The organism is Burkholderia sp. F1 (genome assembly GCF_050813845.1).
Classification (GTDB): domain Bacteria; phylum Pseudomonadota; class Gammaproteobacteria; order Burkholderiales; family Burkholderiaceae; genus Burkholderia; species Burkholderia ubonensis.
The window spans coordinates 3,401,070-3,458,740 of record NZ_CP172422.1; the positions used below are offsets into that span (position 1 = coordinate 3,401,070).

Annotated in this window: 43 protein-coding genes, 2 tRNA genes and 3 rRNA genes (2 of these 48 cut by a window edge); 18 read left to right on the plus strand and 30 right to left on the minus strand. The window is 62.7% G+C overall.

Annotated elements, in window-relative coordinates; translation table 11 throughout:
* From ACFIMZ_RS33870 to ACFIMZ_RS33915, 10 genes are all read right to left on the minus strand, one after another.
* Positions 1 to 474: the 5' portion of a PqiC family protein gene (locus ACFIMZ_RS33870; protein ID WP_431825439.1), read on the minus strand. 228 nt of this gene lie to the left of the window's left edge; only the first 474 of its 702 coding nucleotides appear in the window; it begins with the start codon at positions 472 to 474; its stop codon lies beyond the left edge, outside the window.
* An 8-nt stretch (positions 475 to 482) separates the two neighbouring features.
* Positions 483 to 2,105 (minus strand): intermembrane transport protein PqiB, encoded by a 1,623-nt coding sequence (locus ACFIMZ_RS33875; RefSeq protein WP_431823770.1) that lies wholly within the window; start codon positions 2,103 to 2,105, stop codon positions 483 to 485.
* Entirely contained in the window at positions 2,098 to 2,727 is a 630-nt protein-coding gene (locus ACFIMZ_RS33880) for a paraquat-inducible protein A (protein ID WP_431823771.1), read from the minus strand. The genes ACFIMZ_RS33875 and ACFIMZ_RS33880 overlap by 8 nt, the downstream gene beginning before the upstream one ends.
* Positions 2,724 to 3,389, minus strand: coding sequence for a paraquat-inducible protein A (locus ACFIMZ_RS33885; RefSeq protein WP_431823772.1), 666 nt, complete (start codon positions 3,387 to 3,389; stop codon positions 2,724 to 2,726). The genes ACFIMZ_RS33880 and ACFIMZ_RS33885 overlap by 4 nt, the downstream gene beginning before the upstream one ends.
* A gap of 48 nt (positions 3,390 to 3,437) precedes the next feature.
* A complete protein-coding gene (locus ACFIMZ_RS33890) occupies positions 3,438 to 3,908 on the minus strand; it encodes a MarR family winged helix-turn-helix transcriptional regulator (RefSeq protein ID WP_431823773.1) in 471 nt (156 codons plus the stop codon).
* Positions 3,909 to 3,916: 8 nt separating this feature from the next.
* Positions 3,917 to 5,401, minus strand: coding sequence for an MdtP family multidrug efflux transporter outer membrane subunit (locus tag ACFIMZ_RS33895; RefSeq protein ID WP_431825440.1), 1,485 nt, complete (start codon positions 5,399 to 5,401; stop codon positions 3,917 to 3,919).
* A complete protein-coding gene (locus tag ACFIMZ_RS33900) occupies positions 5,398 to 7,494 on the minus strand; it encodes an FUSC family protein (RefSeq protein WP_431823774.1) in 2,097 nt (698 codons plus the stop codon). The genes ACFIMZ_RS33895 and ACFIMZ_RS33900 overlap by 4 nt, the downstream gene beginning before the upstream one ends.
* Before the next feature lie 7 nt (positions 7,495 to 7,501).
* On the minus strand, positions 7,502 to 8,557 hold the full coding sequence (gene mdtN, locus ACFIMZ_RS33905; RefSeq protein WP_431823775.1) for a multidrug transporter subunit MdtN: 1,056 nt from the start codon (positions 8,555 to 8,557) through the stop codon (positions 7,502 to 7,504).
* A gap of 15 nt (positions 8,558 to 8,572) precedes the next feature.
* Positions 8,573 to 8,842: a YtcA family lipoprotein gene (locus ACFIMZ_RS33910; protein ID WP_431823776.1), complete on the minus strand. Its 270-nt coding sequence runs from the start codon at positions 8,840 to 8,842 to the stop codon at positions 8,573 to 8,575.
* A 313-nt stretch (positions 8,843 to 9,155) separates the two neighbouring features.
* Positions 9,156 to 10,238, minus strand: coding sequence for a porin (locus tag ACFIMZ_RS33915; RefSeq protein ID WP_431823777.1), 1,083 nt, complete (start codon positions 10,236 to 10,238; stop codon positions 9,156 to 9,158).
* A gap of 404 nt (positions 10,239 to 10,642) precedes the next feature.
* Here ACFIMZ_RS33915 and ACFIMZ_RS33920 point away from each other — a divergent pair, with 404 nt between their 5' ends.
* From ACFIMZ_RS33920 to ACFIMZ_RS33960, 9 genes are all read left to right on the plus strand, one after another.
* Entirely contained in the window at positions 10,643 to 13,447 is a 2,805-nt protein-coding gene (locus ACFIMZ_RS33920) for a LuxR C-terminal-related transcriptional regulator (protein ID WP_431823778.1), read from the plus strand.
* Positions 13,448 to 13,474: 27 nt separating this feature from the next.
* On the plus strand, positions 13,475 to 14,716 hold the full coding sequence (locus ACFIMZ_RS33925; RefSeq protein ID WP_431823779.1) for a PucR family transcriptional regulator: 1,242 nt from the start codon (positions 13,475 to 13,477) through the stop codon (positions 14,714 to 14,716).
* A 282-nt stretch (positions 14,717 to 14,998) separates the two neighbouring features.
* Complete coding sequence (locus ACFIMZ_RS33930; protein WP_431823780.1) at positions 14,999 to 15,361, plus strand: DUF3331 domain-containing protein; 363 nt, start codon at positions 14,999 to 15,001, stop codon at positions 15,359 to 15,361.
* Positions 15,362 to 15,472: 111 nt separating this feature from the next.
* The gene (locus ACFIMZ_RS33935; protein ID WP_431823781.1) at positions 15,473 to 16,276 is read left to right on the plus strand and encodes an enoyl-CoA hydratase/isomerase family protein; all 804 of its coding nucleotides are present in this window, start codon (positions 15,473 to 15,475) and stop codon (positions 16,274 to 16,276) included.
* Between the two features lie 93 nt (positions 16,277 to 16,369).
* Complete coding sequence (locus ACFIMZ_RS33940; protein WP_431823782.1) at positions 16,370 to 17,602, plus strand: CaiB/BaiF CoA transferase family protein; 1,233 nt, start codon at positions 16,370 to 16,372, stop codon at positions 17,600 to 17,602.
* Between the two features lie 86 nt (positions 17,603 to 17,688).
* Positions 17,689 to 18,444, plus strand: a complete 756-nt coding sequence (locus ACFIMZ_RS33945; protein ID WP_431823783.1) for an acetoacetate decarboxylase — start codon at positions 17,689 to 17,691, stop codon at positions 18,442 to 18,444.
* A 24-nt stretch (positions 18,445 to 18,468) separates the two neighbouring features.
* Entirely contained in the window at positions 18,469 to 19,674 is a 1,206-nt protein-coding gene (locus ACFIMZ_RS33950; RefSeq protein ID WP_431823784.1) for an acyl-CoA dehydrogenase family protein, read from the plus strand.
* 28 nt (positions 19,675 to 19,702) lie between these two features.
* On the plus strand, positions 19,703 to 20,638 hold the full coding sequence (locus tag ACFIMZ_RS33955; protein WP_431823785.1) for a 3-hydroxyacyl-CoA dehydrogenase NAD-binding domain-containing protein: 936 nt from the start codon (positions 19,703 to 19,705) through the stop codon (positions 20,636 to 20,638).
* Positions 20,639 to 21,034: 396 nt separating this feature from the next.
* The gene (locus ACFIMZ_RS33960; protein WP_431823786.1) at positions 21,035 to 22,504 is read left to right on the plus strand and encodes a mechanosensitive ion channel family protein; all 1,470 of its coding nucleotides are present in this window, start codon (positions 21,035 to 21,037) and stop codon (positions 22,502 to 22,504) included.
* 68 nt (positions 22,505 to 22,572) lie between these two features.
* On the opposite strand, the gene rrf is transcribed toward ACFIMZ_RS33960, so the two are convergent.
* The 7 genes from rrf to ACFIMZ_RS33995 form a co-directional block, all read right to left on the minus strand.
* A 5S ribosomal RNA gene (rrf, locus tag ACFIMZ_RS33965) occupies positions 22,573 to 22,685 on the minus strand.
* A gap of 116 nt (positions 22,686 to 22,801) precedes the next feature.
* A 23S ribosomal RNA gene (locus ACFIMZ_RS33970) occupies positions 22,802 to 25,683 on the minus strand.
* 273 nt (positions 25,684 to 25,956) lie between these two features.
* Positions 25,957 to 26,032, minus strand: a tRNA-Ala gene (locus ACFIMZ_RS33975).
* Between the two features lie 39 nt (positions 26,033 to 26,071).
* Positions 26,072 to 26,148 (minus strand) — tRNA-Ile (locus ACFIMZ_RS33980).
* Between the two features lie 63 nt (positions 26,149 to 26,211).
* A 16S ribosomal RNA gene (locus tag ACFIMZ_RS33985) occupies positions 26,212 to 27,744 on the minus strand.
* Together the 16S, 23S and 5S rRNA genes with 2 tRNA genes alongside form the textbook arrangement of a ribosomal RNA operon.
* A gap of 578 nt (positions 27,745 to 28,322) precedes the next feature.
* Positions 28,323 to 31,160 (minus strand): beta-propeller fold lactonase family protein, encoded by a 2,838-nt coding sequence (locus ACFIMZ_RS33990; protein ID WP_431823787.1) that lies wholly within the window; start codon positions 31,158 to 31,160, stop codon positions 28,323 to 28,325.
* Positions 31,161 to 31,447: 287 nt separating this feature from the next.
* Complete coding sequence (locus ACFIMZ_RS33995) at positions 31,448 to 32,698, minus strand: alpha-hydroxy acid oxidase (protein WP_431823788.1); 1,251 nt, start codon at positions 32,696 to 32,698, stop codon at positions 31,448 to 31,450.
* A 70-nt stretch (positions 32,699 to 32,768) separates the two neighbouring features.
* On the opposite strand from ACFIMZ_RS33995, the gene ACFIMZ_RS34000 reads away from it, so the two are divergent.
* The gene (locus ACFIMZ_RS34000) at positions 32,769 to 33,656 is read left to right on the plus strand and encodes a LysR family transcriptional regulator (protein ID WP_431823789.1); all 888 of its coding nucleotides are present in this window, start codon (positions 32,769 to 32,771) and stop codon (positions 33,654 to 33,656) included.
* Between the two features lie 42 nt (positions 33,657 to 33,698).
* Here the strand turns inward: ACFIMZ_RS34000 and ACFIMZ_RS34005 are convergent, their stop codons facing one another.
* The 3 genes from ACFIMZ_RS34005 to ACFIMZ_RS34015 all read right to left on the minus strand — a co-directional run bounded on the left by ACFIMZ_RS34005 (position 33,699) and on the right by ACFIMZ_RS34015 (position 41,639).
* Entirely contained in the window at positions 33,699 to 35,018 is a 1,320-nt protein-coding gene (locus ACFIMZ_RS34005; protein WP_431823790.1) for an MFS transporter, read from the minus strand.
* Positions 35,019 to 35,324: 306 nt separating this feature from the next.
* The gene (locus ACFIMZ_RS34010) at positions 35,325 to 39,944 is read right to left on the minus strand and encodes a hemagglutinin repeat-containing protein (protein ID WP_431823791.1); all 4,620 of its coding nucleotides are present in this window, start codon (positions 39,942 to 39,944) and stop codon (positions 35,325 to 35,327) included.
* Between the two features lie 156 nt (positions 39,945 to 40,100).
* Positions 40,101 to 41,639 (minus strand): ShlB/FhaC/HecB family hemolysin secretion/activation protein, encoded by a 1,539-nt coding sequence (locus tag ACFIMZ_RS34015; RefSeq protein ID WP_431823792.1) that lies wholly within the window; start codon positions 41,637 to 41,639, stop codon positions 40,101 to 40,103.
* A 176-nt stretch (positions 41,640 to 41,815) separates the two neighbouring features.
* Between ACFIMZ_RS34015 and ACFIMZ_RS34020 the strand changes: the two genes are divergently transcribed.
* Positions 41,816 to 42,016: a hypothetical protein gene (locus tag ACFIMZ_RS34020; protein WP_431823793.1), complete on the plus strand. Its 201-nt coding sequence runs from the start codon at positions 41,816 to 41,818 to the stop codon at positions 42,014 to 42,016.
* Positions 42,017 to 42,367: 351 nt separating this feature from the next.
* Here ACFIMZ_RS34020 and ACFIMZ_RS34025 read toward each other — a convergent pair whose 3' ends face one another.
* On the minus strand, positions 42,368 to 42,802 hold the full coding sequence (locus ACFIMZ_RS34025) for a ParB N-terminal domain-containing protein (RefSeq protein WP_431823794.1): 435 nt from the start codon (positions 42,800 to 42,802) through the stop codon (positions 42,368 to 42,370).
* A gap of 286 nt (positions 42,803 to 43,088) precedes the next feature.
* On the opposite strand from ACFIMZ_RS34025, the gene gcvA reads away from it, so the two are divergent.
* Entirely contained in the window at positions 43,089 to 44,009 is a 921-nt protein-coding gene (gene gcvA / locus ACFIMZ_RS34030) for a transcriptional regulator GcvA (RefSeq protein WP_431823795.1), read from the plus strand.
* Between the two features lie 67 nt (positions 44,010 to 44,076).
* On the opposite strand, the gene ACFIMZ_RS34035 is transcribed toward gcvA, so the two are convergent.
* Entirely contained in the window at positions 44,077 to 44,964 is an 888-nt protein-coding gene (locus ACFIMZ_RS34035; protein WP_431823796.1) for a DMT family transporter, read from the minus strand.
* A 395-nt stretch (positions 44,965 to 45,359) separates the two neighbouring features.
* On the opposite strand from ACFIMZ_RS34035, the gene ACFIMZ_RS34040 reads away from it, so the two are divergent.
* Positions 45,360 to 46,115: a hypothetical protein gene (locus tag ACFIMZ_RS34040; protein WP_431823797.1), complete on the plus strand. Its 756-nt coding sequence runs from the start codon at positions 45,360 to 45,362 to the stop codon at positions 46,113 to 46,115.
* 164 nt (positions 46,116 to 46,279) lie between these two features.
* Here ACFIMZ_RS34040 and cynR read toward each other — a convergent pair whose 3' ends face one another.
* Positions 46,280 to 47,200, minus strand: a complete 921-nt coding sequence (gene cynR / locus ACFIMZ_RS34045; RefSeq protein ID WP_431823798.1) for a transcriptional regulator CynR — start codon at positions 47,198 to 47,200, stop codon at positions 46,280 to 46,282.
* A gap of 123 nt (positions 47,201 to 47,323) precedes the next feature.
* On the opposite strand from cynR, the gene ACFIMZ_RS34050 reads away from it, so the two are divergent.
* The 3 genes from ACFIMZ_RS34050 (at position 47,324) to ACFIMZ_RS34060 (ending at position 48,936) form a co-directional block, all read left to right on the plus strand.
* Complete coding sequence (locus ACFIMZ_RS34050; protein ID WP_431823799.1) at positions 47,324 to 47,983, plus strand: carbonic anhydrase; 660 nt, start codon at positions 47,324 to 47,326, stop codon at positions 47,981 to 47,983.
* Between the two features lie 30 nt (positions 47,984 to 48,013).
* Positions 48,014 to 48,484: a cyanase gene (cynS, locus tag ACFIMZ_RS34055; protein WP_431823800.1), complete on the plus strand. Its 471-nt coding sequence runs from the start codon at positions 48,014 to 48,016 to the stop codon at positions 48,482 to 48,484.
* Positions 48,485 to 48,600: 116 nt separating this feature from the next.
* Positions 48,601 to 48,936: a DUF4148 domain-containing protein gene (locus ACFIMZ_RS34060; RefSeq protein ID WP_431823801.1), complete on the plus strand. Its 336-nt coding sequence runs from the start codon at positions 48,601 to 48,603 to the stop codon at positions 48,934 to 48,936.
* 38 nt (positions 48,937 to 48,974) lie between these two features.
* Here ACFIMZ_RS34060 and ACFIMZ_RS34065 read toward each other — a convergent pair whose 3' ends face one another.
* The 3 genes from ACFIMZ_RS34065 to ACFIMZ_RS34075 form a co-directional block, all read right to left on the minus strand.
* A complete protein-coding gene (locus ACFIMZ_RS34065; RefSeq protein WP_431823802.1) occupies positions 48,975 to 49,760 on the minus strand; it encodes a hypothetical protein in 786 nt (261 codons plus the stop codon).
* Between the two features lie 120 nt (positions 49,761 to 49,880).
* The gene (locus tag ACFIMZ_RS34070) at positions 49,881 to 50,708 is read right to left on the minus strand and encodes a hypothetical protein (protein WP_431823803.1); all 828 of its coding nucleotides are present in this window, start codon (positions 50,706 to 50,708) and stop codon (positions 49,881 to 49,883) included.
* Between the two features lie 121 nt (positions 50,709 to 50,829).
* Positions 50,830 to 51,420: a tetratricopeptide repeat protein gene (locus ACFIMZ_RS34075; protein ID WP_431823804.1), complete on the minus strand. Its 591-nt coding sequence runs from the start codon at positions 51,418 to 51,420 to the stop codon at positions 50,830 to 50,832.
* A 488-nt stretch (positions 51,421 to 51,908) separates the two neighbouring features.
* Between ACFIMZ_RS34075 and ACFIMZ_RS34080 the strand changes: the two genes are divergently transcribed.
* Positions 51,909 to 52,520 carry a TetR/AcrR family transcriptional regulator gene (locus ACFIMZ_RS34080; RefSeq protein WP_431823805.1) on the plus strand — a complete coding sequence of 204 codons (612 nt, stop codon included), beginning with the start codon at positions 51,909 to 51,911 and terminating at the stop codon, positions 52,518 to 52,520.
* A gap of 295 nt (positions 52,521 to 52,815) precedes the next feature.
* Here ACFIMZ_RS34080 and ACFIMZ_RS34085 read toward each other — a convergent pair whose 3' ends face one another.
* Positions 52,816 to 53,310, minus strand: a complete 495-nt coding sequence (locus ACFIMZ_RS34085) for a hypothetical protein (protein WP_431823806.1) — start codon at positions 53,308 to 53,310, stop codon at positions 52,816 to 52,818.
* Positions 53,311 to 53,709: 399 nt separating this feature from the next.
* On the minus strand, positions 53,710 to 54,744 hold the full coding sequence (locus tag ACFIMZ_RS34090; RefSeq protein ID WP_431823807.1) for an MBL fold metallo-hydrolase: 1,035 nt from the start codon (positions 54,742 to 54,744) through the stop codon (positions 53,710 to 53,712).
* Between the two features lie 200 nt (positions 54,745 to 54,944).
* Between ACFIMZ_RS34090 and ACFIMZ_RS34095 the strand changes: the two genes are divergently transcribed.
* Positions 54,945 to 56,099 carry an AraC family transcriptional regulator gene (locus tag ACFIMZ_RS34095; protein WP_431823808.1) on the plus strand — a complete coding sequence of 385 codons (1,155 nt, stop codon included), beginning with the start codon at positions 54,945 to 54,947 and terminating at the stop codon, positions 56,097 to 56,099.
* Between the two features lie 221 nt (positions 56,100 to 56,320).
* Here ACFIMZ_RS34095 and ACFIMZ_RS34100 read toward each other — a convergent pair whose 3' ends face one another.
* Both ACFIMZ_RS34100 and ACFIMZ_RS34105 read right to left on the minus strand, forming a co-directional pair.
* Positions 56,321 to 57,445 (minus strand): porin, encoded by a 1,125-nt coding sequence (locus ACFIMZ_RS34100; RefSeq protein ID WP_431823809.1) that lies wholly within the window; start codon positions 57,443 to 57,445, stop codon positions 56,321 to 56,323.
* A gap of 198 nt (positions 57,446 to 57,643) precedes the next feature.
* Positions 57,644 to 57,671: the 3' end of a BON domain-containing protein gene (locus tag ACFIMZ_RS34105; protein WP_431823810.1), read on the minus strand. Its footprint extends 356 nt past the window's final position; only the last 28 of its 384 coding nucleotides appear in the window; the start codon falls outside the window, past its right edge; it ends in the stop codon at positions 57,644 to 57,646.

Consider the following 57,671-nt stretch of genomic DNA (forward strand, 5'->3'; position numbering starts at 1 on the left):
CATCACAACCTGCGTGCCGATCGCGCGCACGCTCCACACCGCGTCGAGCGCCGCGCGCTGGCCGGGCCAGGATTCGAAGCGCTGCACGTTCACGCTGACGCGGTACACGCGCACACCGGCCGGATACGCGGAATTCGCGACGTCGATCGTGCCGAGCTGCGCGGCGAGGTCGTCGGACAGTGCGCGGCGGATCTCGTCGGCGGGCGGCGACGCCCAGCGCTCCAGCTCGAGCACATCGACCTGCGCGGCGTTCTTCTGCACGACGAGCTGGCTCTTCGCGACCTGCTCGGGCACGCCGACGGACGGCACCTCGATCAGGAACGGCGGGTTGGCGGGCGCGGCGCGCACGGCCGCCGCGGCGTCTGCGGGGGTGAGCGTGTAGAACCGCGCGGGCGGCGAGCTGCATGCGGCGAGTGTCAGCGCGGCGGCCACCGCGCAAGCAGCAAACGCGGCGCCGCGGACGCGTCGTGGCAGGCGTACGATCATTTCTTGTCTCCGGGTTTGCCTTGCAGCAACGCTTCGGGATGCCGTTCGATATAGTCGGCGAGCGCGTTCAGCGACTGCAGCGTATGCGTCAGCTCCTTCAGCGCGCCGCGCACGTCCGACTGCAGCGGCGAATCCTGCTGCAGCGTCGCTTCCGCGGTCACAAAGGTCTGCTTCGCGGCGGACAGCGTGTCGCGCGCCTCGGGCGCGACCTGCGTGTCGAGCTGCCTGAACAGCTTGTCGGCGTTCGCGAGCGTGCTGTTCAGGTTCGCGCCGATCTGGTCGAACGGCACCTTGTCGAGCTTCTTCGCGATGTCGGCCACCACCACCTGCAGTTCGTCGAGCGTGTTCGGCACGGTCGGCAGTTCCATGACCGGCTTCGTGATATCGATCGACTCCGCCCGCGCCTGCGGGAAGAAATCGAGCGCGACATACGACTGACCGGTCAACAGGTTCCCCGTGCGCAGTTGGCCGCGCAAGCCATAACCGGACACCAGTCGCTTCAGGACCAGCCGGCGTGCGGCATCGCCCTGGTAGCCGACCGCATCCCGGAAGCGCGCGCCGAGGCGATCCGGATAGAGGTTCATCGTCACCGGCATCGTGAAGTTCTTCGCCTTCGGATCGTAGTCGATGCCGATGCTCGTGACCTCGCCGAGCACGATGCCGCGGAAGTCGACCGGCGCGCCGACCGCGAGCCCGCGCAGCGACTGGTTGAAGTTCATCACGACCTGCACCAGTTCGCCATCCGGCTCGCGCATCGCATCGGCCTCGTCGGACGCGAGGTGGAACGTCGTGTCGTTCGGCGCGGTCGTGCCGTTCGTCTGGTTCGGCGGCGCCTGGAACGCGATGCCGCCGAGGATCACGGTCGCGAGCGACTGCGTGTTCAGCTTGAAGCCGCTCGAGTCGAGCCGCAGGTCGACGCCGCTCGCCTGCCACCAGCGCGAATTCATGCCGACGTACTGGTCGTACGGCGCGTTGACGAACACGTTGAAGGTCACGCCCGTACCCTCCTTGTCGAGCGCGAAGCCGACCACCTGACCGACCTGCACGCGCCGGTAGTAGACCGGCGAGCCGATATCGACCGAGCCGAGCGAAGTGCCATGCAGCACGTACTGCGTGCCCTTCTGGTCGCCGGTGACGGCCGGCGGCGTCTCGAGACCGGTGAAGTCGGTCCGGGCGTCGTGCGAGCGGCCGATGTCGACGCCGATGTACGCGCCCGACAGCAGCGTGCCGAGCCCCGACACGCCGGTCGCGCCGATCCGCGGACGCACGACCCAGAAGCGCGAGCCCTTGACCGCGAAGTCCTCGGCTTCCTTCTTGAGCTGGACGTCGACCAGCACGCGCGCGAGGTCCTTCGACAGCGAGATCGCCGTGACGGTGCCGATCTCGACGTCCTTGTACTTGACCTGGGTCTTGCCGGGCTCGAGGCCCTCGGCGCTGCGGAAGCTGATCGTGATTTCCGGGCCGCGCTCGCGCACGGACTTGATCACGAGGCCGATGCCGATCAGCGCGGCGATCAGCGGCACGAGCCAGACGAGCGACGGCAGCCAGCCGCTCTTCGACGAGATCGCCGGATCGGGCGGCCGAGGCCGGTCGTGCTGCGGGCCTTGCGGACTATTCATGGTGTTTCCCTGAGGTTGCGACGGGATCCCAGATCAGGCGGGGATCGAACTGCATCGACGCCAGCATCGTGAGGATCACGACCGCGCCGAACGCGAGCGCGCCGGGGCCGGCCGTGATGGTGGCGAGCGATCGGAAGTGGACGAGCGCGACGGTGAGCGTCACGACGAAGATGTCGAGCATCGACCAGCGGCCGATGCGCTCGACGATCCGGAACAGGCGCGTGCGCTGCAGCGGCCGCCACGGCGAGCGGCGCTGCGCGCTGATCGCGAGGATCACGAGCACGCCGAGCTTGAGCATCGGCACGAGGACGCTCGCGACGAACACGACGACGGCGAGCGGCCACTCGCCCGATACCCAGAAATAGACGACGCCGCTCATGATCGTGCTTTCCTGCGCGCCGGCGATCGACGCAGTGCGCATGATCGGCAGCAGGTTCGCCGGAATGTAGAGGATCGCGGCGGCGATCAGCAGCGCCCAGGTGCGCGCGATGCTGTTCGGCGTGCGGAAATGGAGCGCGGCGCCGCAGCGTGCGCAATGCGCATGCGCGCGGTCGAGCGGCTGCACGAGCCCGCATGTGTGGCAGCTGGCGAGGCCCTCGCGGGCGGCGATCGGCGTCGTCATCGGCGAGGCGCCTCCGGCAAGGCCGCAGCGCCGCGGCCGCGCGACGACGCGCGGCCGGCGCGCAGGTCGTCGGCAATGTCCCACAGCATCTGCGGATCGAACATCAGCACGACCGCGATCATCAGCGTCAGCGCGGCGAACGCGAACAGCGCGGCTTCCGGCATGACCCGCGCGAGCGTGACCATCTTCACGATGGTGACGAGAATGCCGAGCATGAACACCTCGATCATTCCCCACGGGCGCACCAGCTGGATCGCGCGCAGCACGAAGTTGAACCCGGGCGGCACGATGCCGCGCCGCATCGGGAACAGCAGGTACAGCAGCGCGGCCATTTCGACGAGCGGAAACAGCACGGTCGAGCAGAACACCATCATGGCGACGAGCGCCATGTCCTGGCGCCACAGCGTGTCGAGCGCGCCGATCAGCGTCGTCTGCACGCGGTTGCCGCTCACGTCCATCTCGAGGATCGGGAACGCCTGCGCGATCACGAACGTGATCAGCGCCGCGAGTGTGAACGCGCAGATCCGCTCGAGCCGGGCCGAGCTGCTGCGGCAGAGCACCGCGTCGCAGCGCGGGCAATGCGCGACGTCGCGGTCGCCAAGACTCGGCTTGTGCAGCAGTGCGTCGCATTCGTGACAGGCAATCAGAACAGGTTTTGACACGTGACGTAAATCGATCCAGGTGTTTCGGGAAGCGCTCGGCATAGCGGGTCAACCGGGCTTCCTGTCGATCTCCCCGATAATCCGATAGAGGAACTGCTTGAGAAACGCCCGCTCTTGCGCGGACAATCGATTCAGGACGGCATGCCTGGCTTCCGCCAGTACCGAAGGGATGCGCTCCGCGAGCGCCTGGCCAGCCGGCGTCAGCGCTAGATCCAGCGCGCGGCGATCGTCGCCGTTCCGTCGACGCACGACCAATGCCCGGCTCTCGAGGTCATCCACCAGACGCGAAAGGCGGCCGGTGCCGCACCCGAGCCATCCTGCGAGCGCCTGACACGACACCGTGTCGCTGCGCGCGAGATGGGCGAGCGCACTGCCCTGCGAGAACGGCATCCCGAGCGACGTCAGCGTTCGCTGATTGACTAGCCGCCTGATCGACTCATGAACGCCCAGCATCAGGCGAACGCCGTCAAGCTGGCGCGATGCGTCGTCGCAACCCGGTGGCGAAAGGCTGTCGGACATGTTCCGCACTACCGGGGATTCAGCGTGACCGGCGCTTCCGCCCGATAACCGCCGCCCAGCGCCTTCGCCAGCGCAATGTCCTGACTGATCCGTCGTCCGTCGATGTCGAGCAGCACGATTCGCTCGACGAGCACCGCCTGCTTTGCCTCGACGGCGAAAAGCCGGCTCGCCAGTCCGGTTCGGTAGTGGGCATCGGCGCTGTCCTGTGCAAACTTCACCGCCTGGATCTTCTCTGTCTGCAGCTTCGCCTCGGCGTCGAGATCCTGCAGCTGGCTGCCGGTCATCGCGACGTCGCGCACCGCGTTCAATACCGCCTGGTTGTACTGCAGAATCAACAGGTCGCTCGCCGTGCGCGCACCGCCGAGATTCGCGTTGAGCCGGCCTCCGTCGAAAATCGGCAAGGTCAGCCCGGGAACCAGGTTGATCTGCTGGCTCGCATGCGTGAACAGGTCGGCCAGATGCAGTGCGTTGACGCCGAAGAACGCCTTGATGTCGAAACTCGGATAGAACGCGGCCTTTGCCGCGTCGATCTGGTCGAACGACGCTTCGACATACCAGCGCATCGCCTGCAGATCCGGCCGTCGCGCCAGGAATTCGTACGAGAGCGTCGTCGGCAACGAAGACGGCGGCGACGGCAGCGGCACGGGCCGGATGTCGCCCAGTTCGTCAGCGCGGGCGCCGATCAGCGCACGCAGCGATTCACGCAACTGCGTGATGCGCGCTCGAGCGGCCACGATCTGCCGCTGCGTCGCCAGCTGTTGCGCGCGCGCCGTTTCGGTGAGTGTCCGCGACTCCAGACCACGCTCCGCGCGCGCGGCGTGCGCATCGACCGAGATGGTCGCGATAGCATGCAGCTGCTCCAGCAGATCGATCAGTCGATAGGTCGTCTGGATACCGTAATAAATCTGCGCAACGTCCGAAGCAATCTCCAGTTCGACGGCCGAGATCTCGACCGCTCGCGCATTCCGCACCCCCAGCGCCGCGGCCACCTGCGCGCGCTCCTTGCCCCAGATATCGACATTGAGACTTGCGCCGAGGCCGACGATGCCTTCCGTATACCAGGGCCCCGTCGCCCCCAGCAGCGGCTGATTGCCCGAATAGGCCCCCAGGAAGCCGTTGCCCGACACGCGCTCACGGTCCACCGAGCCGAGCGCGACCACCTGCAGGTTCGTGCCGGCTTTCACGAGATCGACGTTGGCCTTGGCCTGCGAGACGCGCGTGCGCGCGATCGCCATCGTCGGCGAGTCGCCGAGCGCGCGCTCGACCAGCGCGTCGAGCTGCGGATCGGCGTAGCGGGTCCACCAGCGGGCCGATGGCCAGCCGTCGTTCGCAAGATGGATGTCGTCGGCCAGGCGGATGCGCTCGGGATCGAGCGCCGATGCCGGCCTGGTGTCGTGGCGAATCAACGCACATGCGGACAGGCCGCACAGCAGTACCGCGACGGCGACACGGCGCAGCGATGAAGAGGAAAATCGAATCAACGAAACGGTCATGCTTGCGAAGCTCGCGAGGAAAGTGCGGGGCTGACGGAATCCCCGGCCCAGGCGGGCAGGATCGATATCTGGTTTGCCAGGTCCCCGGCCCGGGCCAACAACCGCTCGCAGGCGGCTCGCAGGGCATCGGCCGGCTGCGTCGACAGGTCGGTCGCGCAGCATGCCGACAACGCGGTCAACGCCGTGCGAGGCGGCGCATCGACCGTCAACGGATGTTCGGCCAGCCCGTGTGCGTAGCCGTCCAGCGACGCAGCCAGCGCCCCTTGAAACGCGATCGCGGCGGCCTCGGTCTGAGCGGGCAAGCGCAGTGACCGCCGTTCTGCGCCAAACGCGTCGGTAGCCAGCAGGATTTCCCTGACGTGGGCGAGCAAGGTCTGCATGCGCACGGTCAAGCCTTCGTGCTGCCCTTCGGCCATCTGCCAACCCGGTTCCAGTGCGACGCGCGCGGCCATCGCCTCGCAATCGGCCAGCTCGCTCCAGAGACCGGCAGGCACCGGGCCTGTCGCGCCCGGACGCAGGTGTTCGCCGATCCGGCGCAGCAGCCCCGCCACGCGCTGGCGAAGAGCCTCGCCCTCGGCCTCGGGCCACAGGAACGCGTGGACGACCGCCGACACCGCGACGCCGAGCAGGATGCCGACCATCCGGTCGCGGATCTCGGTCAGGTCGGTGGTCGGACCGAATTGCTCCAGCAAAGCCAGCGCAAACGTAAACATGATCTGGATGCCGGCGTAGCTGATGCGTTCGGATCCCGCGGCCACCCATGCGCCGAGCGCAATGACGGGCAATGCCATCAGCAGCAGGCCGACGATCCCGTCGAGATGCGGCACGACCCACACGACCATCGCGAGCGCCAGCACGCTGCCGACTGCCGCGCCGCCGATCCGCAGCGCGGCGCGCTGCGCGGTGGCGCCCAGGCTCGGTTGCGCGACGATCAGACAGCTCAGCATCATCGTATGGATGCCTTGCCAATCGGTTGCGATATAGAAGACATAGCTGAACAAGGCCGCCATCAGCGTCTTCAGTGCAAACTGCGCATAGACCGGATTGCTGAAGGCATCGGGCACCAGCAGGCGGCCCTGTTCGGCCGGCGATTCCGCATCCGGCGGTGCGGCGGATCGATCCGCGAACGCCAGCAGCGCGTCGCGCATCTCCGCCAGCGCGCCGGGCAGCCCGTCGGCCGTCAGTTCGGCCAATGCGCGGGGCGCGACGAATCGCGTGCCCGTCCTGATCGCGCCGCCGAGGCTCCGGCATGCGTCGCGCAGCGCGGGAAGCACGCCGGCGCCCAATCCGGCCACGACGGCCGGCAGGTGGCCGGTGGCCGTGTACAGACGCGAGACCGTCGCCACGCGCGCCAGGTGCAACGCCTGGTTCTTGCGATAGGCCGCATCCCGCATCGTTGCGAAGCGAAGCAGCTTCTGGAGGGTCAACGCGGCAACCTGGACTGCGCGCGCGCCCGGCGCGCCGGCGGCCGGCGTGCCGTGTTCAAGCTCCGCCAATGTCGCGTCGATCGCGTCGAGTTGCCCGCACATCGCGGCTTCGAGCTGGCGCACGGGTTCGGCGGGCAGGAACAGCGTATTGATCACGAGCGTCAGCGCAATCGCGTAGTTGACCGCGACCCATACCCACAACACCACGCGCACCAGCAGTTCGGCCTGGTCGGTCCGGTCGACGAAGGTCTGCACGTAGATGACGATCAGGCCGACGATGAAGAACACGACGCCGATCTTGGCTACCCGCATCAGGTAGACGCTGACAAAGAACAGCGCACCGGCCAGCAGAATCCGCAGCAGCGGATAGTCGTAGGTCAGCTTCAGCACCAGGATCGCGCTGGCCACCGCCACCGTCGAGCCGATGATGAACAGCGTGCCGATCATGCGCGTCACGACGACGTTGGCCTGCGTCACGAAGAACACGACGATCAGCGACAAGGCCAGCAGCGGCACCTGCAGCGCCATCGACGTGATGATCACGAGCGCGCTGGTCAGCACGCAGCGCAGCGTCACGTTCATGCGCCCCGGATACGGACGGATTTCGCCGCCCACGAAGCGGGCGAAACGCTGCAGACTGTCCGGCAGGGAATGTTCCGCGTCCATGTGTCGCTCAGCGGGATGCATCGTGCGCGCGGCCGTCGCGGCGCAGCGTGGCGACCGCCGACGTGCCGACCCTGAACAGCGCCGGGTCCGGGTTCTGCACCGCGATCTTGACCGGGAAGCGCTGCGACACGTGCACCCAGTTGATGCTGCGCTGCACGCGCGGCAACCCTTCCAGCACCACGCCGCCATCGTCGGGGAGCACGCCGTAGCTGATCGAATCGACCGTGCCCTCGAAACGCTTGCCGGTGTCGCTCATCAGATAGACGGTGGCCGGAATCCCCGCATGCACGCCCTTCAGGTCGGTTTCGCGGAAATTCGCAACCACGTACCAGTGACGCGTGTCGATCAACGTGAACACCGGCTTGAGCGCCGAAGCGAACTGCCCCACCGTCGTGCGCAACGCCGCGACTCGCCCGTCGAACGGCGCACGCACCTCGGTAAACTCGAGATTCAATTCAGCGATCGCGATCTGCGCGCTGACTTCGGCACGTTGCGCGACCAGCGCATCCACGCCGCTCACTGCCGCCGCGGCTTGCTGGGCCTGCAGCATCGCGGCATTCAATTCGGCTTGCGCCGCGCGTTGCGCGGTGCGGGCCCGATCGACGTCTTCCGCCGACGTGTAGCCATGCGCAAGCAGCGGCTCGATGCGACGGAGCGTATCGGTCGCCTGATTCGCCTGCGCGCGCGAGCGCTCGACCGCCGCCTTCACGGATTCCGCGTTGTACTGCTGCGCATTGACCGAGCGCTGCGTGAGGGCGATCTGCTTGTCGAGCGTATCGAGCCGTGCCCGCGCCTGATTCAGCGCATCCTGGTAGGGCCGCGGATCGATCCGGAACAGCAGATCGCCCCGCTTGACCGGCTGGTTGTCGCGCACCGGCATCTCGACGATGCGTCCGTTGACTTCCGGCACCACGTTGATCGTGTCGGCATAAACGTACGCATCGTCGGTACTCGGTGTGCGATCGATCCGCCACAGGACGACGCCGAGCACCACCAGTGCGGCAACAACGATGAGCAACGCGGGAAGTGACTTTTTGCGCGAGGCGCTGGAGGCGTCGGACATATGCGGTACGCGGAATCAGTGGGGGAAGAAGAACAGCCAGAACGCCATCGCGAGCAGCGCGCACAGCGCCGGGTAACTGATCGCGAGCGGCGCGAGCAACGCGCGCTTGCCGCGCCTGCCCAGCACGACATGGACGATGACGGTGCCCAGCACGCCGAAGACGATGCAGAACAACCAGTCCGGAAATGCGGCGCCGAACACGACGAGCGACGGCGCGCTCGCACAGCCGCCCAGCAACAGGCTTGCCGCGAGCGAAACGGATTTCAGGGCGGTCGATGAGCGCATCAGCAAGGTACGCACGACAACGGGCAATGGAGGCATGATCGAATGCCGCAAGGTTGACTCGATGATTGAATGGGCACGACGGAACCAGGCCCGGGCGGACCGCCGCGCGCCTGTCGCGAAAGCCGGACGCCGATGCGGCCCCGGCTGGAAGAACGGAGGACTGTTGACAGATCCCGCGCGACTCGACTTTTGATGGTAAGCGCGCCGCGACGGCAAGAGAATTGGAATAACTAACAACGCAATTGTGGGTACTCACAATGCCATCGGCCGGAGCACGCCGTGCGCCACTGCGACGCACGGCGTGCTCCCGGGCCTAGAACGAATGGCGGATGCCGAGCACGGCGCCCACGGTCGTGCCCGCCCCCTCGTGCAACGCGCCGTTGATCGACAGCCCGGTGTTCATCCGGCCATGGTTATGGACGACGCCGACCTGTCCGTAAAGCGCCGTGGCCTTCGACAGGAAATACCGCAAGCCGATCGCGGTCAGGAGCGAGTGATTGCCCGTATCGTTGCCGTCGCTCGTGTACCAGGCGCCGGCGTCGAGGTCGATCGCAGGCGTAAGCAGGTAGCTTGCTCCGCCTCCGACCACCCGGTTGTCGAACGATCCGCTCACCTTGTAGAGCGCGTAAGAAGCCTTGACGGTCACGTTGCCGAAATCGTACGCGGCGCCGATCGAGCGGCCGGTGAACGGCACGGTGCTGGGAATCGGCGTCGCGGCCGTGCCGCCTGCGTTACCGTTGTAGAGCGCCGCCGTGACGAGCAAACCGCCCGATTGATATTTCAGGCTGGCCGAATACTGCCGGCCCGACTGGAAATCGCCTGCCTTGCCGCCGAAGCCGAACATCGCGCTGCCCTGGAATCCCGCGATCACCGGGCTCGTATAGGACACGGCATTCTGATTGAACAGTCCCGTGACCAGCACGTTGTCGACATAGATCACCGCGCCGCTGCCGAAATAGGCGATGTCGCGCGGGTCGGTCGCGATCTGGGCGAGCACGAACGGCGAGTATTGCAGGCCGGCCTTGAGCGTTCCGAAGCCGCCGCTCAACCCGATCCATGCCTGACGGCCGAACAGGTTGCCGTTCGAATTGCCGAACCCGCCGCTCGGGACATCGATGCCGCTCTCGAGGACGAAGGTCGCCTTCAGCCCGCCCCCGAGATCTTCGACCCCTCTCAGGCCGAATCGCGAAGCCGACGCGGCGCCGTCGACCATCGCGAACTTGTGGCCGTCGTTCGCGCCGGTCTTCGTGTTCAACGACTTGTTCGTGTACAGCAGTGCCGCATCGACCACGCCATACAACGTGACGCTGCTCTGAGCGTGAACCAGTCCGGGCGCCGTACCCAGCGACGCCGCGACAGAAAGACCAAGTGCTCGCAGACACGTTGACGATTTCATCCATCTCCTCCAGTCAAGATCATTGTTTTTGAATCAAGTCCCCATCCGCGCGGCGTCGAACGACTCCGCGCACGTCACGGCGCGACCGGATCGTCACGACGCTCGATCGATTGATGGAGATGACCGCGGCCATGCGGCCGGCGAACGGGGCGGCCATGCTGATGCAGCCGCTCCGGTCAATCGCGGAGGACGCCCCGGCCCGGATCGTCCCCACTTTTTCGGGAACACGCGCATGCGAGCCAAGATTACGAGCCGGCGCACCGGTGTGCGCTCGACCGAAGGGGAGGGTCGGCCCGGGGCGCCGGGGGGGATGGGAGACGGGCACCCCCCTCCCGTGGGAAAACCCTCATCACCCGAATCGCGGCCCGGATTATGATGAGGCGGCATCTTCCAGGTATATCGCAATGAATCAACCGACCGATCCCGACGAACAACGCTGGGATCTCTCACTCATACAAACGAAAATGGCGCCGCCGCGCCCGCCACGCTGCCGGGTAACGCGGCGGACGCTGCTGAAGAAGCTGGCGGCGGCGGCCCAGCACACGGTCACCCTGATCATCGCGCCGGCGGGGTTCGGGAAAACTACGATGTTGTCCGAATGGTGCGAAGTGCTACGCACACGGCACCAGCTCGTCGCCTGGCTCAGCCTGGACAGCGACGACGACGATCCCGACCAGTTCGGCGCTTATCTGGTCGCTGCACTGAGCCGCGGCACGGGCGGTGTCGGGCAGCACGCCGAGAGGCTGCTGCGCGAGGATCCGCTGACCCCGGGCAGAACCGTCGTCTCGGTCCTGCTCAACGAGATCGCCACCTGCGGCAAGAAGGTCTTTCTGGTCCTCGACGACTTCGACCGCCTCGTGTCCGTCCCGGTGCGTGCGGCGGTGTCTCGCCTGTTGCGCTATGCGCCCGACAACTTCCATGTCCTGCTCGGCGCGCGCAGCGAGCCCAAGCTGGCGCTCGCCCCATTCCAGGCTCAGGGCCAGCTCCTGCGGATCGACGAATCCGATCTGCGTTTTTCCGCCGATGACGCGCAGGCGTTCTTCGCGCGCGCGGCTACCGCAACGCTCGACCGCCCCGCTGTCGAGCTGCTCCACGATGCAACCGAAGGATGGATAGCCGGCCTGCAACTGGCGTCGCTGTCGCTGCGGGACGCAACGGACGCCGCCAAGGTCGCCCGCGATCTCGCCGGCAACCGGTTCGGCATCGACGCCTATCTCGACGACGCGGTTCTGGCGCGCCTTCCGCCGGCCGTCTATCAATTCCTGCTGCGCACGTCGATTCTCGATCGGCTGAGCCCCGGACTGTGCGATGCCGTCATGGGCGCCGGGGCGCGCAGCTGGGAAAAACTCGACTGGCTGGAAAGCCACAACCTGTTTACACGCGCGCTCGACGACGAGCGGCAATGGTTCCGGTATCACGCGCTGATGTCCGACGCACTCCGGCGACGCGCTGCCCGGCAACTGGCTGACGAGATGCCGAAGCTGCACCGTCGCGCCAGCCAGTGGCTCGCGGCCGAGCGCCAGTGGCCGGAGGCCGTGCGCCATGCGCTGGCGGCCGGCGACGCGCAGCAGGCCGCGACCTGGGTCGAGCACTGCGCGATGGCGTTGATCGATCGCAGCGACGTGAGCATGTTGTTGAGCCTGATCGGCAAGCTGCCCCGTCCTCTGGTGGAATCGAGATTGCGGCTGCGGCTTGCCAACGCCTTGGCCCTCGCCTTCCTGATGCAGACGCCGGAGGCCGGCAGCATGCTGCAGTCGGTGAAAGCCGAACTCGCGCGCTCCCCCGTCGATGGCGCCCGGAGCGAAAGCGACGCGATGCTGCAAATCGAGGCGATTGCGGTGGCCGCTGCCGTCTGCGGCTTTCGCGACGACAGCTACCGGTCGCTTGATCTCGGTCGTGAAGCGGCCGCTTCTCCGCTGCCGGTCCCGGCGTGGGTCCGGCGGATTAGCGAATCCGCGCAGATCTTCGGCTTGACGTACGACGGCCGCTTCGACGAGGTCGAGCAGATCAGGCGCGAACAGGCCGTCGCGCCAAGCGGCGATCTCGAAGCTCTCTACGCGGGCGTCTACCGCGAATGCATGTTCGGACTGAATGTCCTGGTCAATGGACGGTTGTCGGAGGCAGCCGCGCTGTTCCAGTCGGCTCTCGCCTACGCGGAAGCGAACGTCTGCCGCCACTCCGCCGCGGCGGCGGTTCCGGCGGGCTACCTGGCCGCGGTCTGCTACGAGCAGAACGATCTGGCCCGTGCCCGGCAACTCATCAACGACCGATCGGCCATCACCGCGCAAGCGTGTCCGCTCGGGTCGCTGTCAAGCTACTGTCGCACTGCGGCGCGGCTGCACGCGAGGCACGGCGATATCGCGTCGGCCTTGCTCTGCCTGGAACAAGGAACGGAAATTGCCGCCGCCCGGCACTGGCTGCGCCTGCGTGCGTCGTGCGACGCCGACCTCGTGCGCTTGTGCCTGCAACGTGGCTGGCTCGAGCGCGCCAAGCAAACCGCCGACAGGTTGGCGGCACTCATGCCCGAGCGCCCTCCGACGCAGATGGGCAGCTTCCTCGAGACATGGGCAAGCTGGTGCGAGGTCCAGGCGCGGCTCGACATCGCAACGGGCCGATCCGATCGGGCCGCCGAACGGCTCGACGAGCTGAAGCACACGTTCGCCCGAGCCGGAATGAAATACCTCGAGGCACGGACGTCGCTGTTGCGCGCGCTGGCGCTCGAGCAGGCAAACGCGCATGAAGCGGCGTCCGCGGCGCTGGAAGACGCACTGCGCTACGCGCAGTCGAACGGCATGATCAGCAGTTTCGTCGACGAAGGCGAGCCGTCGCTGCGCCTGCTGACGAGATGGGCCCGCGACACGCCCGATCGCGCGGGGGTTCAACGTGTCTTCGTCGACCGGCTGCTCGCCGCGTTCGACCCGCAGCGGGGGCTGGCAGGCGACGATGATCCGCGCGCCGCCCGGCATCTTCTCAGCGCGCGTGAGATCGAGATCCTCAACCATATCGCCCAAGGCTTGTCGAACAAGGAAATCGGCCGGGCGTTGCGCGTCGCGCCCGAGACCATCAAATGGCATTTGAAGAACATCTTCGAGAAACTCAAGGTCGGGTCGCGGTTCGAGGCGGTCCAGAGCGGGCTGGGCGTGACCCCGATCGAGCGCGGCGACGCCAAGGAATCCGATACGATTCCGTCCCAACCTCGCTCGACGTGAAGCCTGTCGGCACCAGGAGCGAACAACGTGACAGTCCAAGTCCCTGACATATCCCCGGCCTTGCGCGAGTGGACCGAAAGCGTGGTCCTGAATCATGCGAGCGTCATCGATCGAGTGTGCAAGGCGGTCATGAATGTCAAGCCGTATGCCGATCTCGATTCGCCCACCAGGCTGGATATCCGCCATTCGATCGCCTTGTCTTCGCGGCTCTGGCTCGACACGCTGTTGTCCGGTCGCCTGCCGTCGGAGGAGGCGTTCGAGAGCTTCCGGGAATACGGCCGCCGGCGGGTCTACCAGAGCGTTCCCCTCGAAGCGCTGCTGCGCGCGTTTCGACTGGGATCTCGCGAGCTCTGGTGCTGCTATATCGAGCTCGACGAGCAATACGCCGGCCTGCGCGATGAGCTGCTGTTTCGGGTGTCACCTCATCTGATGGAGTTTTTCGACACGCTGGCGCAAGTCATTTCCCAGACTTACCTGGAAGAACAATACAAACAGGCGCGCTGGCGAGAATCGCTGCGGTATCAGCTGCACAGCATCATTTTCAATTTTCCCGAAGACACCGACGGTTTCTCCAAGACCACGGCCGCGCTGCGCCTGAACGGCGCCATTCCGCGCATCGCGCTGGCGATCGATGTCGATGCGATCGACAGCAACTCCCCCACCTTCAAGACCGAAATCGACCGAATCGTCGCGGCGACGGCCCGATGCGTCAAATTGCCGGTCGACGAGCTCTTCGACATCTGGTTTGGCGGGCGATTGCTCGTGTGGATCCCCATCCAGCTCGGCGACCTGATCGGCATGAGCGATCGCCAGATGGGCAAGCAGATCGCATCCGTCGCGGATACCATCCCTGAAGTCAACGCGATTGGCGTCGGTCTGCCGGGCGAAGGCGCGCCAGGCTGGGCTGTAACCGCGGATGAGGCAGGCCGGGCGCTCAGTTTCGGCCGAGGCCGGGCCGACCAGGCGTGCGTGCGTCTCTATTCCGAGATCGCGCTCGAAGAAAGCGTGCGTGGCACAAAGCGCGTGCTGAGCTATCTGGTCTCGCTGGTGGAACGGCTTGCCAGCGAGCCGGATTTGCTCGAAACACTCCGAACCTACTTCGATCAACTGCAGCGACGCAAGGCGACCGCCAGCGTGCTCGGTATCCACCCCAACACCCTCAACTACCGCCTGGAGCGAATCGAAAACATCCTCGGCGCGCGGCTCGACGACGCCGGCTGGATCTCGAAGCTCGACATGGCCATCAAGCTGCGCGGCCCGCACAAGTAAGCGCGGCCCGCCCGTTCTCGTCTGAACAAAGAGACAGCCGCAGGGCTTTCGCCGCTGCGCTGCCTCGTCGCGCCTGCTGCCGACACGGCTATGTGCGGTTTACCACCGAACTCGCCTGTCTTTGGAAAAAGAGCTAATTGCGTTGTGTGTTGCGACATATGCTGTAGATCAACGTCGCCTTAAGATGGGCCTTGATCGGTACCGCTAAGTTTAACTTACGTCAATGTAAGGGGAGGTATCAAGGTGGTAATCAGTACACCGAATTGCCAGATATGGGCGCACATGGTTGACATGCTCGACGGCGACGATCGGCATGCAGGCCAAGGCCGGGTTCCCGGCTCGACCGCCGGACGAAGCGCGCCCTCGAACGAGTGCTCAGCAGTCCGTTCGGTCAGGGTACTGGAACGGCTGAGCCACTCGACGATCAGTGTTTCGTGGCAAGACCCGACCGCATGTCGATACGAGGATCAGATCTGGAAGGTCGCGATCGCGCGACGCCCCGGCATCTGTGCGCTGACGCATGCCGCCATTGAAGTCGGCGATCTTGTCTATCGACCAGTCCGCGTCCGGCATTCGAACCCGGTCAATTTGAATTTTCTGATTCTCGCCACGGTCGTGGAGGACGTTCCGGTTCTCGATGCCTGAGACGGCAGCCCCCTCGGCATCGTGCCCGGCGCCAGCGGCCGGCGTGGATCCGCGTTGTTTGAGCCGCCCCTCTCGAACGGGCGCAAGTCATCTGTTTGAAAAGTCGATCCGATGCCACACGATTCCCCAGCCCCCACCTTCGACACCGTCCTCTACGAAAAGCGCAACGCGACCGCCTATCTGACGCTGAACCGCCCCGAGGTGATGAATGCCCTGAACCAGCAGGCGATCGCGGAGCTGCGCGCAGCGTTTGAAGATGCGCGAGACGACCCGCAGATTCGCGGGGTCATCCTCACCGGCGCAGGCAATCGAGCGTTCATCGCCGGTGCGGACATCACCGAATTGGCGACCGCGACGCCGATCGAAGCGGAACAGAGAACGCGCGCCGGCCAGGCGCTGCTCGATCTCGTCGAGCGTCTCGGCAAGCCTGTGATCGCAGCCGTGAACGGGCTGGCGCTCGGCGGCGGATGCGAGACGGCGCTGGCCTGCACGATCCGGCTCGCGAGTCCGGGCGCGAAGTTCGGACAACCAGAAATCAGGCTGGGCCTCATTCCCGGCTTCGGCGGCACGCAACGGCTCCCGCGCCTCGTCGGCAAAGGGATCGCGTTGCAGCTCATCCTGACCGGCGAGATGGTTTCGGCAGAAGAGGCGTATCGGATCGGCCTCGTGAATGAAGTCGTCGCCGCCGACGCCCTGATCGGTCGGGCCGAAGCCATCCTGGCGCAAATCGCGGCGAACGGGCCGCTGGCCGTCGCCTATGCGATCGACGCCGTCAACCTCGGGCTCAACGCGGCCTTGCCGGAAGGGCTGGCGCTGGAAGGGCAGCTCTTTGCGCTATGCGCCGCCACCGACGACAAGAAGGAAGGCACCACCGCCTTTCTCGAGAAGCGCCCTCCGAAGTTCGTGGGGCGCTGACAGGCAGCGGCTTCTCCATGTTCGCTTGCCATTAAAAAAAAATATTTCCGCGTGCGTCGCGTGAATACCCAACCTTGAATTCGGAACACTCCCATGATTGACGGACAACACGTATTTTCAGGCCTCAAGGTGCTCGACCTCGCGAGCTACATTGCCGGCCCGGCTGCCACGACGATCCTCGCCGACTTCGGCGCGGACGTCATCAAGATCGAGCCGCCGGGTACGGGCGACGTCTATCGCTTCTTCTCGAGCATTCCGCCGAATCCCGTCGCCAGCACGAACTACGCATGGCAACTGACGAATCGCAATAAACGCAGCATCGCCCTCGACCTGAAGTCGAACGATGCACGGGAAGTCCTGACGCGTCTGGTCAGGTGGGCAGATGTCGTGGTCGTCAATTTCCCGCCGCGCGTGCGCGAGACTTTGGGGGTGACCTACGAGGCCCTCTCGCCGCTCAATCCGAGGTTGATCTATGCCGACATCACCGGATACGGCTCTGCAGGGCCCGAGGCCAACACGCCGGGTTTCGACGTCACGGCCTACTGGGCACGGTCCGGCCTGATGGAGGTCACCCACGATGCCGGCAGTCCGCCGACCCTTCCCATTCCCGGAATTGGCGACCACGCCACGGCGACCACGCTGTATGCCGCGATCGTCACCGCGCTCTACGCGCGCACGACGACCGGCAAAGGCAGCCATGTGACGACCTCCCTGATCGCGAACGGCATCTGGGCAGCGGCGGCCTGGGTCGAAGGCGGACTCAACGGCGGCAGGTTCTTCCCTCAGCACGACCGGAAAAATCCGCCCAACGCGCTGCTCAATCCTTACCAGACGTCGGACGGCCGCTGGTTCCTGCTGGTCGCCGCTCAACACAAGGAATGGCCCGGCCTTGTCCGCGCCATCGGCATGCCCGAGCTGCTCGAGGATCCGCGCTTTGCCGACGACGCGCAGCGCATCGCGCATTCGGCCGCGCTGGTCGAGATTCTCGACCCGCTGTTTGCCAGCCAGCCGCTGGCGTTCTGGAAACAGGCCTTCACTGCCGAACGCGTGATTTTCGGTGTCGTGCAGATCGCCGACGAAATCATTCACGATCCTCAGCTCGAAACCAACGGGATCGTCGTGCCGCTCGAAGTGCCGGGCAGGCCCGCCACGCGCACGGTCAGCAATCCGATTCAGATTGTCGGGCAGCAGAAGGTCAAGCCCGGCGCGGCGCCGCAACTCGGCGAGCACGGAACGGACATCCTGAAAGAAATGGGCTTCGACGACGCGGATATCACCCGCCTCCAGGACGCAGGCGTTGTCGCTCGTTTCGCAAGCGAGGCTTGAATCCCAACGTGTCGAGCGGCTCGAACGAGCCGCTCCGGCAACCATCCAGCGGCCGGCCATGGCCTGCCGCACACCCGGAGCCATTCATGACTGAAGACGAAATCCGCAGCCGCGCGTACGCCATGCCGATCTGCAGCCCGGCCTATCCCAAGCCGCCTTTCCGGTTCGTCGATCGCGAATTCATCATCGTGACCTATCGCACCGATCCGGAAGCGCTTGCCCGCGTCGTACCCGCGCCGCTGCTTCCGGCCGAGCCGATCGTCAAATACGAATTCATCAAGATGCCGGATTCGAGCGGGCTCGGCTCCTACACGGAATCGGGACAGGTCATTCCGGTGTCGTTCAACGGCGCAGCCGGCGGCTATACCCACGCGATGTACCTCGACAGCGAGGCCGGCATTGCCTCCGGTCGCGAATTGCTTGGTTTTCCTAAAGTACTGGCGCAACCGAAGCTCGAAGTTCGAAACGATGCGCTGGTGGGAACGCTCGACTACAACGGCGTGCGCGTCGCGACCGCGACGATGGCTTACAAGTACGAGCCGCTGGATCTCGCCGTCGTCAGGAAGACGCTCGAGGCGCCCGGCTTCCTGCTGAAAATCCTCCCTCACGTCGACGGGTCGGCCCGGGTCTGCGAACTGGTCAAGTATCACGTGACCGACGTCACGGTGAAGGGCGCGTGGACCGGGCCCGCCTCTCTGGAGCTGCATCCGCATTGCTTCGCGCCGGTCGCGAAACTGCCGGTGCTCGAGGTGCTATCCGCGATCCATATCCTGACCGACCTGACGATCGCGGGCGCCGAAGTCGTCCACGACTACCTGCGCGCCCCGTCGAATGCATCCTGATCAACGCTTTTATAGGAAATCATCATGACTGCCAGCTCGAAGCCCAACCACCCGCTTCCGGCGCCCGACAGCGACTTCTATCTGATTCACGAGTTCCTGAGCGAAGACGAGCGCGCGCTGCTGAAACGGGTGCGCGCCTTCATGGAGGACCGGGTCGCGCCGGTGATCAACAAGTTCTGGGCCGCGGATGCATTCCCGTTCGAGCTGATCCCCGAGATCAGGGATCTCGACATCGTCGGCGTCGGTTTCGAAGGCTATGGCTGCCCCGGCGGCAGCACGCTTCTCGATGGCTTCATCGCGATGGAGCTGGCACGGGTCGACTCGTCGATCTCGACCTTCTACGGCGTCCATAGCGGGCTGGCCATGGGGTCGATCTATCTCGGCGGGTCGGAGGAACAGAAGCAGAAATGGCTGCCCCCGATGGCACGGCTTGAAAAAATCGGTTGCTTCGGACTGACCGAGCCGCTGGTCGGATCGGGCGCCGGCGGCGGCCTGCTGACGACCGCCAAGCGGGAGGGCGATACGTGGGTGCTCAATGGCCAGAAGCGGTGGATCGGCAATTCCCCGTGGTGCGACCTGTCGATCATCTGGGCACGCGATGTCGACGACAACCAGGTCAAGGGTTTCATCGTCGAGAACAAAACCACGCCGGGCTTTTCCGTCGAGAAGATCGAGAACAAGATCGCGCTGCGCGTCGTGCAGAACGGCGTGATCACGCTCGACAATTGCCGGGTGCCTGAAGAGAACCGTCTCCAGGCCGACCTGTCGTTTCGCGATACGGCGCGCGTGCTTCGGCTCACCCGTCAATACGTGGCGTGGGAAGCAGTCGGTTGCAGCATGGGCGCCTACGAGCACGCGCTGCGTTACGCGCAGACCCGCGAGCAGTTCGGCAGACCGATCGCGTCGTTCCAGATGGTGCAGGACCACTTCGCCAAGATGCTCGGCAACATCACTGCGTCGCAATGCATGGTCGTACGGCTCGCCGAATTGCAGGATCAGGGCAAGCTGCTCGACCAGCAATCGTCGCTGGCCAAGGCATTCTGCACGAGCCGCATGCGCGAGACCGTTGCGTGGGCCCGTGAAATATTCGGCGGCAACGGCATCGTCCTCGACTACAACGTCGCGCGCTTCTTTGCCGACGCGGAAGCGCTCTATTCTTACGAAGGCACACGCGAAATGAACCACCTGATCGTCGGCAAGGCGGTTACCGGTTTCAGCGCGTTCGTCTGACCCCACTCCATTCGAAGGATTGTCAGCCATGGGCAAAGATATCAACCGCATTGCCATCATCGGCACCGGGGTCATCGGTGCAAGCTGGGCCGCGCTGTTTCTGGCCAGGGGCCTGGACGTCGTCGCGACCGACATTGCCCCGGATGCCGAGCCGAAGCTCAGGGCATTCGTCGACGCGGCGTGGCCCGCTCTGGAGCAGTTCGGGCTCGCGCCGGGCGCGTCGCGTTCAAGACTGCAGTTCACCGCCAATCTCGACGAAGCGGTGATCGGCAGCGATTTCGTGCAGGAGAACGGCCCCGAACGAATCGACTTCAAGAAGGATCTCTACAAGCATCTCGACGCCATTCTGGCGCCGGACGCGATCATCGCGTCGAGCTCTTCCGGCCTGACGATGAGCGAGATCCAGTCGGCCTGCGAGCGCCATCCCGAGCGCTGCGTGATCGGCCACCCGTTCAACCCGCCGCATCTCATTCCGCTGGTCGAGATCGTCGGAGGCGCGAAGACGTCACGGGAAACGATCGAGCGGGCGACCGCGTTCTATACGCGCCTGGGGAAGAAGACCATCCAGCTCAACAAGGAAGTGCCCGGCCACGTTGCGAATCGTCTTCAGGCGGCGCTCTGGCGCGAGATCGTGCATCTGGTCGCGGAAGACGTCGTGAACGTCAAGGACGCCGATACCGCGGTGTGCTGGGGACCGGGCCTGCGTTGGGGCATCATGGGCCCGAACATGTTGTTCCATCTCGGTGGCGGGCAAGGCGGCATCGAGCACTTCTTCGACCAGTTCACCGGCCCGATGACCGCCTGGTGGAAGGTTCTGGGTTCGCCGCAAATTACGCCGGAACTTCGTCGGAAAGTGGTGGCTGGCGTTCAGGACGAGGTCGGCGGTCAATCGATCGATCAGTTGGCGGCTCGCCGCGACGAAGTCCTGCTCGGCCTCCTCTCCCTTCGGCGAGAAGGAATCTGAGGCCGTTATCTCCCTTTCGCCGGGCTAGCTTGCCAGGTCGCGCGACGGTGCAGTCGTCGCGCGATCTTGGGACAAGCACACGCACGCCCGGAATCGCTTGCGCCGGGCACGTTGAGCAGGCGCGCGCCACTGGGCGCGCCGTCGCTCGCGTGTCTGGCACGAGCGATCTTCGTCTCGTCGGGACTGCCCGACCTTCTGCCCATTCAGTGCCTTGTCGATACGGTCGGCGTTCGATGGATGCCGGGCACCCGCATCCCATCTGCAACGTTAGCCGGCCTCTGTGAGCCAACCCTGCCTCGACCGGCGTCTACGGCACGGCTGTGTCGGCGGCCGTATGTCGGCATGCGCAAGCGGAACGCCGGCGCTGCGACGTGACAATACGGAACGAGGATTCAGGTGAATCTGACACTTATCTCTGCCGCCACGTTGATCGCCATCACGATCGCCGGCGTGCTCGGGCTTCGACGCTTTTCGGACAGCGTCCGGATCACCTTCGACGCAAGCTGTTTTCTCGCCATCAGTTTCTATTTTCACAAGCAGGGCATCCACCTTCCGGTGTTCCCGCCCTTGCAGGATCACGCCGATAACGGAGGCATATGGCTCCGCGCGATAGGGGGTGCATGGTGGCTGCTCGGCTCGCGGATCGTGGTGGCCGGGCTCTCGTTCGCACGCCATCGCGATCGGCGCTCGCGAGGAGCCAGGCTGTTTTCGGACCTCCTCGTCGCCGCCATCTATCTCGCGACCGCGGCTATCGTCCTGAACTCCGTCTACGCGCTACCGGTGACAGGCGTGGTCGCCACGTCGGGCGTCGTGGCGATCGTCCTCGGCCTGGCGCTTCAAAACACGCTGGCGGACGTTTTCTCCGGCATCGCGGTCGGCGTCGAAGCGCCGTTTGGCGTGGGAGATCGAATCCAGATTGCCGACAGGATCGAGGGCATCGTCACCCAGATCAACTGGCGATCGATCCGGATCCATACCGATGACGATGATATGGCGATCATTCCGAACAGCCTGATCGCCAAAGCCGAGATCATCAACAAGAGCATCCCGAGTCAGCGCAGAGCGGCATCCGTCGAGGTAGCCTGGCCGGCAAGCGCCGTTCCGGAACGCGTGATCGAAGCCCTGTCTCACGCGGCGCTGCTGTGCCCGGACATCCTGCGAATCCCCGCCCCGAGCGCGGTCCTGATTCAGCTCGGGACGGAACGGAATGGTTATCGAATTTCATTTTCGGTTGCCGACGCGAGGCAACTGTCGTCCACAACGGACATCCTGCTGCGAACCGTTCGCCGCCAATTGCACTACGCGGGCTTTCTCGCTCACGACAATCAGGACAGAACCACCGGTTTCAATGTCTCGAATGAAGTGGGCACCGTGCGCCGGCTGCTTCGCGACATCGTCCTGTTCGAATGTCTCGACGAGCGGCAACTCGACAGTCTCGCCAGCCTTTTCGAAGTGCTTCGGCTCGAGCCTGGAGAAACACTTTTCCTGCAAGACGCCGTGGATGAGGCGCTCTATGTCGTGACGTCGGGGATTGTGGAATTGACGCGAAAATCCGGTGCCGTCACCGGGACGGTCGGCCGCATTGGTGCGGGAGAATATGTCGGCGAGATCGGCATGTTTACCGCGGCGCCGCATGCCGCCACCGCGGCGGCGCTCACACATTGCACGATTCACCGACTCCCGCGCGAAGCGATCGCGCCATTGCTGGCGAAAAACGCCGAACTGGCGGCGGCCTTCGACAAATCGGTACGTCGCGGAATGCAGATCCTCCATCGCGAGATAGCGGTTCGCGCGTCGCCCGACATTGGCCCGAAAGGGCAATTCCTGCAGCGCATTCGGAGCATCTTTCGTTTCGAGCCCGATTGATCTTGTGCAAATCCGGCGCAGAAATGCAAAAACCCCCGCCTTTTGGGCGGGGGTTTCTGGCTTAGGGAGCCTGACGATTACCTACTTTCACACGGGAATCCGCACTATCATCGGCGTAGAGTCGTTTCACGGTCCTGTTCGGGATGGGAAGGGGTGGGACCGACTCGCTATGGTCATCAGGCAAAGAGGGTTGTCGCGTCGCTTCGCAGCGCGACCAATCTTGGAAGAAGCAGTAATTTAGGTTGTGCGTATCGCACACATCGCGGTCATTCAACCGCTGTAAAACAGACTTGTTATAGGATCAAGCCTTACGGGCAATTAGTATCAGTTAGCTGAACGCATTACTGCGCTTACACACCTGACCTATCAACGTCCTGGTCTCGAACGACCCTTCAAGGGGATCTAGTCCCCAGGGATATCTCATCTTAAGGCGAGTTTCCCGCTTAGATGCTTTCAGCGGTTATCTCTTCCGAACATAGCTACCCGGCGATGCCACTGGCGTGACAACCGGTACACCAGAGGTTCGTCCACTCCGGTCCTCTCGTACTAGGAGCAGCCCCCTTCAAATATCCAACGCCCACGGCAGATAGGGACCAAACTGTCTCACGACGTTTTAAACCCAGCTCACGTACCTCTTTAAATGGCGAACAGCCATACCCTTGGGACCGGCTACAGCCCCAGGATGAGATGAGCCGACATCGAGGTGCCAAACACCGCCGTCGATATGAACTCTTGGGCGGTATCAGCCTGTTATCCCCAGAGTACCTTTTATCCGTTGAGCGATGGCCCTTCCATACAGAACCACCGGATCACTATGACCTGCTTTCGCACCTGCTCGACTTGTCGGTCTCGCAGTTAAGCACGCTTATGCCATTGCACTATCAGCACGATTTCCGACCGTACCTAGCGTACCTTCGTACTCCTCCGTTACGCTTTGGGAGGAGACCGCCCCAGTCAAACTGCCTACCATGCACTGTCCCCGACCCGGATCACGGGCCAAGGTTAGAACCTCAAACAAACCAGGGTGGTATTTCAAGGACGGCTCCACCGAAACTAGCGTTCCGGTTTCATAGCCTCCCACCTATCCTACACAGATCGGTTCAAAGTCCAATGCAAAGCTACAGTAAAGGTTCATGGGGTCTTTCCGTCTAGCCGCGGGTAGATTGCATCATCACAAACACTTCAACTTCGCTGAGTCTCGGGAGGAGACAGTGTGGCCATCGTTACGCCATTCGTGCAGGTCGGAACTTACCCGACAAGGAATTTCGCTACCTTAGGACCGTTATAGTTACGGCCGCCGTTTACCGGGACTTCAATCAAGAGCTTGCACCCCATCATTTAATCTTCCGGCACCGGGCAGGCGTCACACCCTATACGTCCACTTTCGTGTTTGCAGAGTGCTGTGTTTTTATTAAACAGTCGCAGCCACCAGTTTATTGCAACCCCTTCACCCTTCCAGCGCAGGCTGGTCAAGCTACAAGGGCGTACCTTATCCCGAAGTTACGGTACCAATTTGCCGAGTTCCTTCTCCCGAGTTCTCTCAAGCGCCTTAGAATACTCATCTCGCCCACCTGTGTCGGTTTGCGGTACGGTCATCGTTAGACTGAAGCTTAGAGGCTTTTCTTGGAACCACTTCCAATTGCTTCGCTTCCTAAGAAGCTCGCGCCACACCCTTGAATTCCGCGCCCGGATTTGCCTAAGCGCCTTCTCCAATGCAGCGACCGGGACTTCCAACACCCGGACAACCTTCCGCGATCCGTCCCCCCATCGCATCTAACAATGGTGCAGGAATATTGACCTGCTTCCCATCAGCTACGCATTTCTGCCTCGCCTTAGGGGCCGACTCACCCTACGCCGATGAACGTTGCGTAGGAAACCTTGGGCTTACGGCGAGGGGGCCTTTCACCCCCTTTATCGCTACTCATGTCAGCATTCGCACTTCCGATACCTCCAGCACGCTTTTCAACGCACCTTCGCAGGCTTACGGAACGCTCTCCTACCATGCGTGCCAAGCACGCATCCGCAGCTTCGGTATATAGCTTAGCCCCGTTACATCTTCCGCGCAGGACGACTCGATCAGTGAGCTATTACGCTTTCTTTAAAGGGTGGCTGCTTCTAAGCCAACCTCCTGACTGTTTTAGCCTTCCCACTTCGTTTCCCACTTAGCTATATTTGGGGACCTTAGCTGGCGGTCTGGGTTGTTTCCCTCTTGACACCGGACGTTAGCACCCGATGTCTGTCTCCCGTGATTGCACTCTTCGGTATTCGGAGTTTGCTATGGCGGGGTAATCTGCAATAGACCCCCCAACCATGACAGTGCTCTACCCCCGAAGGTGAGACACGAGGCACTACCTAAATAGTTTTCGGAGAGAACCAGCTATTTCCAAGTTTGTTTAGCCTTTCACCCCTATCCACAGCTCATCCCCTAACTTTTCAACGTTAGTGGGTTCGGACCTCCAGTACGTGTTACCGCACCTTCATCCTGGCCATGGATAGATCACTTGGTTTCGGGTCTACGCCCAGCAACTGAACGCCCTATTCGGACTCGCTTTCGCTACGCCTGCCCTATACGGTTAAGCTTGCTACTGAACGTAAGTCGCTGACCCATTATACAAAAGGTACGCCGTCACCCCTTGCGAGGCTCCGACTGTTTGTATGCATGCGGTTTCAGGATCTATTTCACTCCCCTCCCGGGGTTCTTTTCGCCTTTCCCTCACGGTACTGGTTCACTATCGGTCGATCACGAGTATTTAGCCTTGGAGGATGGTCCCCCCATCTTCAGACAGGATTTCACGTGTCCCGCCCTACTTGTCGTACACTTAGTTCTTTCATACTGTTTTCGCCTACAGGGCTATCACCTGCTATGGCCGCACTTTCCAGAGCGTTCGGCTAACAATACAAATAAAGAGTACAAGGCTCATCCCATTTCGCTCGCCACTACTTTGGGAATCTCGGTTGATTTCTTTTCCTGCGGTTACTTAGATGTTTCAGTTCACCGCGTTCGCTTCACATAGCCTATGTATTCAGCTATGGATACTCCAAAAGGAGTGGGTTTCCCCATTCGGACATCTACGGATCAAAGCTTGTTTGCCAGCTCCCCGTAGCTTTTCGCAGGCTACCGCGTCCTTCATCGCCTGTGATCGCCAAGGCATCCACCACATGCACTTGTTCGCTTGACCCTATAACGAGTCTGTCTCGTTACAGGTTGAGTTCTCGCGTTGTGCCGTATTCCAATTGAGCCGAACATGAAGTTCGAATCATCTTGAGATACATCGATACAATCACAACCCGGATAGTTTTCACGTCCATCTCAAAGACGCTTCCGCTATCCAAATTACTTACTTCTTCCAGATTGTTAAAGAACGACAGCCGATATGGTGTTACTCATATCACTCTGACTGGCTCAATCGCCAATGCAAAATATTCAAAGCTGAATACTTAGCGTTGGTGATTGGTGGAGGCAGACGGGATCGAACCGACGACCCCCTGCTTGCAAAGCAGGTGCTCTCCCAGCTGAGCTATGCCCCCATGTACAGAGACTTCCTCAGGTGTGTTCCGCCAGACAATTGGTGGGTCTGGTTGGATTCGAACCAACGACCCCCGCCTTATCAAGACGGTGCTCTAACCGACTGAGCTACAGACCCCTGAGTCTGTCTTGATTTACAGCCGATAAGCGTGAGCGCTCAACTTGTGCGAGATAGCTCTAGAAAGGAGGTGATCCAGCCGCACCTTCCGATACGGCTACCTTGTTACGACTTCACCCCAGTCATGAATCCTACCGTGGTGACCGTCCTCCTTGCGGTTAGACTAGCCACTTCTGGTAAAACCCACTCCCATGGTGTGACGGGCGGTGTGTACAAGACCCGGGAACGTATTCACCGCGGCATGCTGATCCGCGATTACTAGCGATTCCAGCTTCATGCACTCGAGTTGCAGAGTGCAATCCGGACTACGATCGGTTTTCTGGGATTAGCTCCCCCTCGCGGGTTGGCGACCCTCTGTTCCGACCATTGTATGACGTGTGAAGCCCTACCCATAAGGGCCATGAGGACTTGACGTCATCCCCACCTTCCTCCGGTTTGTCACCGGCAGTCTCCTTAGAGTGCTCTTGCGTAGCAACTAAGGACAAGGGTTGCGCTCGTTGCGGGACTTAACCCAACATCTCACGACACGAGCTGACGACAGCCATGCAGCACCTGTGCGCCGGTTCTCTTTCGAGCACTCCCGAATCTCTTCAGGATTCCGACCATGTCAAGGGTAGGTAAGGTTTTTCGCGTTGCATCGAATTAATCCACATCATCCACCGCTTGTGCGGGTCCCCGTCAATTCCTTTGAGTTTTAATCTTGCGACCGTACTCCCCAGGCGGTCAACTTCACGCGTTAGCTACGTTACTAAGGAAATGAATCCCCAACAACTAGTTGACATCGTTTAGGGCGTGGACTACCAGGGTATCTAATCCTGTTTGCTCCCCACGCTTTCGTGCATGAGCGTCAGTATTGGCCCAGGGGGCTGCCTTCGCCATCGGTATTCCTCCACATCTCTACGCATTTCACTGCTACACGTGGAATTCTACCCCCCTCTGCCATACTCTAGCCTGCCAGTCACCAATGCAGTTCCCAGGTTGAGCCCGGGGATTTCACATCGGTCTTAGCAAACCGCCTGCGCACGCTTTACGCCCAGTAATTCCGATTAACGCTCGCACCCTACGTATTACCGCGGCTGCTGGCACGTAGTTAGCCGGTGCTTATTCTTCCGGTACCGTCATCCCCCCGCCATATTAGGGCAGAGGATTTCTTTCCGGACAAAAGTGCTTTACAACCCGAAGGCCTTCTTCACACACGCGGCATTGCTGGATCAGGGTTTCCCCCATTGTCCAAAATTCCCCACTGCTGCCTCCCGTAGGAGTCTGGGCCGTGTCTCAGTCCCAGTGTGGCTGGTCGTCCTCTCAGACCAGCTACTGATCGTCGCCTTGGTAGGCCTTTACCCCACCAACTAGCTAATCAGCCATCGGCCAACCCTATAGCGCGAGGTCCGAAGATCCCCCGCTTTCATCCGTAGATCGTATGCGGTATTAATCCGGCTTTCGCCGGGCTATCCCCCACTACAGGACATGTTCCGATGTATTACTCACCCGTTCGCCACTCGCCACCAGGTGCAAGCACCCGTGCTGCCGTTCGACTTGCATGTGTAAGGCATGCCGCCAGCGTTCAATCTGAGCCAGGATCAAACTCTTCAGTTCAAACCTGTTACTGTTTTCGGTTCCGTAGAACCGGTCGCTCACTCAAAGCTGACAGGAATATGAATTGCTTCATAAACCTGACTTACTTTAGTGTGAGACTCTTGATACTTTTGCTAATCCGATCCGAAGATCGGCTCGCGGTCATCAAGCGCCCACACTTATCGGCTGTTAATTTTTAAAGAGCATTTCTGCGAGAAGCACTTCGTCTTTCCCAGCAGCGCTGCGTTGTCAGCAGCAGAGAAATGAGATTATGAACACTGTTTCGCAGTTCGTCAACAACTTTTTTTACTACATCGTTGCGACTGCGGGGTTCATCTTCCTTCGCTGACCGGGTGTCCAACCACGACCGCCAACCAGCTCCGTTTCCCCCTTCCGCGCCGCGTTGCCGTGAGCGCGAAAGAGGCGTGATTCTAGGCACCTCCCGCGTTCCGCGCAAGGGGTTTCGCGAAATAAATTCAAAAGCCCCCGTGCGCTGCCGCGCACGGGGGCTGTAACGCTGATGGCCCTGGCGCCGCTGCACGCGTCGCCAGTTTGCATTCGTCTATATATAGAGGAAGAACGCGCAGCCAATCAAACGATCAGTCGTCGTCGCGGCTCGCCACCTTCTGCGTGCGGCCCTTGAGCTTCGGATACGGCTTCGCGCCCATCATGCCCTTCCACAGCACGCGGTTGAACTGATCCGCCGGCACCTCGTCGGCATCGTCGAAGTTGAACTTCGCCGTCACCTTCGCCCAGTACGCCGCGTCATGCTTCGGCGTAACGTCCGACCCGGCTGCGTATTGCACGCTCGCGTCCGTTCCCTGGGCCAGCTGCAGCCCGGTGGTCTTCAGCACCGTCGATGCGACGGCCGTGTAGTTCCACGAAGCCGGACCGTGCACGTCGAACACATCGGTCATCGGGCGCTGGTACGCGGTGTTCAGGTTCATGTGCTGCGTGCCGAGCACGTCCTCGATCGTGCGCAGCGCGTTGACCTGGCTGTAACGCGTCTTGATCACCGCGCCCTGCTTCACGTACGGCCCGATGATGTACGCGGGCCCGCGGTGCGAATCCACGTGGTCGGGGCCGTCCTGCACGTCGTCCTCGGTCACGACGATCAGCGTGTCATTCGCATACGGGCTCTTCGCGACGGCCTCGACCAGCCGGCCCACTGCCAGATCGTTGTCCGCCTGCTGCGTTTCCGGCGTGTTCACGCCGGCGAACGCCGTGCCGAACGCCCCCATGTGATCGTGGGACAGACGCACCAGCGACAGCGTCGGCAGGTTGCCGCCCGCGACGTACTGGTCGAACTCGTGCTTCCATTCATTGAGACGCCACTGATCCGGATAGGTCTGGTCGAAGCCGCGGAAGTACACATCGGTCATCGACGCGAGCCTCGGATCGAGCGCGGCAGCCTGGACGACGCCTGCCGCACGCGGATCCGTGATCGGGTTCGCGGCCGTGCCGATGCTGCCGATGTTGTTCACGAGAAAGCCGTAGTTGCGGACCGTGCCGCCGGCGGCGAGCACCGCATCAAAGATATAGCCTTGCTGGCGACCGAACGGCGCATCGGACGACGCGTGATTGCCCGTGCCGGGCAGCAGGTTGGCCGCGCCGCCCGGAAGGCCGGAAGCGGCATTGCTGTAGTTCGTGGTGCCGGCCGGGCCCGCCGCCGCATCACGTTGCTGCACCGTATCCCAGTTGACCGGCACGTTGCGGTTCGAGCCCTCGCTCTCATAGGACAGGCCGCGGTTGACCGCCGCGTAGTTGATCTGCTGGGTAATCGTCTCGGTGTTGGTGACACGCCCCTGGAGCGCCCACGACCAGCCATCCATGCTGCCGTCACCCGGGTTCATGAAGTTGTCGAGCGTCACGAACTGGCTCGCCAGGCGATGGAAGTTCGGCGTGATGCTCCGGCCGAACTGGGCCAGCCGCGGGTCGCCGTTGGCGCCGTTGCCGATGTCGCCGAGCACCTGGTCGAACGTGCGGTTTTCCTTGACGACGTAGATCACGTGCTTGATGTGACGGCGCAGGAAATCCATCACTTCATGATCCCGGTCGTTGTCCTCCGGACGATAGAAGTTGTTGCGCGCGGCCTGCTGCGTCAGCTTCGGCAACTCGCTGGCCGCCGGCACCGGCGCGCTCACGAGCGACGCGCGCTCGAGCTGGAACTGGTACTCGTTCGACGCACGCGATGCGGCGGCCTGCGCCGGGGTCGCACCGAACAGATGGTCCGGATTCGGGCCGGTCGCGCTCTTGCCGTTGACCACATACATCCACGTACCGTCGGCGCTGAACGTCACGTCATGCGGCTCGAAGGCGGTCGGGATCAGCCCCGTGACGCGATATGCGCGCGGGCCGACGAGCGGGATGACGGCGATCTCGTTCGCGCCGGCGTTGGTCGCGTAAAGCGTGCGGCCGTCGCGCGACAGTGTGACCGAGTACGTCGCCGCGCCGGTGTGCGCCTGGCCATGCGCCAGCACGCCCGCCGGCGCACGCGCGTCGATCCGGGTCACGACCGCATTGCTGTTCGTATCGATCACCGCGACCTGGTCGGCATTGTCCTGCGCGACGAACAGCATCGATTGCGACGCGTCGAGCGTCATGCCGAGCGCGCTGCCATCCAGCTTGATGCGCTTGACCAGGCGGCCGTGGGACGGCGACGCGATGTCGATCGCGACGATCTCGCGATCGCGATCCGACGACACGTACGCGACACCGTTGCCCTTTACGACCACCGCGAACGGGAAGGTGCCGCCGGCTTCGCCGCTCCGGCCTTCGTTGCCGGAGAAGAACGGACGGAGGTCGTGCTCGTAACGCACGCTGTTGGTCGCGGTATCGATCACGGTGATCGAATCGTTGTAATTGTTCGCGACGACGAGCGTCTTGCCGTCGGACGACAGCGCGAGACCGGCCGCGTTCGGCTGGACGCGAATGCCGACGCCCTTGCCATTGTGGCCGAGTGCGATCGTGCTCGACAGCGCCCATGCGCCGCCTTGCCGAGCGTAGACGTAAACCGCGTCGTCGCTGCCGCCCGTCGCGTAGAGCTTGCTGCCGTCGTGCGAGAAGGCCAGGCCGACGAACGCGTTGGTCTGCTGGAGCACCTGCTTCAGCGCGGGGCGGGTCTTGTTCGCGCCCGAAACGTCGTACAGGAAGATGTATTGCGTCGAGTTCGCGGTGTCGACCGTACCGTCCGGCCGGTACAGCGAATTCTGTCCGGCGGTGATGATCGCCAGCGTCTTGCCGTCCGGGCTCAGTTGCGAGCGCACCGCTTCGCCCGCGACGAAATGCGGGTAGGCAGGCAGGCCCGGATTCAGAAACTGCTGGACCGCGCCACGCACGGCCAGCGGCGTGACGAACTGACCGCTCGGCACGCGGGCGGCATCGGTTGCGCTGAAGCCCTCGGCGCGAGCCGGTGACGCAAGAAGCACGGCGGACATGACGGCTCCGAGCCGGAGCACGCGCCTGACGTTGCAGTGTTTCATAGGATTCCTCATGACATGGAAGGGACGGATATCGTCTGACATGATCGAGGCTTCGTCAGGCCGTGTCGCGCTGCGTCAAGGGTCCGTGCCAGTCGATCGAATGTCGCGTGCCGGCGAACGTCGGCGCCCCGGCATTACATCTCCGCCCAATGTCAAGCGGATGACCGGTCCTGTTCCGGACCGGTCAATTACACATGGTTACAGCAAAGACGTTTCCATGACAGCAATGACAGCGCACGCGGTCAGCGCCGACGGATCAGCATGTCGGATGTGAGCTCACCGCAGCCGTTTGCGCCCACCATCGCCATGTTGCGATCGATCTCTTCCTGCAGCAGCCGGATCGCATGCGTCACGCCAGCCTCACCCGCGACGGCAGCCGCATAATTGAACGGGCGTCCCACGAACACCATGCGCGCGCCCAGCGCGAGTGCCTTGAGCACGTCCGCTCCCCGCCGAAAACCGCTATCGACCATCACCGGATACTCGCTACCCACTGCGCGCACCACGTCCCGCAGGATCCGCATCGGCGACGTAGCGCCGTCCAGCTGGCGACCGCCATGATTGGACAGAATGATCCCGTCCGCGCCCGCCTCGCGCGCGGTGACGGCATCCTCGACACTCAGGATTCCCTTGATGACCAGCTCGCCCTTCCATTGCTGGCGGATTCGCGTCAGGTGTTCCCAGTTGAGGTGGTCGCGAGCGGAGAAGTCCCGCAGCACGTTGGCGGAGAGGATCGGCGCGCCGCGTGTCGCAAAGGAATTCTCGAAGTGGGGCATGCCGTGCGTGGCCAGCGTCCGTGCGAAGGTGCCCAGCAGCCAGCGCGGCCGCGTCAGTCCGTCCCAGCAAAGGCGCAGGCTGGGGCGCAGCGGAGTCGAGAATCCCGCGCGAACGTTGTTTTCGCGATTGGCCGACACGGGAATGTCCACGGTTACCACCAGCGTCCGGTAGCCGGCGCGCGCAATGCGCTCGAGCAGCGCGCTGATGCGGGCATGATCGCCCGGAATGTACGCCTGAAACCACGTTCCCGGCGCAGCCTCGGCGACCTCTTCCAACGGAATGAGCGATGAGCCGCTCATGATCGACACGATTCCGGCCGCCTTCGCCGCGCGCGCCAGCACGATGTCGCCTCGATACGTCGACAGCGCATTGATGCCCATCGGCGCGATGCCGAAAGGCGACGCAAACCGCTGACCGAACAATTCAACCGTCTGTTGCCGCCGGGAAACGTCACGCAGTACGCGCGTCAGCAACCCGTATTCATCGAACACGGCACGATTGTCGTCCAGGGTGCGGTTGTCTTCCGCGGCACCGCTGACGTAACCGAAGATCGGACGCGGCAAGATCCGCCGCGCCCGGGCTTCGAAGTCGTGCAGGCTCAGCACGTTCCGCAAGGCACGGGGCGACACGCCGGCGCCGGCCGCAGGTTGGCGCGCTTCCACGATTCGAGAAGTAACAATGGTCATCAATGAGTTTCCCTGAAACGACGCAACCATTCTAGGTAGCCGCGTTATCGAATAAAAGCGATAATATTCAAACGAAATCGTTCGATTAAAGTGAAATACCTTGGCGACTCCGACTTTCAAGCAACTGGATGCCTTTTACTGGGCGGCGACCTCCGCGAATTTCGCAACCGCGGCGCAGCGGCTCAACCTGTCCATCTCGTCGTTGTCCAAGCGGATCAACGAGCTGGAGCAGGCCACGGGGCGCGTGCTGTTCGACCGTAGCGGGCATCGAGCCGTATTGACGGAGGATGGCGAGACGCTGCTGCCCGCCGCGATTCGGGTGCTGGAATCCGTGGCTGCGTTGCAGGATGCGTTCGCGCAAGACAAGGGCTTGACCGGTCGCCTGAGCTTTGGCGTGGGCGAGCTGTCCGCGTTGACCTGGCTGCCTCGGTTCGTGGCGGCCGTCCAGAAATTGCATCCTCAATTGAAGCTGGAGCCGTACGTCGACGTCGGCGCCGTGCTCGAAGCCAAGGTCGATGCAGGCGAGCTCGACTTCGCGGTGATCGCGGGCCGCTCGTCGCGCGGCAGCATCCTGTCGCAACAGGTGACGGAGGCCCGGTTCGCGTGGATGGCGTCGGAGCAACTGGTCGGCAGCGTACGCACGTTGACGCCCGCGTTGCTGGAGCAGCACCCGCTCGTCACGTTGCCCGCCGGCGCCGGCACGACGCACGTACTGGACGAGTGGCTGCTGGCGACCGGCGTCAACCATGCGCGCCGAATCACGTGCAACAACTGGAGCGCCTTGGCGGGCATGATGCGCGAAGGTGTCGGCATCGGCTTCCTGCCTGCCGATTGGGCCGCCGCGCACATGGGCGCGGCGCTGGTGCGACTGGCGAGCAAGCCTGCGTTGTCGCCGCTTCCCTATGCGTTTCAGTGGCGGCGCGGCGACATGCGCGGCCTGATTCCATCGATGCTGGCGCTGGTGCGGCAGTACGCGGATTTTCGCTAGCCCGACCAGCGCGTTGCTGCATCGATTGCCCGGTCGCGGCGCTCAATCCTGATCGATGCAGGAGACCTTCTTCGGATCGGGCATCCACAGATAGCAAAGCAGCGACGCCAGCACGCATGCGGACACGTACCAGAAGAACCAGCTTTCGTGCCCAATGCTCTTGGTCCACAGGGCGATGTACTCGGCCGTGCCGCCGAACAGCGACACCGTGATGGCATAGGGCAACCCCACGCCCAGTGCGCGGATGCCGACCGGAAACAGTTCGGCCTTGGCCACCGCGCTGACGGATGAATACAGGCTGACGATCAACAGCGCAGCCAATATCAGCATGAGTGCGCCCCCGATGCTCTGAACCTTGGTCAGCTCGTGGAAGATCGGCACGGTACATACCGTTCCCAGCACGCCGAAGGCGATCAGCAACGGGCGGCGGCCGATCCTGTCCGACAGGCTGCCGAACACCGGCTGCAGCAACACGAACACGATCAGGCTGACAACCGACACCATGGAAGCGTCGGACTTGCTCATTCCCGCGCTGTTGACCAGAAACTTCTGCATGTACGTCGTGTAGGCGTAGAACGCGACCGTGCCGCCGAGCGTCAGACCGGCGACGATCAGGCATTCGCGCTTGTGCTTGAACAACGCCGCAAGGGAAGGCGGCGGGCGCTTGTGCTTGCGGGCCAGTTCGAACGATTCGGTTTCTTCCATGCTACGGCGCAACAGGATTGCCGCGCAGGACGCCAAGGCCCCGATGAGGAAGGGGATGCGCCAGCCCCAGCTTTCCAGTTGCTCGGCGGTCAGAAAGAACTGCTGCAGCACCACGAGCACCGCCATCGCCAGCAACTGACCGAGCGAGAGCGTCGCGAACAGGAAGCTGGAATAGAAGCCGCGGTTCGTCTTGTCGGCCATTTCGCTCAGGTAAGTGGCCGAGCTGGCGTACTCGCCGCCAAGACTCAACCCCTGCATGAGACGCGCGGTGACCAGCAGAATCGGCGCAGCCAGGCCAATGCTGTTGTAGCCAGGCATCAGGCCGATGATCAACGAGCCCGCGCACATCGCCAGCACCGAAACGAGCAAGGCCGCCTTGCGCCCCTTGCGATCGGCATACAGGCCCACCAGCCAGCCGCCGATGGGACGCATGACGAAGCCGACGGCAAAGATGGCCGCGGTATTGAGCAACTGGACCGTCTGGCTTCCGCTCGGGAAGAAGACCTTGGCGAAATACAGTGAAAAGGCCGAATACACGTACCAGTCGTAATACTCGATGAGGTTCCCCACCGAGCCGCTGAAAATGGAGCGAAGGTGCGCGAATGTCCCGGTCTGCCGGACGCCGGCGGTAGGTGCGAGGGGGCTGGCTTTGGGCACGTCAAGTCTCCGTTTCGGTTATTTCAATTGCGCGCGCGGGCGACCGACGACGGCGTGCAATTGGGTGCCGTGAGAGTAAACGGAGGCACTGAATCACGAAAAGCGAAAAAAATTGAACGAATTTGTTCGCCAAAGTGAAATTCCGCGAGCAGATTCACGGGCGCTCAAGCCGAATTCGCTTCGCGCAGGCTGACGAAAGCGGTGAATCGAGAGCGTTGACTGCTGTCTTCTTCGGTCCAGTCGCGCCCGCAAAAAAACGCCTGGGGCTGCACGCCCCAGGCGATCGAACCAACCAGGATCAGACGGTTACTTCAAGCCAACCGAGGCATTGATCTCGGTGTCTTTGGCGTTCACGTTGACGTTGCCGCTGATCGGCCACTGCAACGGATTGCCATTGGCAGAGGATCCCGACACCGGCGCACCCGGCAATGCAGATGCTGCCCCGCTGAAATCGACGTGGTATGCCGAATCGTGGTTGCTCGTGGTCGTGACCGCTGCCCCGCCGATGCCGGCACCACCGTCGCTGCTCAGGTTCGCGGCATTGATCGTCACTCGCCCACCGCCCGCCGTCACGTTCATCTGCCCGGCGTGAACGGTGCTGACCTGGGTGCTCGCCGTGTTGTCGAGCGTCAGTGCCACGTTGCCCTTCGGGTTGAGCGCCGCGGCGCCGTCCTTGGCCACCGCGTTGCCGATTGTCTTGATGACGTCGGTTGCCGTCGTCTGGCCCGCGGGAATCGGAACGTCGTTCGCGCTCGCCGCGAAACTGAAGCGGAACGTGTCCTTCCGATTCTGAGCGGACGACACCGACACGTTGCCGCCGGCTTGCCCGGTCAGCACGCCGGCCTGCAGGTTGGTCTGCAGTGCGATGTCCTGCCCGGCGGCGAGATTGACGGTCCCGGCGTTGATCTTCCCGACTTGATACGTCGTGCTGTTCTCGCCGTCGACGCCAACTTGTGCATTCGCGCCGAGGCTAACCTGCCGCTTGTCGTTCGAGCCGGCCGTCCCGCCGCCACCGACGTTCCAGTTCGCCTTGTGCGTCTCGCCCTTGGCGGCGATGACGGACACGTTGCCGGACTGGTTGCGGATGGTCAGGTTGTCGGCCTTGATGCCGGCGCCGACGACTGCAAGGTCCTGGTCCCGGCTGTCGCCGATCAGGCTCACGTTGCTGGCCACGATACTGCCGCCGTGCGCTTGCGACGCGCTTTCGCTGACCACGGTCACGCCGGCGCCGAGCGTCCCGCCGCCGATCGACGCGCCACCGGCACCCGGAAGCAGGGTGACCGAAACATTGCCCTTCGTACCGATGCCGAAGGCGTCATGGTGGTCGTAGCCGGCATCGAATGCGACCTTGGCCGCCTGCATCGTGACGTCATCGCCCTTGAGCGTTGCGCCTTGTACCACCGCCGAGTTGCCCGCCGAAATGGCAATGCTCTTGCCGGACACGCTGGCGGCCACGGCCTGGCTATCTCGCGCGTTTTGATAGTTCACGCCGCCATTGACGGAAAACGACGACGGCACGATCACGCCGGCAGCCGGAACGGCGGTCGCGCCCAGGCTGCCGCCGGCCGATACGCCCGCCTGGACTTGCCATTGGCGGTTGCTGGCCTGCGCAACGGTGACGTCCTGCCCCGCGGCAAGCGTCACGTGATCGGCAGCCGCGATGTTCATCGCCGACGCCAGCGTGTTGTCCGCCCGAATCGTCACGTTTTGCGCGTTGATATTGCCGAGTACCGCCTTCGCGTTGCCGGTCTGCTGATACTGGTACGCGCCATTGGCGCTCGCCTGCACGGTGAAGTCCTGGAACGTGACTGTGCTCGCGCTCACCTTGGCGCCCGCGCTGCCCGTCCGGACAGTCGTGACCTGCGAATTTTCAGCGGCATTGCCCGCATACGTGCCGGCGTGGATGTTGACGTCGCCCGCTGCGGCATATTGCGTTCCGACGTCCGTCACGCTGCGACCATTCACGTTGATCTGCCCGCCGGAGAGCTTGCTGACAACGGCCGTGGTGTTGACGGCAGTCGACGCAGCGCCCTGGCCGTCGACGCCCAGCTCGGCGGTCAACGGTGCAGAAAGCATCGCATTTGCTGCGAACGTGACCTTGCCGTCGCCGCTGACGACCGTGCTGGTCGCCGTGTTCGCTGCCGCGTCGTTGACGACGTCGCGCGCGGTCAGGCTGATCGTGCCGGGCGTGGTCACCACGGTGCCCGTGTTCCGCAACGTCTGATCGGCCTGCATCGTGACATTGCCGGATGCGTGAACAGTCGACACGATCGCCTGATGCGCTTCGTTGCGGGCATGGGTCTGCTGCGTGCCGGCGTGGGCGCCGATGCCAACCTGAGCGACACCGATCTTGCCGATGCCGTCGACGAAGCTGGCGATGCTGCTGGTGTCGACGTTCGTGAGCTGGCCGCTCACATACACGCCGGCCCCGGTGACGTTGGTGTCGTCGAAATTGCTGGTCACCTTGCTGTCACCGGCCCCGACGCTCACGGTCCGTCCAGCCAGCTTGACGTCGCCGGCGGTAGCCGAAATCCGGCTGCCCTTCAGGTCGATCGCCGTATCGCCCTGAAGCGTAACCGTGCCGCCGCTCAGCGTGCTGGCGGTCGCCACGCCGCTGCCTTGGCCGACGGTGTGCGTCACGCCCTGCAGCCCGATTCCCGCGGTCACGTTCAGCGTGGTTCCCGACATGCTGTGCTGAACGTTCGGCACGGTACCGAGTGTGAAATCCTGCGTCGTGGTCGACGTCTGCGCATCGGCGATGTCGCTGCGAATCGTGCCGGCGGCATGGACGTTCAAGGCGCCGCCCGCCTTGACGCTGCTGCCCGTCAACGAGATGTCCTTCGCGCTGTTCACCTGAATGGCGCCTTGCGAGGCGATCGCCGATGCGACCGTGGTGTCGCTGTCGCTCTGCGACGTATGGCTCTTGTCGGTGATATTGAATGCGGTGCCGTGCCGGTCGTTCTGCAACGTCTCAGTGTGGTTGAACACATGCCCGATGCTGACGCCGCCGTTGGCGGACGCCAGTTGCACACCGCTGCTGCCGCTCAGCGTGCTGCCCACGACGCTCACGCCGCCGTCGCCTTGCACGGACACGTTCCGGGCGTTGATCGCGCTCCCGTGTTGCGTCGTGGCGGTTGTCCGCGTGCCATGCGTCTCGCCGCCGCCAATCCCGCCCCAGTACACGAAGTTCTGTTGCTGGCTCTGCACGTTCTGGCTGGATTGCGCGCCGATGGTCGTCGTTCCGTGGCTCGCAACCGCAACCTGCGCCGCATCGACTTGAGCGCCGAGCAGGCTCACGTCCGCCGCGCTGCCGATACTGACGTTGTTGCCGGCTTGAATGGTGGTGCCGTGGTAAGTCTGCTCCGTGCCGGACGTCACCTGCTGACCGGTCTTGAGCGCGGCGGTTTCATTGACGTAGCGGTTGGTCGTCACGGCCCCATTCCGGGTGACGGTACCACCGAGCGTCACGCGCTGGCTGCCGTCGATGGCGACCGATCCGCCGGCCGCGATCGCGGCGGCGTTCACGCTCGCCGCGCCGCGCGTCGCATGAATGCCGATGTCCTGATCCGCATGCCAGTTGTTGCCGTACAGCGTTTGCACCTGCTGGTCCTGCCGGGTCAAGTTGCTCCAGAATATTTTGCCTTGCCTGTCGGTGCTTGAAGCAGTGCGGGTCGTCACGGTATTGTCAAGCGCGACGCTGCCCGCCGTCACATTCACGTTGCGCGCATCGATCTGCACGGCATTCAGGTTGGCCTTGCCGGCCGCGTTCAGGCTGACGTCGCCGCCGTGGATTTGCGTCGCCGTGAACGTTTCGGTGTGGCTGGCGCCCGACGTCGTGTGGGTTCCTCCGAACCATGAACCGCTGGAACTCGGCGCGGTCGTGGCGTCGACGCCCTGCACCTGCCCTTGTATCGCGAGATTGTTCGCGGCAACCGCAATCTGCGGCGCGTCGATCCGGCTGGCAGTGATGGACACGTTCCCGGCCGCCTGCATGTCGATGCCCTGACCGGCGTCCAGATTGGCATGAACGCTGGTGCTTGCCTGCGGATCGCTGTTGTAGATGCGAATCGTGCCCGCCGAGATGCTGCCGACGACGGAACCGTCGAGCACCGGTATCGAAGAAGCGGCCGCCTTCTCGTTCGCGGTCAGGTCGTGTCTCCCGCGCCCCGCGTAGTCGACATGCTGACGGCCTGCGATGACATTGACGCTGTCGCTGGCCTGAAGGTTGCCGTTGACGTCGACTTTCGGCGCAATCAGGTCCAGCACGGCCGCGCCGGACACGTTGCCGGACACGGCGAGACCGTTGTTGCCGCCGTTGGCGCCGACCGCAAAGCCGGCGAGGCTTCCGTTCGCCAGCTCGGGCGTGCCGACCACGAGCGATGCACGCGGGGTGTTGATGAAACCGCATCCCGAGCAGGTGATGCCGTTCGGGTTGGCGAGCACATAGTCCGCCGCCATCCCGAAGACTTCCTGCTTGCCCAGCAGCAGCGACGGATTCTTGCTGACCACTTCGTTCAGGATGACCTTGGCCGCCTGCCCCTGCAGTTGCGCGTTTGCGGCCAATTTCCCCGCGAGTTGCGACTGTCCGGCAACCGTCGAATTGTTGAGCACCGCACCCTGGGTGCCGACGTTGAATTTGTTGTACTGATTGAGCGACAGTCCGCCGGCGTTCGGTGCCACGATATTGACAACGTCTACGCCGTTATGTTGGCTGACGCCCGTATTCCCGACCGGCACGATATTCTGCGCGTGGGCCGCGTTCATGCTCCATATGGCCAGCCCTACAAGGACGGACAGCTTTCCGGATGCAGACAGTCTGCATGATTTCATTGGGTGCTCAGACATAGGTTCCCCCCCAGCGATCAAAAGCAACAGTTGGTCTTCCAGCTTCTCGGGCGGCGTGAAGCCGCCGTTCGTCTCCGTCATGCCACGACAGCTCGATGCCGCTGCTGCCCCTCTGCAATCCGCCGGTCTTGCGCCGGCTGGCTTCGATCTTTCGGTGCGCGCTCGACATGCCCGAGCGCGAGGCAGGCGCATTCACACCGGGAATCGGGTCTCTGCGCGGGCGGCACGCGCCGTCCGTTAAAAGCGTGCAACGACCTGGGCCATGAATTCGGTATCCCAAGCATCGCCGCTGAATTGCGCAAACGTCCTGCCCTTGCTGAATGCGAGGTCGGCCGACCAGGGCTTCCGGTCGAACGCGACGCCGACCGTGCCGCTGACGGCGCCCTGCCACTGCCCGCCATGCTGGCGAACGCGGCCCGCGTCGAGGCCGAGGTACGGGCTGAACGTCCCGCTTGCGACATGCTGCGGGCTCGAAACGGTCTGCCGCAGATAGAACCCGTAATCGCCGGTCAGGTAGGTATTGCGAAAGCCGCGTACGCTGCCGCGATCCGTGATGCCCATCTGTTCGATCGGTGGCAAGTTGTCCGCGCTGTATTGCGCAGCCAGCACATGGTCGAAGCGGAGGGGCTGCCGGTACGCCTGATGCGCGTGCGACCATGACAACGACGTCGTAACCTTCCTGAACTGCGAGACCGGCAAGCCGCTTCCGGGAGCATCCTTGTCCGCGCCGAGCCAGCTCAGCCCCTGCTTGTATTCCAGGTTCGCGCCGAGCACGTTGCGGCCCACAAGCGCCGTGTGATTGAGACCGGCGGCGAGCGTCGTGAGGGACGCGCTCTGAATGGCCAGCGTGCTGCCCATGAAGCGGCTCTCCACGACCTCGCGCGTCAGTTGCCCGTATGCGGAGCTGATATGCGCGCCGTCGCGGGAGAACACATACTCGCCGCGCAGCCCCGCGAACCATGAATTGCCGTCGAGCCGAACCGTATGGATGACCAGCGACGCGAGCGTGCGATAGATGGACGCGCCACCCAGCGCCGAGAATGTCCAGTGGCCGCACGGAATGCTGTAGAGCGCGCCCGCGCTGCGGCTGTAACGAGACGGATCGGTGTGAAGCGTGCTGGTTGCATTGAACGCGAGGCTGTCCGCGAGGCCGGTCGGATTGGACACGCTGAATTGGGCAACGGCCTGCGCGCGGCCCGTACTGCCGGGACCGAAGTTGTTCCAGCCGATCGAGCCATGCACCGCCCCGGCGGGAACGTCCGTCAGCACAATGACGACATCCCCGTTGCGATCGGGGTAGACGTCCATCGTCACGTGATGGCCGGGGAGCCGGTTGGCCTGCTCGAGGCCCTGATCGAGATCGTGCACGTTGACCGGCTCCCCGATCAGGCCCGGGAACAAGCTCGCCGTATTCAAGGACGTGGCGTTGCGTATCGCCGCGACCCTGGCCGGCCTGACCGTCCATGTCAGCGTCCGGCCGACGTGGCTCGGGTCCAGGTTGATGCGGAAATAGCCCCGTTGCAGGAACATCGCGGTAATCAGGCGAGTCAGCTCGCCGAGCTTCTGCGCGGTCACGCAACCGGTGGGCAGCGCGTCCAGCAGCGTTTGCTTCTGTCCGGCGCCCAGCAAGTCGAGCCCCTTCAGCTCGACGGATTGCCATTGCAGGCACGTCGTGCCAAGGTCGGTTGCCGCAGCCGGATTCGCATCGGCCGGCACGGCCTGTTGCAAGGATCTCCGGCGTGTTTCCTGCTGCTGAGCCTGCCAGAGATCCTGCATGTCCTGCATCTGCTGGCGGGACGTCTGAGCCCCATCGGGTATCGGCGCGGCCGCAGCCTTGCCGCGCGGAACCATGCACAGGAGAATGCCGATGCCGATCGCAGCACAAATGGTCGCTTGATGAATTCTTGGGCAATCGCGCATGTTTTTCCTGCATTCGCGATAGCGTGCGTGCGATGGCAACCTACTTCGCGCAATCAGCGAATCAAAACCGTGATGCGGTGCACGTTACGCTTGACATGGGTATCGCGACCATCCGTTTTTATGAAGATCCATGTCATCGAAATCATCGTGATGACCATCATCCAATTGACACATTATCGGCAGCGATTCGCAGCATCTTTAGCCGCCGGGGAAATTTAGAACTTAAAGCCTAGATTTAGCGGCTCGGGAAATTCTGCGCCAAGATTAATCAATGCAATTTCCATTCGATGTGGGCGAGCGATCGAATATGTCGCAAGCGGTCGATTCATCGACGAATCGACACTCCATGAACAACGAGAATCGACGACCTCGCAAATTCCGTATCGGCGCTCTGTCGTGAATTGAACGGGGTCGCGGATTTCTCGCTTTACCCGCTGTCGCGCATCCTGCACGCGCACGGCGGACGCGATTTCCGCTACCCGATGAACTTCACCAATTTTGATGGCGTGCTACGGCAGGGGCGGCTGGAATCGTCGAACTGGAGCGGATCAGCAAGCACCCGCTCCACTGACATCGCCCAAGCGCTACCGTCTCGCGGCGGCCCACAGCTCGGCGAGGGAGTACTCGCAAACAAAGTCGACCGGCCTCACCAGCCTGTGCCGCGTCGATTTGGGGGGATAGAGCCGCCCCGCAAGCCCGCGAGCAATGATCTCCTGCGGATGCACATCCACGTCGTCTCGCCATGCGCTGAGCACGACATCCGAGTACTCCAACAGCAAGCACGGCACGCGCGCCAGCCTGTGGTTCAACGCGAAGATCCGACGATGGTGGCCATCCATCACGATCCTGGACGAGCGTTCGACCATGATCGGCACTCGCCAGATGCCCTCGCGAAGTATCTCTGCAGCGACCTCCCGTATGCGATCGGACTGGCACTCCTCAGTCGGCAGCAAAAGCTCCGGCGATAGCAGAACCAGCTCGGGCTTCTGCGGATCGCTTTCCACTGGCTGTTGGCGCATTCCCCTCTCCGGTGGACGACATGGTTTGCCGGCCGGATCACATGGACCTGTTGCGCGAGCGATCGCGAGCCGGTTCAATGATGTTTTAGTACACCCGTGGAACGCGCACCAGCGCCGCGCGAACCGCCTCCGGAATCGGTCGCGGAGGCGAATCAAAGACTTCGATTGTTGACGCCCATGACATTTTGATTTTGGCTAAACTAAACCCGCCTTGCCCGCCTCGTGGCCGACGTGGCGGAAGGCATCGCCCGACAAGCATCCAACCCCACCGCCAACGGATAAAAAGATGAGCAAGTCACTACCACTGACCGCGCTTCACACATTCGTTGAAGTCGGCCGATGCGGCAGCATGAAGCGGGCGGCCGAAGCGATTTGCGTGTCGCCGGGCGCGGTCAGCCAGCAAATCAAGAATCTCGAGGATCGCCTGATGATCCGTCTATTCACGCGCACGGGCCGCGAAGTTGAACTGACGACAGCAGGCCAGGCGCTGTTTGACCAGCTGCTGCCCAAGTTCGAGGAGATCGAGGAAATCTGGTCGAATGGGTCTGTCACGAATCGACGACTTTCCCGCCTGACGATCAGCACGACCGCCTCGTTCGCGGGTGCATGGCTGATTCCGAGGCTAGGGCATTTCAAGGCGATGTATCCGAACATCGAAGTTTCGATCGAAAGCAGCCCCCGGCCTCTCGATCTTCGCCGCGAATATGTCGATATCGCGATTCGCCACGGACTGGGAACCTATCCGGGGCATTCCGCGTTTAAAATATGGACTCCTGAATTAATTCCCGTCTGCAGCCCGCAGCTCTTGCGTCCGGATCGACCTGTTGCAAGCCCGAAGGATTGCCTGGACTATCCGCTTTTGCAGGATGCCGATCGAGCCGACTGGACGCTTTGGCTCAAGGCCCATGACATCGATGACAAGCGGGCCTCGCGCGGCACGAGCTTCAACGATGATTCGCTGCTCGTGAAGGCTGCGGTATCCGGACAAGGTATCGCCCTCGTCAGGGATGTCTATGCAAAGGACGAGATCGCTTCGGGCCGCCTGGTTCAGGCCCTCGATCTACCGTGGCCCACGCAATTCGCCTATTACGTGGTCTGCAGCGACCAGCGCGCCGACGAAGGGAAAATCACTGCATTCCGGACGTGGATCCAGGAACAAATCGCACGGGAAACAGCGAACGCCGAGGCTGGCAAGTCGCTCGTTTAAACAAGGCTCGCCGTGGGCATGGCCGAAACTCCTGATTCGCGCGACATACTTCGACATCCGTATGAAATCAGGGCTGCCGTTTCACCTTCGGCAGGCCAGCCAGACCATTGATCTTGCCCGTCGCCAACGCCGTCCCGCACAGAATGACAACGCAGCCAACCAGCGCCTGCGCCGTGATCTTCTCGTGCAGGATGATGGCGCCCCACACCACGCCGAATACCGGAATCAGGAATGTCACCGACGCGGCAAACTGTGCGCCGGCATTGCGGATCAAACCGAAGTAGAGGATGTACGCGACCGCCGTACACAGCGCTCCCAGCAGCACGACGGCCACCCAGTCGAGCGTCTGGATTGGCGTGTGAGGCCAATACAGGAACGCCGCAGGCGCGAGCACGATCGCCGCGAACAACTGGCTGCCGAACGCCGACACGAATGGCCGCGCGCCCGCGAGTCTCCGCTTGGAGTAGTTTGCGGCGAATCCATACGACAGGGTTGCGAGGATTGCGGCCACGATCGCCCCGCCTGCCCCCTTGCTCCCCGTTCCGATCGCGTCCCACGCCAGGATCACCACGCCTCCAAATCCGACCAGCAACCCCATGATCTGCGCACGCTTGAGCGGCGAACTCAACCACAGGAACGCAATGATGGCGGTCCACATCGGCGTGGTGGCGTTGAAAATCGAATCCACACCGGCTGACACGTAGAGTGCGGCATAGGTCAGCAGGCAGAACGGCAATGCTGAATTGGTCACACCCACGATGAAAAGCGGCCCGAGGTGGGCGCGAAACTCGGCACGCGCATCCGTATTGCGAAGGACGGGAAGCAGCAGAACCGTCGCAATTCCGACGCGCAGAGCGATCAGTGGAATCACGCCGAACGCCGGCGCCCCCATCCGCATGAACAGGAACGATGCTCCCCATATGGCCGCGAGCGCGATCAATTGAATCACATTCATGACGAAGTCTCGTGTGTCGTTGAATATCCGGAATAGCGCCATGCGCCATGGCGCCCGGGGTTCAGACCAATGTGACGTCAAGCGACAATACGGACAAGCGATCTTTGCTCACGGTGACTTTAGAATATCTGCATTGACATTTTTGGAACCATTTTCCTCTGTCGATCAAGCCTGACCGAACGCAGGCCGTCGGTGGCATGCACCGAGGTCGTTGATCAACGCGTAACCAGCCAAGGTCGCGGCGATTTCCGGGATTGTTGGCACCTGTTCATATACGTATCAGGCGCTGGATCGCTTCCACCACTTTGCGGTGTTAGCATAATGCAAGGCGAGTGTCCGCCAAACGAGCCTTTGACGGACATGACTGATACGAAACATGAACGAGCATCGCTTCCGTGGATTTCCTTTACTTTCTGTTGTTCATTCTCGTCGGACTCATCGTCCTTTTGACTCCATGGATTGCCGTGGCAGGAACCATTATCTGGCTGTCCTGCTTCGTATTCAACGTATCCACCCCGCAAAACCGGAAACAGATCCGCTTGAAAAGGAAACGTTGGTGGCTGACAGCATGCATCCTGATTTTTTTCGATGCAGCGTTTATTCACAAAATCCAGGAAAGCCGCGAAAAACAGATGAACTCATATCAGCAAAGGATCATATACACCGGAAACGATTCAGTTTTAACAAAAACCGACATCGAATACCACGGATTATTGATCCCGGCCGGATCGATAGTGGAGTGCCTTGGATACGATTATGGGCCTGTCGATCACCTGACCGCCATCAATCCGACAGACGAGCTTTGCGCCGCCCGATTTTCGCGTCCGGTAACCGTACAGGGAATTGAGTTTGTTGCGCTTGTCCCGAATGGCTACAACGGCACGAATTTCCATAACTACGGATATGTAGAGCTCTCCAAAGCTCAAAAAATAAACGGAAAATCTTGCAAGAAAGGGGACATGGCGCACTACACCACACCCGGAGTTTCATTCAGGGAACCTCTCGCCCCGGAAAAGTGGACATTCGAAGAATGCGGAAACGATGAAAAACCCATCCGGCTGAACGCAGTTCCACCGCCACCGAAACCGCGTCTTTGGGATGCCTTTTTCGATGCGCTACTGCCTCATCCGGGCGGATTTTACTGCTGCTGAAAATGACTCCGGAAGAGAACTTGCATCGAGCAGCGCCCGGTCATGCGCACCGACCATCGATGTGACGCGCATCCGCGTTGGCGCATGCGCGAACAAGGACCTGGCGAAGCGCGGCAAACCTGCGGCGCGCTACCCCACAAATAGAATGATTTAATCAGCAGTATTTACTGTCCGGATGCCGGTGCCGCTTGCTTCGGACGCCGCGCGAGCGTCTTCGCTACGTCCAAAGCGACCTCGACGAAGGCGCGCGCAGCGGCCGTTTGGTAGACGCCCTTGCGCTGCATGAGGACCGCCGTTCGTTGCAGCAGCAATGGATCCAGGGAGACGGCGGCCAGATCATCCCGCCCGCGCGCAATCGTTGCCGGCAGCAAGGTGGACAAATTGGTTCTTTGAATGATTTCGATCACCGCGCTGATCGAATTGACCTCCATGAGCACCCGAGGGCGCAGGTCGTTCTGCCGGCAATAGCGATCGATATGCTCGCGCGTCGCAAATTCAGCGCTCAGCAAGATCAGCGATTCGTCGTTCAGCGCGCTCACGCCCACCGAGCGCCGCTTCGCCAACGGATGATGCCGCCCCACGACCAGGGCGAGCGTCTCGACCAGCAAGTGTTGCGCGTCGATATCCTGCGAATGGACCTCTTCGAATGCAATGCCTACGTCGAGTTCGTCGTCGACCAGCAGTTCCTCCATGCGCTCCTGGGACATCTCGCACACCGTCAATGTGACGCCAGGGTAACGACCGTGAAACGATTCGACCAGCGGTCCGATGAAATAAGACGTGAACGTCGGCGTCACGGCAATACGCAGCGAGCCCCGGCTCAGGTCCCCCACGTCGTGGATCGCACGCTTGCCTTCCTCCAGGCCCTGCAACGCACGGCGCGCATATCGGAAGTACACCTCCCCCGCGTCGGTCAGCCGCGTCGTTCTCCCCGTGCGATCGAAGAGCTGCGCCCCGAGGCTTTCTTCCAGCTGCTTGATCTGCTGCGACAAGGCCGGCTGGGACACATGCAACGCAGCGGCGGCACGCGTGAAGCTGTGGTGCTCCGCCACGGCCAGGAAGTATTTGATGTGGCGTACGAGCATGCCGGCCTCACATAAGAAAATCAAATTGACTGCATAATAAATCGGTATTTTTACTTATACAAGCCGGCGCGTAATCTTCGGTCCATCGCATCGCACAACGCGATGGCCCACGGAGGATTCGCCATGAAAGACATCATTGAAGGCTTCCTGCAGTTCCAGCGAGACGCCTTTCCCAAGCGCGCCGAACTGTTCAAGGGTCTGGCCACGCAGCAGAGCCCTCGAGCGCTGTTCATCTCGTGCTCCGACAGCCGTCTGGTGCCCGAACTCGTCACGCAACGCGAGCCTGGCGACCTGTTCGTGATCCGCAACGCCGGCAACATCGTCCCGTCCTACGGTCCTGAGCCGGGCGGCGTCTCGGCTTCGGTCGAATATGCGGTTGCAGCGCTGCGCGTATCGGACATCGTGGTCTGCGGACACTCGGACTGCGGCGCGATGACCGCGATTGCCACCTGCAAATGCATGGATCACATGCCGGCGGTGGGCAGCTGGCTGCGTTACGCCGATTCGGCTCGCGTCGTGAACGAGGCTCGCACCCACGCGAGCGAGCATCACAAGGTGGATGCAATGGTGCGGGAGAACGTGATCGCGCAGCTTGCGAACATCCAGACGCATCCGTCAGTACGCCTGGCCCTCGACGAGGGGCGGGTCGCGCTCCACGGCTGGATCTATGACATCGAAAGCGGTTGTATCGAAGCGTTCGATGGCGCCACCGGCAAATTCGTTTCCCTGGCGGACAACCCCGAAGTCCGTGCGACGACCCATCAGCTCCTGGCAGCTGCTTGATTTCCATCCCTCACTCAAGGAGATATCACCATGATCCAATCCCAAGCCAGCAAGAACGCCCGCCTCGACCTGGCAGACGCCATCCTCCTCGCCAAGGCCAGGAAGAATCTGTCGTTCGCCCAGATCGCCGAGGGCACGGGCCTGCACGAAGTGTTCGTGACCGCGTCGCTGCTCGGCCAGCATCCGCTGCCCGCCGAAGCTGCCGAGCACGTCGGCAAGACGCTGGACCTCGACGCCGATGCGGTCGCGCTGCTGCAGACCATCCCGGTGCGCGGCAGTATCGAGGACCGCGTGCCGACCGACCCGACCATGTACCGCTTCTACGAGATGCTGCAGGTCTACGGCACGACCCTCAAGGCCCTGGTTCACGAGAAGTTCGGCGACGGGATCATCAGCGCGATCAACTTCAAGCTCGACGTGAAGAAGGTCGACGATCCGGAAGGCGGCTCGCGCGCCGTCATCACGCTGGACGGCAAGTACCTGCCGACCAAGCCGTTCTGAGTCCCCGTCGAAACGACGCGGCTGGCGCGCCGCGCCAGCCGATGTCGCACCCCGACGTCATCGCGTCGGCCATCGCCAGGTGGCCACCGTTGAAACGCTTTGCTGTGGAGAAAACCATGAAATCACCCATTCTCGCCGCGCTTGTCATCGCCGGAACGCTCGCCGCCCCGGCCGTCGCGCACGCAGACGCGCAAGCCTTGAGCCGCGCCCAGGTACGCGCCGAACTCGCTCAACTCCGGGCTGCGGGCTACGATCCATCTCGCGGAGAAGACGCAAACTACCCGACGGAGATACAGGCAGCCGAAGCGCGCATCGCAGCCCGACGTGACGCCAACGCGAATGCCAGTTCGTACGGCGGCAGCAATATGGCCGGTTCGTCGGAAGCCGGCGCTCGCAAGGTAGGACGACATCTCGATAACGATGGCATGAAGCCCGTCTACTTTGGCCAGTGACCATTCCACCCATGCTGGGGTGCGAGAATTCCCGGAATTCAGTACGACTTGCCGGCAACGGTGGCCGACTCCAGTTCGCGCGTCAGGATCTGCGCGCCGCCGATATCCGCGACCGACTTGACCAGGCCGACGCCCGGCGCCAACCAGTCGTCCGCGATCGTCGTGCTCGTTCGAGCCTGATTGGACAGGGTCTCGGTGGAGTGATAGTGGCACGCGCTATCGAAGACCTTGCCGTTTTTGAGGCGCACTGTTTCCCGGGCGACATACGTACGCTGTATCGATATCGATGTTTGTGCCCCGCCTGACGGAATGACGGGCGTATCCACATAAGTCGCCGTCTCGCTCCCCGAAAGCCCGATCGTCTCGACATACGGCGGCGAGTTCACGTCGCGCAGCGCCAGGGTTCCAGAGCTATAGACCTCGCCACCGTAATTCGCGCGCACGCCATTGCCGACGAGATAGTAGTGGTTGGTCTGGATGGGCGAGCCGGATGACGTTTCGGCCTGCTGCGTCATGGCGATGCCCTGGAACGTCGCTGGCGCGAACGTTCGCGTGTATATGCCGTTGTCGACGGCCGGGCTTTGCGGCGTGGCTTGCGTGTACATGTGCAATTTCACGGTATCGCCTTGCCGGTAGACCGGATCGCACGCGACGTTCGAGGCTGGCGTCGTGCTGGAATTGCCGCCCGGTGCACCCTGGGTCGGCGTTGCGCTGCTATTGCCGCTCGTGGCGCCCGGAGCCGGTGAATCGTCTCCCCCGCAAGCGGCCAGCACCATGCTCGCCAGTATCGCCATCGGAAACGCCCTCATCGGTGTCTTCTTCATTTTTCCCTCTCAAAGTCGGCAAGTCGCTTCGTCGGAAAGCTGTCCGTCGGTAGATCGCCTCGGGCGAGAAGGCGCGATGATGCACGGCGCCCCCGAACCGGATGGATATCGGTGAAGCGATCAGTTGACCCGCAACTGACCGCCGCGGCCGAGGCCGCCCTTGACGTCCTGCGCCTTGTAGCTGCGCAGTGCGACGACCATCTTGTTGTACGCGTCGATGAACGCGACGACGGTCGCCTTGCCTTCCGGCGTCGACGAGAAACCGGCAAGCGCGCCGCCCACGCCGCCGCCGAAGCCGCCCAGCGCCGCGCCGTAGTTGGTCGCCGTCGAACTGCCTTCCGACGCCGCGATCTGCACGGCCGAGCGCACGTCGAACAGCGTCAGCGTGACGACCGATGCCTTCGTCTGCAGGTGGCCTGCCACCGCCGTCACCGCGCCGTTGCCGATCAGTCCGCCGATCATGCTGCCGATGCCGCCGATCGGCGAATCGTTGATGACGATCTGCGGCTCCATGTAGTAGTCGGCTGCGACACGCTGGCCCTGCTGCTGCTTCGAGCCGGCGCGGTACTCGCCGGAGTTGCGCTGGAGCTGCGTGATGCGCGACAGCCGGGCGTCGCTCTTCTGGTTGCCGATCGACGTGATCACGAAGCAGTTCGATTGCTGGACGGCCAGGCGCAGCAGCGGATCGATGGTCGTCATCTTGGTCGCGCTGCCGAACGGCCCCCACCAGTCGGCATTGCGGCCGTCGTCGACCGCGATCGTGCCGAGCGGCGACGCGCAGCGCTGGAGCGTCGAGTCGGCACCGGCGCTCGCGCCGCCCGCGGCCGCGCCGGTCACGCCGGCGTTCTGGCCACCCGGCGATACGATGCCGCCGCAGCCCGCGAAGGACGCACAAAGCGCTGCGACCAGCGCACCTTGGGTGAGACGATGGGAAAGGATGGTCTTCATGTCGTTATCGATTTCAAGAGTCGATGTCCGGCTTACGCGTCCGTGCGAACTTCGATAAGCCCCCCGGCAAGGCGCGCGATGGTGGTCTCCCAGCGGCTGCCCCCGATGCTTCCGGCTCCGGTCAATAGCCGTGCCAGTACGTCTGATTCCAGACGCCGTAATACGGATAGCCCGAATACCAGTAGCCGTAATAGACGTCACGCCATTGCGTGCGCCATTTCCAGTCTTCTTCGTCTTCCTTCCTGGCCTTGCGCGCGAGCTCGAGCAGTTTCTTCGACTCCTTGTCGCCGCGGCCCGCCGCGATCGACAGCCACTTGTCCGCTTCGCGCGGATCGGAGCCCATTTCCTCGAGGCCGAACAGGTAGAAGCTGCCGAGCGCCTTCTGCGCCTGCAGGTCGCCGCGCTCGGCGGCGTCGCGCATCCACTTGAGTGCCTGGTAGCTGTCCTGGCGCACGCCGTCGCCGCGGAAATAACGCAGGCCGAGGTCGTAGGCGGCCTTCGGCTGGGTCCTCGCGGCTTGCATCAGCGATACGATGCGCGGATCTTCCGGGTCTTCCGAATCGCCCCTTTTTTGATAGGAGACCTGATCTTTAGGGCGATCGGAACAACCTGCGTCGTCGCAGATCCGCACCGTGTTGCTGGTGGCGGACGGATCCCGCGCGCACGCGGCCAATAGCAACAGCAGCCCCAGTGTGAGTAAACGGCGATGCATTGGCACTCTCCTCGAGTTTTATTTGCGCCGCAATTCTTCGAGCTATCCCGCCCCGTGAGCTCGCCTCACCCGGTTGCCCGCGATGTGGCGAATTCAATCCGCCAACGTCGGCACGCAGTCCAAGGCTCTCTCAGGTTCTCTTTTCGTCTTGCAATGCCACTGCAACGTCTGAAGCCGGCGAAGACAGGGGGGCACAACCGCTCCGCCACGGCATTCGCTCAATCCCGCGACGGCGCCCGCTGCGGCGCCGTCGAGCGGTGAAACGTCGGCTGACGTTCCGGTTCTTTTAAGCAGACGACATCGATCTTCATTTTCTGTTTTCAAATGATACATATCGGTCTATCCAATAGTCAAGGCAACTTGCGGACACGTATCGCGAGTGGGCCGGCCGGGTCGGAAATGCCGGTGGCGAGACCAAATGTGACCGAGCGGTACGATGCTAAAATGCCCGATCCAGGCAGCCGTAAGGATCAAGGAGGGAGCCGTTCGTGCGAGCCAGCAAACGCCAGTTGGTGGTAGACAAAGCTACCGAACTGTTCTCGAAGCACGGTTTTCATCCGGTCGGTGTCGACTGGATCATCGACGATTCTCGCGTCGCCCGAATGACGCTATACCGGCACTTTCCGAGCAAGGACGAACTCATCCGGGAAGTGCTGGTCCAGCGTTACGACCTGATCGTAGGCAGTATCGACGCGCAACTGCAGCACGTCGTCGATCCGGTCGAGCGGGTCAAGACGATCTTCGACTGGTACGAAGCGTGGTTCAATACGCCGGCATTCGCCGGTTGCCTGTTCGAGCGCGCATTGGCCGAATTCGGAACGGAGTATGCGCCCATCTCGGATGTCGCGATCCGCTATCGCCGCAAGATGGTCGAATGGATCGGCGAACTGCTCGCGGATCTCGTTTCGCCCGAAACGGCAAAACGGCTGGCGGCCGTCTACATGATGCTGCTGGACGGTGCGACAGTAGAAGCGAGAGCGTTCAACGATTCGGCGTCTGCGAGGCGGGCGTGGCAGGCCGCAAAATCGCTTCTGGAACAGGAAATACGTGCCGGCGCCGAGCACGCGAAACACGCGGACTCCCATACGCAACACGCGTGACAAGTTTCCCCCGTAGGTAATAGGCCGAATCTCAAAGCAAGGCCAATCCAGGCCAGTCAGAGTCTTGCACAAGCATCTGTCGTGAAATGACGGTTGAACGCTCTGGACACGACGGCAAAGATATTGCGTTGATGACCAGGCATTGCGCCGGGGCCATCGGCTATCGATAGATTGACTCTCCATTCTTTACAGAGCGGCGCAAATCGAGCTCGCGGCCTGTGAAATATGCGATCGGAAGCCGCGCCAGTGAACTTCCGAAGTCGTCAAAACGATAGCGAAGCCGCTCCCCGCAAATTCATGCCCGGCTGCGGCACGAACGAAGCCAAAAAAACTGCAACGTCGATCCCAGCACAAAAACACCTAGCCACACTGCGAGTGATCCGCGCACGATTGGGGATTCGGGGCCATTCGCGAGGGGATGACCAACCGGCAGTCGTGTCAGCGTCTCGTTGATCCCGGGGACCAACAGCAGAAAGAAGCTGAACGTGAATGCGACCTGGGACAGGTACAGCCGCGCACGCCCCAGGACTTTGATTCGCGGGACGAGTACCCCGCCCGATGTTGCGAGCAGCGCCAGGATGCCGAGTGCGTGCCCAATATTGAAGCCGCCGGTACTGGACAAACCAAACGATGTGAACACCGATACCACCATCCCTGCCAAGTAAATCCTGGCGGACCGGGTAGTGCTATCGATCTTTTGATATCGGGCGAAGCTATAGAGACCTGCGGCGACCGTCACCAAGCTGACAATGGTGTGAACCGCGCCCAAAGAGGAAATGGGATGAGGCATAGGACGACGACTCCTTCTGAAGGTGTGGCCCCGGATCGCCGTGGCGCTGGCGACACGGGAGAACGCAAGGGGTCGATCAATACTCACAAAGCAACCAACCAGTTGGTCGATTCAATAATTCGAAAATTGAGCGCCGTAGCGCCCTGTCTGCGCGGAAGATGTTCAGTTCACCGCGCTCGAGCGGTTGATTGCCGCTCGCGAAACGACCTGAAACGAATCTGCGTTGCCCAGGGCCCGCGCCGTCAACATGGCGCAATGCACGTCAACGATGCGCCATCGCGGATGCCTTCCGCCCAATAACTGGTGCAGGCCATGCCCCTGTCGCCATTCAGGCTCAAGGTGCATGTCTCGCCAGACTGGCGCAGATCTCGCGGCTCATCAACGTGGCATGCGTCCGCTTCAAGCTTCCAGGGAATACCAGGCGACGTTGTTGTCGTCCACCACACACTTCACAACGCGCTTGGCAATGAGGTAGTTCATACAGGCCACGGCTTCGCCGGTCGCAAGACTCAGTTGCTGCGCATCCTGTTCCCCGATGGGACGGCCGAACAGAGGGGCAAACGCGTCGACGATCCGTTGGGGCCCGGTCGCCAACGATTGGCGCAGTCGATCCAGGGCACGGTCCTGTCCGGATTTGAGCGACGCCAAGCGTTCATGCAAACCGTAGAAGGGCTCGTTGTGAGACGGCAGCACAAGCACATCATTGGGCACGCCGTTCATCAGCTTGCCGAGCGACTCGTACCACTCCTGCAGCGGATTGGCTTGCGGCTCGCTGGCGAACACCGACACATTCGACGAAATCTTCGGTAGCACCTGATCGCCGGAGATCAGCAGCTTCAGATCGGGGCAGTACAGGCAAACATGCTCGGGCGAGTGACCACCGGTTGTGATGATCCGCCAGTCGTGCTCGCCCAGCCGAACCTGATGGCCGTCCTGCAGTCGCTGATAGCTCTCGGGCAGCGCGTGAATATGCTTGCCGAAGCTGCCGAAGCGGCTGCGATAGCCCTCGATGGCGGACTCCGACCACCCCGCGCGCCGATGAAACAGCACCCCGTCGCGGGGGGCCTCGCGGTTCGTGTCGGCATGCACGACCCGGCAGGACAGGTATTCGAGGCGGCTCATGTGCAGCGGTATGCCTGCGCGACGCGTGAACCAGCCTGCCAGGCCGATGTGATCCGGGTGCATGTGCGTGGCGTACACCCCTTGGAGCGGCCGTGCCAGTGGCCCCTGCGCCATTAGCGCCAACCAGTCGACCACGGTGTCAGGGGAGTTCAGGCCGGTGTCCACCAGCACCCAGCCGTCGGGGGTGTCGATGGCCCATACGTTGATGTGATCGAGCTTGAACGGCATCGACAGCCGGATCCAGCGCACACCGGTGGCGACCTCGACTGTGTGGCGCGGCAAAGGGGGGTCGAATGGGTACAGAAGTGCCATGGCGTCGATCGAGGGAGTCAAATTCCCATGAGCCCCCCGTCCGGAGTGTGGCTTCACCACTTACGTAGCCGGACTCGGGAGGACAGAGCAGAGAGACCGCACCGACGCCGTTCGGCGCGCCCGGTGCGTCCCCAGGGGATCGTCATGCATGGTGTAAAGGGGGACGTCATGCAACGTGGTTCGATACTAGGCAGAGCGTCGTGCGCACACTGGTCCGTCGAGCCAATTCGCCGGTCCGCGCAGCATCCGGGATTTCCCTCTGGACGGCGCTGCGGCGCACGCCTAAGCTTTCCCGAAGCATGCAAGCCCCTCCTTTTATGCCTTCCCCCGTCGTCGCCCCCGATCAGCCGAGCGTCATCGCCGGCTACGCGCTGGCGATTGCGCGCGCGCTCGAGCACAACGGCGTGGACGCGCGCCGTGTGCTGCGCGCGGTCGGGCTCACGGAAACCGTGAGCAACGACCCTTTGCAGCGCCTTTCGTCGACCCAGGTCACCGCGCTCTACCGAGCCTGCGTCGAGGTCACACATGACCCGTACTTCGGCCTGACCGTCGGGCGCTTCATCCACGCGTCGAACATCCACGCGGTCGGCTATGCGCTGATGGCCAGTCGCACCCTGCTGGACTTTTGCCTGCGGCTGGAGCGCTACTTCGCGATCGTCTCGCAGTCGGCCGCAGTGCGTGTCGAGCGCAACGCGCAGGAGGTTGCACTGCGCTTTGGCCACCAGACGAACCTGTGCGGCGAGACCGAAGACGCCTTCACCGCGTTCCTGCTGCGCTTCATGCGCCTGTTGTACCGGCAGGATTTTTCGCCACTGCGCGTGGAGCTGCACCACGCCTGTCCGAGCGAGGGGCCGAAGCCGTACACCCAAGCCTTCGGCGTGGCGCCGACTTTCGGTCATAACGAATCCGCGCTCATCTTCTCGGCTGCGGCGGTGGAAGATCCATTGTCGGGCGCCTGCGCCGAGCTCGCTCAGTACAATGACAAGATCGCCACCGAATACCTTGCCAGGCTGGACCACGCGGACCTGACTGCGCGCGTGCGCGCAAAGATCATCAAGATGCTGCCCGCGGGCGACTGCACGCGCCGCAAGCTCGCGCAGGAGCTGTGCATGAGTCAGGCGACGCTGCAACTGAAGCTCGCGCAGCGCGGCACGAGCTTCCAGGACCTGCTCAGCGAGACGCGCCGCGAGCTGGCGCTGGGCTACCTCGCGCAGCGCAGCCTGTCGGTGACCGAAATCACCTTCCTGCTCGGCTTCACCGACACGAGCAATTTCGCGCGCGCCTTCAAGCGCTGGACGGGCACGTCGCCAACGTTTTACCGGGCCAAGCTGCTACGGGGCGACGCGGCGGATTAGCGCGTGCGCGCCACGCAGGTCGCACCGAGAAGCACACCCGGACCGACGCGAGAGATCTGGTTCGTGACAGGGCCCTCCTTTAACAAGGCGGCCCTTTCATTCCAGGCGGCATCGTGCCGCCCATCCCCCCTCATGCAGGCAGCGCCCAATCGAAGTCAATCCCGTGAATCGGTCCCATGTCACGGTGCACCCATTCGTCGAACCTGGCGATGAGGCAGTCGCTAGAAAGCGTGACGGATGCCCAGCATGGCCGCTGTCGTGCTCATGCCCGGCGCCACGGGCTGGCCAAACGTGATTGGCTGGGTCATCGTTCCCCGGTTGTTCACGTGCCCCACCTGGCCGTAGACGAGCGTCGCTTTCGACAGGCTGTACTCCGCGCCGGCGGCAACTTCGATCGACTTGTTGGCCGAGTTGTTGCGGTCCTTCAGGTAGTACACGCCACTGGTCACCTTGAAGGCAGGCGAGAACTGGTAGCCGAGGCCGGCCGAATACAGGTCGAGGTTGACCAGGCCAGAATGCGCCGGATTCCTGCCGTTCGAATACGATGCGGAAACCGAGAATGCACGGTACGTGTATAGCGCACCCACGTAGAGAAGGCGGTTATTGGCAAGTCCGGTGGGCACCGTCGTCGGGCCGGGGTTCGTGTCGTGGCCAATGTAGTAGCCAAGCGCAAGACGAAGGCCATAGTTCGAGTATTTCAATACGGCGGACTCCCGCGTACCTCCCTGGAAGCTGCCCGGCACCCCTCCGGGTGCATACTCGAGTGCCGCGGACAGGCCAGCGAACTTTGGCGATTCATAGACAATCGCATTGCTGTCGTACAACGCGCCGATTGGCGCATTGGTGCTGATGCCCTGCCAGCCGGCAGCCTGGTTCATGCCGAGCCACGCAGTCAGCGTGCTGCCGAAATAGTGAGCCCCCCGTACGTCGGTCTCGGCCATTGCATAGGCAATCGGCACGATCTGGCGACCGAAGTTCAGTGTACCGAACGGTCCAGACACGCCTACGGTCGCGATCTGGTTGAACTGTGCCGCCACGCCCGGCGTATCGGCCAGGTTGAACCTGCCGGTGCCGCTGTCGAACTCGCCTTGCAGTTTGAAATTGACGTGATACCCGCCACCGATGTCCTCTGATCCCTTGAGTCCCCAGGCGCTCGCATAGATACCGCCATCCTTGTAGCGATAGACCTTGCCGCGGTTCGGCGCCGTCGGGCTCAACGAGGCCGCCGACGTGCTTTGATACAACATCCCGGAATCGATGACACCGTACAGCGTCACTGACGACTGTGCGTGTACCGCACTACCTGTTGCCGCCAAAACGGCTGCAGCTATCCATTTCAGTTTCATTGCGTCTCCGATTTTTTTGCTTTAAGGCGGCCTGTTGCGACCGCTGTACCTACTGAACACGTCGGATGCTTCGCCTCAACGCCAACTGCGTGCGTCGAGGGCTCCCGAGGCAACAAGACGGCCTCGCGATCTCAACACCGACACCAGAACCCGCAACGCTTGCACGCTCGCGCTTACTTCCCCCGATGTGCGAGCCGTTTACTCACCGCCAAACGGCTTTTGCACG

What these genes read in the sequence shown, in the direction of transcription:
- cynS (WP_431823800.1), top strand. Translation starts at nt 48,014, where the DNA reads ATGATCCAATCCCAAGCCAGCAAGAACGCCCGCCTCGACCTGGCAGAC.
- ACFIMZ_RS33950 (WP_431823784.1), top strand. Translation starts at nt 18,469, where the DNA reads ATGACTGCCAGCTCGAAGCCCAACCACCCGCTTCCGGCGCCCGACAGC.
- ACFIMZ_RS34025 (WP_431823794.1), bottom strand. Translation starts at nt 42,802, where the DNA reads ATGCGCCAACAGCCAGTGGAAAGCGATCCGCAGAAGCCCGAGCTGGTT.
- ACFIMZ_RS33995 (WP_431823788.1), bottom strand. Translation starts at nt 32,698, where the DNA reads ATGGTTGCGTCGTTTCAGGGAAACTCATTGATGACCATTGTTACTTCT.
- cynR (WP_431823798.1), bottom strand. Translation starts at nt 47,200, where the DNA reads ATGCTCGTACGCCACATCAAATACTTCCTGGCCGTGGCGGAGCACCAC.
- ACFIMZ_RS34100 (WP_431823809.1), bottom strand. Translation starts at nt 57,445, where the DNA reads ATGAAACTGAAATGGATAGCTGCAGCCGTTTTGGCGGCAACAGGTAGT.
- ACFIMZ_RS34010 (WP_431823791.1), bottom strand. Translation starts at nt 39,944, where the DNA reads ATGACGGAGACGAACGGCGGCTTCACGCCGCCCGAGAAGCTGGAAGAC.
- gcvA (WP_431823795.1), top strand. Translation starts at nt 43,089, where the DNA reads ATGAGCAAGTCACTACCACTGACCGCGCTTCACACATTCGTTGAAGTC.
- ACFIMZ_RS34075 (WP_431823804.1), bottom strand. Translation starts at nt 51,420, where the DNA reads ATGCATCGCCGTTTACTCACACTGGGGCTGCTGTTGCTATTGGCCGCG.
- ACFIMZ_RS34085 (WP_431823806.1), bottom strand. Translation starts at nt 53,310, where the DNA reads ATGCCTCATCCCATTTCCTCTTTGGGCGCGGTTCACACCATTGTCAGC.
- ACFIMZ_RS33935 (WP_431823781.1), top strand. Translation starts at nt 15,473, where the DNA reads ATGCCACACGATTCCCCAGCCCCCACCTTCGACACCGTCCTCTACGAA.
- ACFIMZ_RS34015 (WP_431823792.1), bottom strand. Translation starts at nt 41,639, where the DNA reads ATGCAGGATCTCTGGCAGGCTCAGCAGCAGGAAACACGCCGGAGATCC.
- ACFIMZ_RS34020 (WP_431823793.1), top strand. Translation starts at nt 41,816, where the DNA reads ATGGCAACCTACTTCGCGCAATCAGCGAATCAAAACCGTGATGCGGTG.
- ACFIMZ_RS33945 (WP_431823783.1), top strand. Translation starts at nt 17,689, where the DNA reads ATGACTGAAGACGAAATCCGCAGCCGCGCGTACGCCATGCCGATCTGC.
- ACFIMZ_RS34065 (WP_431823802.1), bottom strand. Translation starts at nt 49,760, where the DNA reads ATGAAGAAGACACCGATGAGGGCGTTTCCGATGGCGATACTGGCGAGC.
- ACFIMZ_RS33875 (WP_431823770.1), bottom strand. Translation starts at nt 2,105, where the DNA reads ATGAATAGTCCGCAAGGCCCGCAGCACGACCGGCCTCGGCCGCCCGAT.
- ACFIMZ_RS33920 (WP_431823778.1), top strand. Translation starts at nt 10,643, where the DNA reads ATGAATCAACCGACCGATCCCGACGAACAACGCTGGGATCTCTCACTC.
- ACFIMZ_RS33955 (WP_431823785.1), top strand. Translation starts at nt 19,703, where the DNA reads ATGGGCAAAGATATCAACCGCATTGCCATCATCGGCACCGGGGTCATC.
- ACFIMZ_RS34035 (WP_431823796.1), bottom strand. Translation starts at nt 44,964, where the DNA reads ATGAATGTGATTCAATTGATCGCGCTCGCGGCCATATGGGGAGCATCG.
- ACFIMZ_RS33880 (WP_431823771.1), bottom strand. Translation starts at nt 2,727, where the DNA reads ATGACGACGCCGATCGCCGCCCGCGAGGGCCTCGCCAGCTGCCACACA.
- ACFIMZ_RS33990 (WP_431823787.1), bottom strand. Translation starts at nt 31,160, where the DNA reads ATGTCCGCCGTGCTTCTTGCGTCACCGGCTCGCGCCGAGGGCTTCAGC.
- ACFIMZ_RS33910 (WP_431823776.1), bottom strand. Translation starts at nt 8,842, where the DNA reads ATGCGCTCATCGACCGCCCTGAAATCCGTTTCGCTCGCGGCAAGCCTG.
- ACFIMZ_RS34050 (WP_431823799.1), top strand. Translation starts at nt 47,324, where the DNA reads ATGAAAGACATCATTGAAGGCTTCCTGCAGTTCCAGCGAGACGCCTTT.
- ACFIMZ_RS33915 (WP_431823777.1), bottom strand. Translation starts at nt 10,238, where the DNA reads ATGAAATCGTCAACGTGTCTGCGAGCACTTGGTCTTTCTGTCGCGGCG.
- ACFIMZ_RS33890 (WP_431823773.1), bottom strand. Translation starts at nt 3,908, where the DNA reads ATGTCCGACAGCCTTTCGCCACCGGGTTGCGACGACGCATCGCGCCAG.
- ACFIMZ_RS33900 (WP_431823774.1), bottom strand. Translation starts at nt 7,494, where the DNA reads ATGGACGCGGAACATTCCCTGCCGGACAGTCTGCAGCGTTTCGCCCGC.
- ACFIMZ_RS34070 (WP_431823803.1), bottom strand. Translation starts at nt 50,708, where the DNA reads ATGAAGACCATCCTTTCCCATCGTCTCACCCAAGGTGCGCTGGTCGCA.
- ACFIMZ_RS34090 (WP_431823807.1), bottom strand. Translation starts at nt 54,744, where the DNA reads ATGGCACTTCTGTACCCATTCGACCCCCCTTTGCCGCGCCACACAGTC.
- mdtN (WP_431823775.1), bottom strand. Translation starts at nt 8,557, where the DNA reads ATGTCCGACGCCTCCAGCGCCTCGCGCAAAAAGTCACTTCCCGCGTTG.
- ACFIMZ_RS34060 (WP_431823801.1), top strand. Translation starts at nt 48,601, where the DNA reads ATGAAATCACCCATTCTCGCCGCGCTTGTCATCGCCGGAACGCTCGCC.
- ACFIMZ_RS33930 (WP_431823780.1), top strand. Translation starts at nt 14,999, where the DNA reads ATGGTTGACATGCTCGACGGCGACGATCGGCATGCAGGCCAAGGCCGG.
- ACFIMZ_RS33940 (WP_431823782.1), top strand. Translation starts at nt 16,370, where the DNA reads ATGATTGACGGACAACACGTATTTTCAGGCCTCAAGGTGCTCGACCTC.
- ACFIMZ_RS33895 (WP_431825440.1), bottom strand. Translation starts at nt 5,401, where the DNA reads ATGACCGTTTCGTTGATTCGATTTTCCTCTTCATCGCTGCGCCGTGTC.